Consider the following 57,671-nt stretch of genomic DNA (forward strand, 5'->3'; position numbering starts at 1 on the left):
GCCACAGGGCGCTCATGCGCGCCAGGGGAATGCGCAGGTTGGCATCCTGCAACTGCCCCGGGTCTATCCCGGCACTGCGCAGCAACGGCCGCGGATCGTGCCCGCTGGCCTGCAGCGCGCGGGCGATGACCTGGGCCCAGGTGGCGATGGTGTCGGCATGCATGTCATGGCCCTCCGCATTGGCTCAAGGGGCGTCCTCTGGCGTGGGCTCGGCGGGGAAGCGCGCGAGACCTCGCGAAGGCCCGCGGTCGAGCCGAAGGCGGCATGATTGGGGATTTCGAATAGGTCATAAAGGAATTATTTATCTATATTAAATAACTTTATGATCTAAAAGCGTCCCCTACCAGGCCAGGTGCTAAGTGGCCCGCCGGGCCAGGACCTGTTCGACGAAGGCCAGGATCGCCGCGTTCATCTGCCCCAGCCCCGGTTCCTCCAGGGGATAGTGCCCGGCGTTGTCCAGCAGCCGGGTGGTGACCTCGACGCGCCGCAGGCGCTTGAGGAAGGGCTCGCTGAGGGCGAGCGGGGTCCAGCGGTCCTCGGCGGGTTGCGTCAGCAGCACCGGGCAGACGTCGAAATCCTCCGGGGCCAGCACCGGGACGTAGCCCAGGTACGAGCTGAGGAAGCGCAGGCTCGCCCACCTGGCCAGCCTGCAGATGGCGCGCATCGGGGCGCTGATAGTCGGCATGCGCTGGCCGGCCGGCGGCGACTGGAAAGGGGCGATCGGCCAGGTCATCCGCGCTGTCGCCGCTTACTACAATGCCCATCCCGCGGCTGGCGCCCTGCTCATGCGCGGCAATTTCACGCCGATCGACCGCAAGGCCCACGAAGAGAAGGATGCGATGATTGGTAATCTGCTGCGCGAGCGCCTGCACACCCTGGGCGTGCTCGGCGACCTGCCGAGGCAGCCGGACGCGGCGACCCTCGCGGTGGAGATCGCCTTCGCCTGCATGAAGTACGGCTACATGGCCGAGGGGCATATCAGCGAGGCGATCTGCGCCGAGGCGGAGCAGGCCATGGTCGCCTACCTGTCGCGCTGGGAAGCGCCCTAGCCACTATGGGAACCGACGACTCAGGAGGTCAAGACATGCGAGAGGACGAGCTGTACGCACTGCTGGACAAGCTGGAGATCGCCTTCGAGCGGGTCGAACACCCGGCCTTCGGCAGCATCGCCGAATTCCACGCGGCGGGCATCGAATTCCCCGGGCAGAACGTCAAGTGCCTGTTCCTGCGCAACCGCAAGGGCAGCCGCCACTACCTGCTGATCCTCGACGAACTCAAGAGCGCCGACCTGGCCGCCCTGGCGAGCCAGCTCGGCGAGACGCGGCTGTCCTTCGCCTCCGAGGAGCGGCTGATGGCGATGCTGGGGCTGACGCCCGGCTCGGTCACGCCCTTCGCCCTGGCCGACGACCGCGAACAGCGCATCACCGTGCTGCTCGACGACGGCATCCGCCAGGACGACCTGGTCGGCTTCCACCCGCTGGTCAATTCGCAGACCCTGTGCATCCGCTACGCGGACCTGCTCAGGTACCTGGCCCATACGGGGCACACGCCGGTCCGGGTGACGCTCTGAGCGCAGGGGCTATAGTGGGCAGGACCTACCCATGGAGGTGCCCCATGGCCGAGCTGATACTCACCACCTTCGACTGGGTCCCCCAGATGCCGCGCGGCTTCGTGCGCGACCTGCGCGTGCGCTGGGCGCTGGAGGAGGCCGGCTTGCCCTACCGCGTGGAGGGCGTGCCGTTCCGCGACCGCGGCCCTGAGCACTTCCTGCACCAGCCCTTCGGGCAGGTGCCCTGGCTCACCGACGGTGAACTCTCCATCTTCGAGAGCGGCGCCATCCTGCTGCACCTGGGCGAGCGCAGCAAGGCGCTGATGCCCGGCGACCCGCGCGGCCGCGCCGAGGTCAGCCAGTGGCTGTTCGCGGCGCTCAACTCGGTGGAAATGGCGGTGTTGCCCTGGGCGCTCTTCCTGTTCCTCGGCGACACCAGCGAAACGCCCGGGCACAAGCTGCTGCACGACTTCGTCCAGGCCCGGCTGCGGCACATGGACGGGGTGCTGGAAAACCGCGAATGGCTGGCCGGGGCCTTCTCCATCGCCGACATCCTCATGGCCGACGTGCTGCGCCTGGTCGAGCACTTCGATGGGCTGCAGACCTACCCGGCCTGCAGCGCCTACGTCGCCCGCGCCACGGCCCGGCCGGCATTCCGCAAGGCGCATGCGGACCAGCTGGCGCATTTCGCCGCGGCGGATTGAGCGGGGCCGGCATCAGCCCTGCACGCATTGAGCCGGGTCAGCGGGGCCCCTACACCGGCGCCAGCTTGTCGAGGATCTGCCGCGCCAGGGCGTGGTACAGCGAGACCGGGGCGATCCAGCCGGAGACGGTGGCGGCCATGACCGTGGCCGCCAGCATGGGGATGAGCAGGTCGGGGCTGTGGGAGAGTTCCAGGACGATCACCGAGGCGGTCAGCGGCGAGCGCGTCACCCCGGCGAGGTAGGCACCCATGCCCAGCAGCGCGCAGGTCTGCGGATTGACGTCGGGCAACTGGGCCAGCAGCGGGGCGAAGGCCGCGCCTATGCTCAGCGAGGGCGAGAACAGGCCGCCGGGGATGCCAGCGAGGTAGGACACCACGTTGGCCAGGAACTTCCACAGCAGGAAGCTCTGCTCGGTCATCGGGTGGCCCTCCAGCAGGGCGCGGGTCTCCTCGTAGCCGGTGCCGAACACGTGGTTGCCCGAGGCCAGCCCCAGCAGCGCCAGCAGCAGCCCGCAGGCGCCGGCGAAGCGTACCGGGAAGCGCTCGCGCAGCTGGCACATGCGGCCCAGCCAGCCGGCCCGGGTGGGCAGCACCAGCTTGACGTAGAGGCCGCCCAGCAGGCCGCCGAGCAGCGCGCAGGCCGGCACCTCGCTCCAGCCCCAGCCCGCCGGCAGGCTGCCGCCGATCTCGCCGAAGTAGGAGTAGTGGCCCATCAGCCCGAGGGTGACGGCGCCGCCGATCAGCACCGCGGTCAGCACCAGGCCGCTGAAGCGCTGCTCGAAGGTTCGGCTGAGCTCCTCGATGGCGAACACGATGCCGGCCAGCGGCGTGTTGAAGGCCGCGGCGATGCCGGCCGCGCCGCCGGCGAGGATCAGCCCGGCGATGGTGCGCCGGCCGTGCAGCCCCAGGCGCCGGCCGAAGGCGTAGATGACCGCGGCGCCGACGTGCACCGTGGGCCCTTCGCGGCCCACCGAGCCGCCCACCAGCAGCGCGCCCAGGGTGAAGACCATGCGCACGGCGGCCACCGGCAGCGCCAGCACCTGGGCGCGGAACCGCCGCGAAGGCGATTCCAGCGCGGCGATCACCTGGGGAATGCCGCTGCCCTTGGCCTCGACGAACCAGCGCTGGGTGACCCAGGCCAGCAGGGCGAAACCCGCGGGGGTGACCAGCAGCGGCAGCCAGGGGGCGACGCCGAGCATGCGCTTGAACAGGGCGAAGGACTGGTCCGCCAGCCAGGCGAAGGCCAGCGCCACCAGGCCCACCAGCAGAGCGCCGACCCAGAAAGCCAGGCGCTGTCGCCATTCCAGCCAGCGGGGCCGGCGGAAGCGCCGGGGGCGGGCAGGGGAGGCTTGTTCTGCGTTGGCTGGGCTGGGTTGCTCGGACATCGACGGGGCCTGGATCGGGGGCAAGCGCCGATTATGGCCGTCTCGCCGCCGCCTTGCACAGCGCAGCCAGGCGCCCTGCGCCGCTCAGATCAACCCGCAAGCCTTGGCCGCCACCGCCGCCTGCGCCCGGCTGTCCACCTGCAGCTTGCTGAAGATGTGCTTCATGTGGCTCTTGATGGTTTCCGGGGTCACCCCCAGCAGCTTGGCCATCTCCTTGTTCGACTTGCCCTGGGCCACCAGGTCCAGGACGTTCCGCTCCTTGCTGGTCAGGCTGATCATCAGCCGCGCGGTGTGCTGCGTGGCGCTGTCCGCCGTGCTGGGCTGCAGGTGCTGCAGGCGGGCCTTCAGCGCCGGGGCGAGGCCGGGCTGGGCCAGGGCGTGGGCGATGAGCGGCTGCAGCATGTCCTGGGCCGGCAGGTCCCGCAGCAGTTGCGGCGCGTCGCAGTGCTCCAGCAGTTCGGCGACTTCCAGCAGGCTGGCCAGGGCCTGCTCGCCGGCCCGGCGCCGCCAGTGGACCATGGCCAGGCTGCCGGCCAGGCGCAGCTGCATCAGGCGCAGGTTGTGCCGGTGGGCCAGGCGGCAGAGCCGCTCGGCGCCCTCCAGGTCGGCCTGGCGCCCCATGCCGGCGGCTTCGCACCATAGCTCCGCCAGGCTGGCGAGGCAGGCGTATTCGGAAAGCTCGGCGCTTTCGCCGCCATGGGCGAGGCGCAGGGCGTCGAGCTGGCCCAGGCAGGCGTTCGCCTCGTGGGATTTCTGTTCCAGCAGGCTGACGCGGGTCCGCTCCAGCAGCAGTTGCGCCTGCAGCCGCGGCCAGGTGCGGGCCTGGGCCAGGCGGTCGCCTTCCTCCAGGAAATAGCGCGCGCCCTGGGGGCTGGCGTGGCTGCTGCTGAGGCGGCTGGCGGTGATGAACAGCACCCCGGCGCAGTCGAGGAAGCCGCAGATCATGATGGTCTCGACGCTTTCCATGATCAGCCGCTCGGCCTCGGCCAGGCTGCCCTGCAGGTAGCGCACGCAGCCGAGGAAACTGGCTGGCAGCGCGCGCAGCACCGAGCGGCTGGTGATGCCCCGTTCGGCGGTGACGCGCATGGCTTCCTCGAACAGCGCCACGGCCTGGCCGAAACGCCCCTGCAGGGCTTCGCCCAGGCCCTGCAGGCTGAGGCGGTAGACCTGGTTGAACTGGTAGCGGTTGGGGTCCAGCGGCGTGCGTACCGAGGCTGGCAGGGCGTAGAACGCCTGCCAGCGGCAGGTGCGCAGGTGGCTGAAGCACAGCAGGTTGAGCAGGGTGTTGCTGATCCACGGGCGCTCGCGCAGGTGCGGGTAGCAGGCGCTCGCCAGTTGGCCGGCGTCTTCGGCCTGGTCTTCCAGGGCCAGCAGCGTCGCTTCCAGCGCGCGGCATTCCCAGGCCAGGTGCTCCCGCTGTGCTTCGTCGGCGATGCCGGGCAGCGCCTGGCGCACCTCCGCGAGCAACTGCCGGGCGCGGCCGCTGCCCATGGCCAGGCCGCTGGCCCAGCCCATGGCCAGCTTCAGTTGCGCCGGGCTTTCCAGCAGGCGGTCGTGCAACTGGCGCTGCCAGTCGACCAGGGTGACGAATTCGCCGCGCTCGACCATGTCCATGGCGCAATGCGCGATCCAGGCGCGGGCGCTGTCGTTGTCGCCGCAGGCCAGCGCGGAGCGCACGGCGTCCATCCACAGCTGCTGCCCGGCGAACCAGCGCGCGGCCTTGTCCAGGGTGGCCGCCAGCGCGTCGGCCGGCAGGCGGCGGTGCAGGTGCTCGCGGAACAGCGGGTGGAAGCTGAACCACTGCGCCTGGGCGTCCAGGGTGGTGAGGAACAGCTGGCGGCGGTCGATGTCCTCGATCAGCGCGCGGCCATCGGCGGCGCCGGTCAGGGCCTCGGCCAGCACCGCGTCGAACTTGTCCACGGCCGCCAGGCGCGGCAGGCAGCCGGCCAGTCCGCCGGGCAGGCGCGCCAGCAGCTCGTCCAGCAGGCCGCTGATGCTGTTGCTCAGGCGCGCGCTGCCCGCGGGGCGCTGGCGCAGGGTGAGCAGGCTGGCGCGCAGCGCGGCGATCCAGCCCTCGGTGGCGGCGTGCAGCTCCAGCAGCTCCGTTGCGTCCACGTTCGGCGTGCCGGTGCGCAGCAGCAGGTCGCGGGTTTCGTCCAGGTCGAAGCGCAACTGGCCGACGTCCACCTCCAGGCAGGCGTCGTCGTAGGTGTGGGCGATCAATGCCGCCGGCAGGTCGACGCGCCCGCAGAACACCAGGTGCAGGTTGTCCGGGGCGAAGCGCACCAGGCTGTCGAAGGCCGCGATGAGCACCGCAGGCGGCACGCAGTGGTAGTCGTCGATGAACAGGAAGCACTGCTCGCTGCGGCGCTCCAGGTCGTTGGCCAGCAGCGTCGCCAGTTGCTCCACCGGCAGCAGCGAGAGTTCCTTGAACAGGTTGTCGTCGGCGCTGCCGTCGAAGCCCCGCTGGATGGCCGCGGCGAGGTAGAGCAGCAGGCGGTCGGCGCTGTCGTCGGCCTCGTCCAGGTTCAGCCAGGCCACCTTGCCGCCACGGGCCAGCGCCGCCTCGGCCCAGCTACCGGCCAGGGTGCTCTTGCCGAAGCCCGGCGGGGCCTTGAGTACCGTCAGGGTGGCCTCGGCAATGCGCTCGACCAGCTGTTCCAGGCGGGGCCGGGGCAGGGTGCCGCGGGCCCGGCGGGGCGGCAGGAGTTTGGTGGAAAGCAGCGGAGAGAGCATCGTCGTCGTGGGTTCGTGGCGCGGCGTATGCCCCGCGGAGGGATACAGTATGGTGGGTAAATGGTATCCAAGTCTTTCGGCGGGTTACAGCGACAGGTCCCGATTGGCCGCGCCGCCAATGCAAAAGGCCACCCGCAGGTGGCCTTTCGTCCGAGGGGGGATTCCGCTGTCAGCGCACGCCCATGTTGCGCAGCGCGGCGGGCAGGTAGTCGGCGTTGGAAGCCTGGTAGCCGAAGTTGTAGAAGCGCTTCTCCTCGTTGGTCAGGCCCAGGGCCAGGTAGCGGCCGGACTGCAGGTCGTAGAGGGTCTCCATGGCGTACAGCGGCACCTGGTGATCGTAGAACTGCATGGCGTGGGCCTCGGCGACGCGCCACAGCAGGCCGCGGCCGTCGTAGTGGTCGATCTCGGCGGCCTGCCAGCTGTCCTCGTCGATGAAGAAGTGGCGCTTGGCGTAGATGTGGCGCTGGCCGGGCTTGAGCGTCGCTTCCACTTCCCAGACGCGGTGCAGCTCGTAGCGCGCCAGGTTCTGGTTGATGTGGCCGGCCTGGAGGATGTCCGAGTACTTCAGCTTGGTGGAGGCCAGGCGGTAGCTGTTGTAGGGGATGTAGATCTCCTTCTTGCCGATCAGCTTCCAGTCGTAGCGGTCGGGCGCGCCGTTGTACAGGTCGTAGTTGTCCGAGGTGCGCAGGCCGTCGGTGGCCTGGCCGGGGCCGTCGTAGGCCACCTGCGGGGCGCGGCGCACGCGGCGCTGGCCGGCGTTGTACATCCACGCCTGGCGCGGCTCGGCCACCTGGTCGATGGGCTCGCGCACCAGCAGCACGTTGCCCGACAGGCGCGCCGGCTGCACCACCTGCTGGGTGAAGCAGAACAGCAGGTTCTTGTTCTCGTCCGCGTTGTAGTCCTTGAGGTTGGTGCGGAAGGTGAAGTGGTCCTCGAAGGTCACCAGGCTCGGCGTGCCGTCGGCCTGCGGGGTGGCCTGGACGATCTGCCGGCTGAAGCTGCCGCCGCGGTAGCGGGTGATGTGGTTCCAGATCACCTCCAGGCCGTTCTTCGGAATGGGGAAGGGCACGGCGGTGTCGAAGTCGGCCAGGCCGTTGCCGCCGGTCACCAGGCTGGTGTGGGTGGCGTTGCGCTTGGCGGCGGCGTACACCGAGTCGGGCAGGGCGGCGCTGCGGTGGCTCGGGTAGACCGGCATCACGTAGGTGCCGCCATAGCGCTTGAACATCTCCACCTGGCCGGGGGTGAGCTTGTCCTGGTACTGGGTGTAGTTGTCCTTGGTGATGGTGAACAGCGGCTTCTCGCTGGCGAAGGGGTCGCTGAGGAAGCCCTTGGCGTCCACCGGCGCGGCGTCCCTGGCCAGGCCGCCGGTCCAGGCGGGGATGCTGCCGTCGGCATTGCCGGCCTTTTCCGCGCCCATGGGGGTGAGCTTGCCGCCCAGTTGCGCGGCCTCGTCGGCCGGCACGGCAGCGAGGGCGGCAGCGGAGAGTGCAGTGAGAGAGAAAGCCCCGGCGCGCAGCCAGGATCTTATTGGCGACATATTACTTTCCTCGATGTGCTGGATGCGGCGCGGTCGCGCCGGGGGCAGGTTCGGCCCTGACGCCAAGCTAGCAATCCGCCGCGCCGGAGAATGTCCCCCAAATGGGGGCGGGCCCGGGCGGGCCCCGGTGGAGCGCAGCCTTGCGCGAAAGGTATGAATTTCGAATCACTACTAGGTTGCTTTCGATGCACCGGCTCGGCTGATTAGCTTCTGCGGCCAACAAAAACACCCAGAATGGGGAGAGCCGCATGAGTACAACGAGAAAGCGCGCCGGGTTCCCGCTGCAGGCGCTGGCCGCGGCGGTCGCGGTCGGCATCGGCGGGCACGCCCAGGCCGTCACCTTCAACATCGGCGAGATCGAGGGGCAGTTCGACTCCAGCCTGTCGGTGGGCGCCAGCTGGTCGACGAGCAAGCCGGACAAGGACTTCATCGGCGGCAACAACGGTGGCCGCGGCCTGTCGCAGACCTCCGACGACGCGCACCTGAACTTCAAGCGCGGCGAGACCTTCTCGAAGATCTTCAAGGGCATCCACGACCTGGAGCTGAAGTACGGCGACACCGGCGTCTTCGTCCGCGGCAAGTACTGGTACGACTTCGAGCTGAAGGACGAAAGCCGCCTGTTCAAGGACATCGACGACAGCGGCCGCAAGGAAGGCGCCAAGTCCTCCGGCGCCGAGCTGCTCGACGCCTTCGTCTACCACAACTACAACATCGCCGACCTGCCGGGCAGCGTGCGCCTGGGCAAGCAGGTGGTGAGCTGGGGCGAGAGCACCTTCATCCAGGGCGGCATCAACGCCATCAACCCCATCGACGTGTCCGCCTTCCGCCGGCCCGGCGCCGAGATCAAGGAAGGCCTGATCCCGGTGAACATGTTCTATGTCTCGCAGAACATCACCGATTCCCTGTCGGCGGACGCCTTCTACCAGCTGGAATGGGACCAGACGGTGGTGGACAACTGCGGCACCTTCTTCTCCCAGGCCGACGTGGTGGCCGACGGCTGCAGCAACAACCTGGCGGTGCTGTCCCCGGCCCTGGCGCCGTTCGGCCCGGCCTTCGGCTACCAGACCACCCGCGAGGGCGTGATAGTGCCGCGCAGCGGCGACAAGGACGCCCGCGACGGCGGCCAGTACGGCATGGCCCTGCACTGGATGTCCGATGCGCTGGACACCGAATTCGGCGCCTACTACATGAACTACCACTCGCGCCTGCCGATCCTCAGCGTCAACGCCGCCGACCGCGCCACCTACGTTCGCTCGGCACAGGTGCTCGCCGGCGCGGTGCCGCAGGTGCCGGCCGCCGCGCGCCAGGGCGTGGCCATCGCCAACGTCGCCGGCGGCAGCAGCTATTTCATGGAATACCCCGAGGACATCCACCTCTACGGCCTGAGCTTCTCCACCACGCTGCCCACCGGCACCGCCTGGCAGGGCGAGATCAGCTACCGGCCCAACGCCCCGGTGCAGATCAACACCACCGACCTGCTCTACGGCGGCGTGCGCGGCCTGGCCGGGATCAACCCGGCGTTCGCCGCCTTCTCCAACTTCTCCCTGGCCGGCGGCGACCCGGCGTCCATCCCCGGCAGCTCCCTGGCCGGCTACGAGCGCAAGGAGATCACCCAGCTGCAGACCACCTTCACCCACTTCCTCGACCAGGTCATGGGCGCCGAGCGCCTGACCCTGGTGGGCGAGGTGGGCTGGACCCACGTCGGCGGCCTGGAAAGCAGCCACGACGTACGCTACGGCCGCGACCCGGTCTTCGGCCCCGGCGAACTGCCCAACAACACCTGCCGGGCCATCAACGCCAACACCGTCGGCGCCAACGGCAAGAACGTCAGCCGCTACTGCGACAGCGACGGCTTCACCACCACCGACTCCTGGGGCTACCGGATGCGCGCCATCTGGGACTACAACGACGTGTTCGCCGGGGTGAACCTCAAGCCCAGCCTGGCCTGGTCCCACGACGTCGATGGCTTCTCGCCGGGCCCGGGCGGCAACTTCGAGGAAGGCCGCAAGGCGATCAGCCTCGGCCTGGACGCCGACTACCTGAACACCTATACGGCCAGCCTGTCGTACACCAACTTCTTCGGTGGCGACTACAACACCTCCAGCGACCGTGACTTCGTCGCCCTGAGCCTGGGGGTGAACTTCTGAAGGCAAGGGCGGCGGGCCCTGGTCCGCCGCCCACACCGGCACCATCCGCTCCGGGCGGTTTGTGGGCCGCCACTTTTACTTCCCGCCGCTCCCGGCGGGCGGCCTCTCCGGCCGTCGACAGAGCAACTCCGTGGTTTGGCGGCCCCCGGGCCGCCCTTTTTTCCCCCGTCTGGGGGATGAACCTTGCCTGGCGCGCTTCCTAGCATTGGCTGAAAAACGCCCAGCCGCGCCCGGAGTCTCCCCGCACCATGCCGCACAACCTGCCCGACCTGCCGCTGGACCACCTGCCACGCCCGCGCCTGAGCGAGCCGCTGCTTCGGGGCAACCCGCGCCTTCGCCTGCTCTGCGCCTGCGCCGGCAGTGGCAAGAGCCTGCTGCTGCGTGCCTGCGCCCAGGCGGTCCCGGCGAACACCGGGCTGTGCTGGCTGGACCTGCGCGGCCGGCGCACTGGCGCCAGCGAAGTGGTGCAGCGCCTGGCTTCCATGCTGGGGCTGCAGGACGCCACGGAGCAGGCGCTGGAGGCGCGCCTGGCGCAGCAGGAGCGGCCGTTGTGGATCATGCTCGACCACCTGTGCGGCGCCGGCGAAGAGGTGGAAAGGCTGGTGGGCCGGCTGCTGCAGCTCGCCTCGCCGCAGGTCGGCTGGTGGATCGCCAGCCGGCGCCGCCCGGCCTGGCCCCTGACGCGCCTGCTGCTGGCCGGAGACCTGCACGAAGTGGATGCGCGGCAACTGGCCCTGACCGGGCTCGAACTACAGGCGCTGCTGGAACAGCAGCCGGCCCCGCCGCTGGAGGCCGACACGCTGCTGCAGCGCACCCGTGGCTGGTGCGCCGGCGCCGCCCTGGACCTGCTGGCCGCCCGCCTGGGCGAGCCGCCGATCGGCCGCGAGCGCCTGTTGCTGAACTACCTGCACTGCGAACTGCTCGACGGCCTGCCGGCGCGCCAGCGCCAGGCACTGTGCCAGTTGGCCTGCCTGATGGATTTTGACAAGCACCTGCTCGGCCACCTGTTCGAAGCGGGCGAGGGCGCCCAACTGCTGTCCGCGCTGCTCGACGCCGGGGCCTTCGTCGAGCCCGTGGGGCCGGGCGAGGAACGCCTGCGGGTCCACCCCGCCGTGGCGGGCGCGCTGGCGGCCAGCCTGCCGCCGTCGACCCGGCTTTGCCTGTATCGCCAGGCGTGCCAGTACTTCGTCGAACTGGGCGAGGAAGCGCAGGCGGTGCACTACGCATTGCTGGCCGAGCAGCCGGACATGGCGGCCAGCCTGATGGCGCGCATCGGCATCGAGGCCCTGCTGCACGGCGAAGGGCCGGCGGCGGTGCTGTGCTGGAGTGAACGCCTGCCGGAAACCCTGCTGCGCAGTACGCCGCAGGTGGTCCTGTTGCGGGCTTGGTCGCTGCTGCTCGCCGGCCGGCTGGACGAGGCCAGCGCCTGCGCCGGGCAACTCGCCGCCTTCTTGCCGAGCCCGTGCCGGCAGCGCCAGGCCGAATGGCTCGGGCACTGGCAGGCGCTGGTCGGCCAATTGCAGTTGCGTACAGGCGATGCAGTGGCTGCCGCGGCGACGCTGGAGCAGGCCCTGCAGGGCTTGCCCGGGCAGGCCTGGGCGGTGCGGGTGCTGACGCAACTGGCGCTGCTCGAACAGGCCCAGGCCGAAGGCCGCGACGACGCCGTGAGGCAGCTCGAAGACGCCGTGGCCAGGGTGGTTCGCGACCGCGATTGCCGAACCCTGGAGGCCATGCTGGTGCTCCAGCACGCCCGGCGCCTGGAATGGCGCGGCGAGTTCGCCCGCGCCGAAGGGGTGCTGAGGCGCGCGAACAGCGAATTGGCGGCCCTCGGCGGCCGGGTGCGGGGCCGCACGCAGCTGCAGCTCGCCCGCAACCTCTGGCACCAGGGGCGCCTGGCCGAGGCGCGGGAGCTGTATGCGCAAGGCCTGGCATTCTGCGGGGCCGCCGCCGACCCCGCGGTGGCCTGGGCCCACGCCGGCCTGGCCGAGATCGATGCCGCCCAGGGCGACCTGGCCAGCGCCTATGCCAGGCTCACCGAGGCCCTGCGCTGCATGCAGCTGCTGCGTGTCGCGGAACCGCTGTACCGCCCGCAGCTGGACCTGCTACGTGCCCGCCTGTGGCTGCGCGAAGGCCAGCACAGGCGCTGTGCCGAACTGGCCGAGGCCTACCTGGCGCTGTGCCTGGAGCGGCCGGGCTGGCACCTGGAATTCCCCGGCGTGGATGCGCGCCGGCAGTTCGAACTGCTCCAGGCCCGGGCCGCCGTGGCCGCCGGGCAGGACCTGGCCGAGGTGCTGCAACCCTGGCTGCAAGAGGCGCTACGGGCGAGGCAGCTGGAGCTGGCGGCCGAGCTGGGCTTCGCCCTGGCCGAGGCGCACCTGGCCGGCGGCCGGCAACGCAAGGCGCAGGCGGCCCTGTTCGATGCGCTGGCCCAGGCCAGGCGCTTCGGCGGGCCCGGCACCCAGGCCTACTGGCACTCGTTCCGCCCCGAGATCGCACGCTGGGCCGGAAGGGCCGGCGAGGGTGAAGGCGAGGCGCTGGACGTCAGCCAACTGAGCCGGCGCGAGCGCTCGGTGCTGGGCATGATCGCCGAAGGCCTGGCCAACCAGGAGATCGCCGAGCGCCTGCACATTTCCCTGCACACGGTGAAAAGCCACGCCCAGCGCATCAACAACAAGCTGGGCGTGTCGCGGCGCACCCAGGCCATCGTCCGGGCGAAGGCCCTGGGCCTGGTGCATTGAGCCCTGCGCGAAATCGCTGGCCGGGCAGGGCGCATAACCGTTCGCGGTTATCCGCCGATGGCCGATGCACCGGGGCCTGACGAAAACGGCGGATAACGCCGTAGGCGTTATGCGCCCTACGGGAACGCCATGCCTCAGGGTGACTGTAGGCGCGGGCCCTGCCCGCGATTCGCGCGCAGGGCGCGCTCCTACAGGGGATGGCGTGAGTGAGGCAACGTAGGGCGGATGACCGTTCGCGGTTATCCGCCGATGGCCGATGCGCCGGGGCCTGACGAAAACGGCGGATAACGCCGTAGGCGTTATGCGCCCTACGGGAACGCCATGCCTCAGGGTGACTGTAGGAGCGGGCCCTGCCCGCGAATCGCGCGCAGGGCGCGCTCCTACAGGGGATGGCGTGGGTGGGGCAACGTAGGGCGGATAACCGTTCGCGGTTATCCGCCGATGGCCGATGCACCGGGGCCTGACGAAAACGGCGGATAACGCCGTAGGCGTTATGCGCCCTACGGGAACGCCATGCCTCAGGGTGACTGTAGGCGCGGGCCCTGCCCGCGATTCGCGCGCAGGGCGCGCTCCTACAGGGGATGGCGTGGGTGGGGCAATGTAGGGCGAATAACCGTTCGCGGTTATCCGCCGATGGCCGATGCACCGGGGCCTGACGAAAACGGCGGATAACGCCGTAGGCGTTATGCGCCCTACGGGAACGCCATGCCTCAGGGTGACTGTAGGAGCGGGCCCTGCCCGCGAATCGCGCGCAGGGCGCGCTCCCACAGGGGATGGCGTGGGTGGGGCAATGTAGGGCGAATAACCGTTCGTGGTTATCCGCCGCCATTCGTGCCGCCGGGGTGTCCAGCGTAGCCGGGGGCCAATCGCGGACGGAGTCCGCTCCTACGATCGTGCTTCCTGGAACCGTAGGAGCGGACTCTGTCCGCGATAGCAGGAGGTATCGGCGCGCCTCGCGGATAACGCCTTAGGCGTTATGCGCCCTACGGTTGGATGCGGGCGGGCAGAAAAATGCCCTCGTCGTCGGAGGGCATTGTCGGTGTTGCAACGGTGGCGGCTTCATCACCGCGCCTGGTGGGCCAGGGCGTACAGCTGCTTGGCTTCGCCGGCCAGGGGCGCCAGGGCGGAGGCGATGCGGGCGGTTTCCATCACCAGGACATCGGAGCCCTCGTGGTTCTCCAGCACCCGCAGCATGTCTTCCAGGCGGCTCAGGCGCGATTCGGCGGCTTCGAACAGGTGGTTGGCGGGGGCATTGGGGTTGACGAAGAGGACGTCTTCGTACGACTGGTGCTGCAGGGGTTCCAGCTTCGCTTCGGGCACGGGCTACCTCCAGGGGCGGGTCGGCAACGGATGCACGGTGTGGAGAGGTAGCGCATGTCCTTTGCCTCATGGGAGTGGGAAGGGCCGCTGCCCAAAAGGGCGGCGGACCGTGCGGGGTCGCAAACCGGCTGTTAGAGCGACAGTTACCGGCCAGGCTGGGGCCTGACCCGCACGATCCGCCATGACTGCGAATGCAGCAGGCAGTAAAAAGCGCCTGTGCGGGATGCGTCGGCGCTTCTTACGCTCTAACAAATCCGGGTTGCGACGCCCGGCCACGGGATCACCGTGACGGACCGAATCTAGGGGCTCGCCTTGTAAGACCACAAGGGCGAATGCGCGTGGGACTTTTCGGTTGAAACGGAGCGAGGGCGGTGTATGTACCGCCCTTCGCCATTCAGGGGCGGGCGGCGCCCGGTTCGCCCGCGGGGTTTTCCGCCGCCGGCTGTTCGCCGCCGTTCTGCACCTGGTCCACCCAGGAGTTGAACAGCTCGTAGCCCACCGCCAGCACCACCGGGCCGATGAACAGGCCGATGATGCCGTTGCTGATCATCCCGCCCAGGGCGCCGATCAGCACCACCGGCATGGGCACGGAGACGCCGCGGCCGAGCATCAGCGGCTTGAGCACGTTGTCCGACAGGCCCGCGGCTAGGGTCCAGATGGCGAAGAGGATGGTGGTGGCGCCCACGCCGTCCTGGCTGAACACGTAGAGCACCACCGGCAGGGTGATCAGCAGCACCGGCAGTTGCATGATGCCCAGCAACAGCACCAGCAGGGCCAGCAGGCCGGCGCCGGGCACGCCCATCAGCACCAGGCCCACGCCCACCAGCAGCATCTGGATGAAGGCGATGCCCACCACGCCCTGGGCCACCGCGCGGATGGTGGCCGCGCACAGGCTGGCCAGCTCGGCGCCGCGCTCGGGGCTGAAGATGCGCTGGGCGATGACGGTGGCGCGGTGCGCGCTGCGCTCGCCGTTGGCCAGGAACAGCCCGGCGATGATCAGGGCGAAGACGAACACCAGCACGCCTGTGCCCACGCCGGCCAGTTTCACCAGCAGGGTCTTGCTCAGGTCCTTCAGGTGCGGGGCCACCTGCTGCAGGGCCCAGCTCAGGTCCTGGGAGGCGTGCATCCAGATGCGGTACAGCGGCTCGCCGATCACCGGCCAGCCTTGCACGGCCTCGGTGGGCGGGGGATTTCCAGCTTCCACTCCTGGGCCGAGTGCAGCGCCAGTTGCACGGAGCTGGCGATGGATTCGCCGAGGAAGGCCAGGGGCACGATGAGGCATAGCAGGGCGAGCAGCACCAGCAGGGCGGCGGCCTTGCCCGGGGACAGGCGCAGGGCGCCGGCGATGCGGGCGTTCAGCGGGTGCAGGGTGACGGCGAGGATCACCGCCCAGAGCATCACGCCGAGGAAGGGGCGGAAGATTTCGTAGCAGAAGATCACCAGCCCGGCGATCAGCCCGGCGCGTATCAGGATGTCCAGGTAGTCGCGGGCACTGCTGATCTCGAGGAACTTGCGGGCGGCCATGCGGAAAAGCTCCATTGCGGGTGCGATGCCTGAAGGCTAGCCGCACGCGCGGGGCTCGCCAGCGCAGGGGGGAAAACCGGCCTTCTCTTTGAACGACAGGCCCCCGCCAGGGCCGGGCCCAGGAGCCTGGCGGGGCCCGGCGGGGAGCGCTCGCCCGCAACGTCGGCGGGCCAAAAAGGCCATTGCATCGGAACACGAGAGCCGCCCGCCCGGAGGCCGGGTGGGCGACAACCTAGGTATAGCCGGCGGCGGCTGCCGCAGCGGCCGGGAACTGTGGCGCAGTCGATGTTTCCGGCAGGTGCCGCCGGCGCGCCGACGAATGTCGCGCCAGTGGCTACGCTTGAGCCAGGGCACCCGTGCGTGCCCGCAGGTGTAGCCATCGATGCCCGCAGCGAGGGCCAAGGAGTGGAGTACATGAGGCGCTGGTTCAGCATGCTGCTGTTGCTGTTCGTCGCGTTGCCGGGGTGGGTGCTGGCGGAGGTGCCGGCCGATGCCACGGAAGGGGTGCCGGGCACGCCGGCGGAGCTGAAGGTGGCCAACCGCAGCATCATCACCTTCCACGCCACCTTGCTGGGCGAGACGCCGGCGGCCCGCGCGCAGCGGGCCAAGGCGGTGATCGAGGAGGCCCTGCAGGGTACCGAGGAACTGCAGGTCGGCACCGATTCCATCCTGCACAGCCAGCTGGTGCTGCTGGGCGGCCGGCGGGCGTTCATCGTCTCGCCGCTGGACCTGGAGACACCCGGCGGCTCGGTGCAGGAGGCGGCCCGCCAGGCCGCCGCCAACCTGCGCGTGGTGGTGGAGGAAACCGGCCAGGCGCGCAGCCTGCGCTTCCTGCTCGTGGCGCTGGGGTACTCGGCGCTGGCCACGCTGGTCTACGCGCTGCTGCTCAAGGGCGCCGGCTACCTGCGGCGCAAGCTGCGCGGCCGGCTGCCGCTGCTGATGCGTGAACGCACCTACCAGATCAAGGTCGGGCACACGCCGCTGCTGGACATGCAGTACGTGTTCTACCTGGCGGACCGCCTGCTGGCATTGCTGTACTGGGTGTTCGTACTGCTGTGCAGCTACAAGTGGCTGAGCTTCGTGCTCTCGCAGTTCCCCTACACCCGGCCCTGGGGCGAAAGCCTCAACCTGTATTTGCTGGAGCTGGCCAACTACCTGCTGGACGGCATCGTCGGCGCCATCCCGGGCATCGCCGTGGCCGTGGCGATCTTCTTCATCGCCCGCGGCGTGAGCGGCTTCAGCCGGCGCCTGCTGGAGCGCCTGGCGCGCCCCGGGACCATCCGCTGGCTGACCGTGGAGACGCTGCAGCCGACCACGCGCCTGACCTCCCTGGCCATCTGGCTGTTCGCCCTGGTCATGGCCTACCCGTACCTGCCGGGCTCGGGCACCGACGCCTTCAAGGGGCTTTCGGTGCTGCTGGGCCTGATGATCTCCCTGGGCGCGTCGAGCATGGTCGGCCAGGCCGCCGCCGGGCTCATCCTCACCTATTCGCGCACGCTCCGGGTGGGCGAGTACGTGCGGGTGGGCGACAACGAGGGCACGGTCACCGAGGTGGGCATGTTCAACACCACCATCCGCACCGGCCTGGGCGAGGTACTGACGCTGCCCAACTCGATGATCACCGGCTCGGTGACGCGCAACTATTCGCGCGCCGTGCAGGGCACCGGCTACATCGTCGATACCGTGGTGACCATCGGCTACGACACGCCCTGGCGCCAGGTGGAGGCGATGCTGATCGAGGCCGCCCGGCGCACCGACGGCATTCTCGGCAAGCCCCGGCCGCAGGTGTTCCAGACCGGCCTGTCGGACTTCTACCCCGAGTACCGCCTGGTGGCCCAGGCCGTGCCCAGCGAACCGCGGCCGCGCGCCGAGCTGCTGAGCCTGCTGCACGCGAACATCCAGGACGTGTTCAACGAATACGGCGTGCAGATCATGTCGCCGCACTACCTGGCCGACCCCGCGCAGGAGAAGTGGGTGCCCAGGGACCGGTGGTACAGCGCGCCGGCCGCGCCACCGGCCGGGAAGGGCGACCCCGGGGCCGATCCGCGCCGCTAGTCGGTGGCCCCTGGCATGATGATGCCGGGGTCGCCGTGCAGGCGCCGGTGCTCCAGGGGCGTCATGTCGAACCAGCGCTGGTGCGCGCGGCAGAACGAGGTGGTGCGCCGGTAGCCCAGTTCGCTGGCGATCTGCGCCACGCCCAGGTTGGTCCGGCGCAGCATCTGTTCGGCCTGGCGGCGGCGGATGCGGTCCAGGTGTTCCTCGAAGTCGATGCCATCGTCGGCGAGGCGCCGCTGCAGCGTCCTGGGGTGCAGGCCGAGGGCGTGGGCGACCTGCTCCAGGCTGCAGCGGTGGTTCGGCAGCAGGATGCGGATCTTGCGCGCCACTTTCTCGCGCAGGTCGTCGTTGACGTCGCTGTAGGTCTCCAGGTAGAAGCGCACGATGGAGTGCAGGATCGCATCATGGTGGAGGCAGGCGCGCTGCAGCACCTCCGCGGGCATGACCAGGGCGTTGTGGTCCTGGCCGAACAGCACCGGGCAGCCGAAGTACTCGCGATAGGTCTCCATTTCCCCCACGGCCTGGTGGCGGAACATCACGGCCTTGGGGGTCCAGGAGGTGCCACTCACTTCGCTGACCAGCAGTTTGCCGTGCAGCACCGATTTCTCCACGATCTGCGGCGTCTGGATATTGCTGGGCAGGGCATTGTCGAAGTACAGCAGCGCCTGGCCGGGGCGGCGTTCCAGGCGATAGAGGATGGAAGGGCTGTATATGCTCATGTAGCGGATCACCGCCACCAGGGCGTCGCCCACCGTGGGCGCGGAGTGGGCCAGGTGCTGCAGCGGGCCTGCCAGCGCGAAGCCCTGGCGGGTGGCCAGCTCCAGGCCGAAGTGCGGTAGGTCGAGGGCCCGGGCGCTGCCCTCGAAGATCTGCACCAGGCTCTTGTAGGGCAGTTGCTTGTCGAAACTGCCGACCACGTCCAGGCCGATGCGATGGGGGGCGAGGAAGTCGCGCACGGAGGCGCCGCGCTCGGTGACCAGTTCGCCGAATTTGAGAAAGGCTGTGCCGCGAATGCTATCCATGTCCGTTCTTGTTCGTAGCCGGTGGGTTGCCCGTCAGTATGGCCGCCGAGGTGGGGCCTGCACGCCGGGGCGATGAGCTGTCGTGTATGGGGTGCTGCGGAAAAGGCGCCCGGGGCGGCGGGGCCCCGGGCGGCGGGGCTTACTTCTTCAGTGCCTGGAACGACTTGACCATGTCCGCGGCCCAGCCGTCGAGCACGGCGCGGGCGTCGCTGGCCTTCATGACCTGGGAGGAGTTCTCCAGCTCGGCGCCGGCGCCCTTGCGCACCACCTCGGCCACCACCTGGCTGTTGCTGCCGTCGAGGAAGGCCGCCTCGGTGGCGATGCTGGTGTCCTGGTCGCGGATGCCGGTGGCGACGCTGACGCCGGCGGCCACCAGGGCGATGGGGATCACCTCGTAGGGCTGCAGGCCCTTGGTCGAGGCGCTCACCCCGGTGATCGCCGGGCGCACCACCAGCACGCCCGGGCCGGGGCCGCTGGCCAATGGCAGGGCCTTGGCGAATTGCGTCTGCAGGGCCTGGTCGTAGTAGGTGGTGATGCCGCTCAGGGTGCTCTGCGGGATCTTCTCGGTGGGTTGCGGCTGGGGATAGAGCTGGCTCGGCTCGACATAAACGCTGGTGAAGCGGTTGACGTCGATGCCCGGCTGGATCCAGCGCATGACCGGTGCTCCGGAAGGCGATTTTTCTTCCTTCAGCACGCTGTAGTTCTTGAGGAAACCGGAGTACTGCTCGGGCTCGACGTACTTGCTCGCGCAGCCGGAGAGCACGAGGGACGCCAGGCACACGGATACCGCTAACGACTTCAACTTCATCGAGTTGCTCCTTGTTGGACGGTAATGACAGGGTAGGGGATCGGGTGCACGGCCAGGGTTGTCCGCTGGCCGCTAGTAGCGCCAGGTGACGCCCGCGGCCAGGGCATGCAGTGCGGCATCCTTGTAGGTGCCGGAGAGGGTGGTTCCGGAGCGCGACTTGGTCTGCTCGACGTCCATATCACCCAGCCACATGAGAGTGTAGGCGAAGTGCACGTCCATGCCGTCGCCCAGGTCGTAGTTGATGCCCGTGGCGAAGCGCCAGACGGCGCCGGCGGGGTTGTCCACGGTGCGGTCGCCGTCGTCGACCATCGGGCTGTCGTAGCCCATGCCCATGCTCCAGCGCAGTTTCGGCGTGGCCTGGTACTGGGCGCCGACCGAGGCATGCCAGGAATCCTTGTACTGGCGGTCGACGGTGCGGCTGACGCCGCCGGCGTTGGCATCGACTTCCACGCCGATGTCGCCGAAGTCGCTCCAGTCCTGCCAGCCCAGGCTGCCCAGCAGCGTCCATTGCGGGTCGAGGTCGTAGGCGAGGCTGAGCAGGGCCGTCTGCGGGATGTTCAGGTCCAGTTCCAGCTTGTCCACGTCGAGGCGATTGAGGGCGGCGTTGAGCAGCGGGTTGCTGATGTTGTCCAGGTCCGGGCGGTCCTTGAATTCCAGCTTGACCTTGCTGGTGTACGCCAGGCCGACGCGGGTGCGCTCGTTCAGTTCGTAGAGCAGGCCGATGTTGAAGCCGGTGCCGACGTCGGTGTCCTTGTATTCCAGCTGGCCGTCGGGGCGGTCGACCAGGCCGAGCAGGCTGTTGTTGACCGCCACTTCGGTGCGGTAGTAGCCGTACACCAGGCGCGGGCCGATGCCGACGGAGAGCTTGTCGGTGAACTTGTGCGCCAGGGTCGGCTGCAGGGACACGCTGAGGATCGATGCCTCTTGGGTGAAGTAGCGGCCCGCCCAGTCGTCGTCGTAGTCCACCGCCAGGCCGAAGTTGCCGTACACGCCGAAGCCGATGGCGTTGTCTTCGTCGATGCGGTGGCTGACGAAGAGGCTGGCGCCGGGCAGGTACTTCAGGGCATTGCCGCCTTCGTTGCCGTCGAACTGGTTGGCGTCGTCGCGAGAGAACTTGTAGTGCCCCAGCAGCACCTGGCCGTTGGCGTTGATCTGGGTGCCGGCCAGCGCGGTGATGCCCGCCGGGTTGCTCATCAGCACGCTAGGGTCGCGGGCCAGCGCCGCGGCGCCGGCGTTGGCCAGGCCCGTGCCTTCCTGGCCCACTTCGTAGATCAGCGCATCGGCGCCCCAGGCGCTGCCGGCGGCCAGCCCCAGCGCACCTGCCAGCATGGCTGGGTTCAATCGCAAACGACGGAATTTCTTGCTCGCCACGGCGCTTCCTTTTGCTCGTTGTCGGCGGTGCCGGCGCCCTTGCGTGCGCGGCTACCACCCCTTTGGGGAGTGTTGTGACACAGACCAGCCTAGATACTGACAGCGGTTACGCAACCTCGCCGGTTCCGTGTTTCGTCGGGGATGCTCATTACACGACAGTGCGGCTTTTCCCGTGGCGCAGAACGAGGCGCGGGCTAGAGTTAGGGCAACCCTGCGCCAGCGCAGTGGAGTGGCAAAGCGCCAGGCATGGTGCGCCCGCCGCAGGGAAACCGCATGCGATGCGACGGCCGGAACAAGGAAAAAGACAGTGAGCACACGTGAGCAGATCGCCAGCCTGGAAGCCAGCGTCGGTGCGCAGGTACTGGGGCAGGAAGAGACCATCCGCAACATCCTGCTGGGGCTGCTGGCCAACGGCCATGTGTTGCTGGAGAGCCTGCCCGGCCTGGCCAAGACGCGCACGGTCAAGGCCCTGTCGAAGAACCTCGACGCGCGCATGAGCCGCATCCAGTTCACCCCCGACCTGCTGCCCTCGGACATCACCGGCGGCGAGATCCTGCAGCAGACCGAGGCCGGCAACCAGCTGAAGTTCCAGCCCGGCCCGCTGTTCGGCAACGTCATCCTCGCCGACGAGATCAACCGCGCCCCGGCCAAGGTCCAGGCGGCCCTGCTGGAGGCCATGGAGGAACGCCAGATCACCGTGGCCGGGCAGACCCACGCCATGCCCGGGCTGTTCATGGTGCTGGCCACGCAGAACCCCATCGAGCAGGAAGGCACCTACCCGCTGCCCGAGGCGCAGATGGACCGCTTCCTGATGAAGCTCTTGATCGACTACCCCAGGGTGGAGGACGAGACCCAGGTGCTGCGCCTGGTGCGCGCCGAGGAGCAGCGCCAGCAGGCCGGCGCAGCCGCCGAGGCGCCCGCGCCGCTGGCCCAGGAGGCGATCTTCGCCGCCCGCCGCGAGGTCGGCCAGGTGCACGTGGCCGAGGCCATCGACCGCTACCTGATCGACCTGATCAACGCCACCCGCCGCCCGGCCGACTACGACGCGGACCTGGCGCGCTGGATCAAGGTCGGCGCCAGCCCGCGCGGCGGCATCAGCCTGGACCGCGTGGCGCGCGCCCACGCCTGGCTGGCCGGCAGCGACTACGTCTCGCCCGACGACGTGCGCGCCGTGCTGCACCCGGTGCTGCGCCACCGCCTGCTGCTGTCCTACGACGCCGTGGCCGACGGCGTGAGCGCCGACCAGGTGGTCGACCGGCTGCTCGACAAGGTCGCGGTACCGGCCTGAGGGGAGGGTAGCCATGGCCCCTGCAACGCCCGTCGCCGACGGCTTCGTCTACGCCTCGCTGGAGCAGCTGATGCTGCTGGAGCACCAGGTGCGCGGGCTCAGCTTCCTGTCGCGGCAGCCGCTGTCCAGCGTGCTCTCCGGCAACCACGCGGCGCGTTTGCGCGGCCGCGGGCTGAGCTTCGACGAACTGCGCCAGTACAGCCCCGGCGACGACCTGCGGCACCTCGACTGGCGCGCCTCGCTGCGCTACGGCAAGCCCTTCGTGCGCAGCTACACCGAGGAGCGCGACCGCCCGACGCTGCTGCTGGTGGACCAGCGCATGAGCATGTACTTCGGCTCCAAACGCAACTTCAAGTCGGTGACCGCTGCGGAGCTGGCGGCCATCGGCGCCTGGATGGCCTTCCACGCTGGCGACCGGGTGGGCGGGCTGGTGTTCGGCGACCAGCGCATCGACTACGTGCGCCCGTTGCGCAGCCGCGCGCGGGTGGAGGCGCTGTGCTCGGCGGTGGTGCGGCACAACCATTCGCTGCAGGCGACACGCACCGACGACGAGTCGCCGGGGCAGCTCGACCGGGTGCTGCGCGAGTGCCTGGCGGTGGCCGGGCACGACGCGCTGATCGTGATCATCAGCGACTTCGCCGGCGTCGGCCCGCAGACCCTGCAGCTGCTGCGCCAGCTGAGCGCGCACAATGACGTGCTGGCGCTGCAGGTGTTCGACCCCATCGCCCTGAAGATTCCCGACCGCGGCCGCGTCACCGTCACCCAGGGCGAACTGCAGGTGGAACTGGAAGTGGGCCGGCGCCAGGTGCACCAGCCGCTGGGCGAATTCCTCTCCGGGCGGCTGAAGGACGTGGCCACGCTGCTGCGCCGCAGCCAGGTGCCGCTGATGATGTTCAGCACCGGGCGCGAGAGCCTGGAGCAGCTGCGCGGCGAACTGGGCCGGCTATCGGGCGTGCCGCGATGAGCCTGGCCGCCGTACCGGGCATCGACCAGCTGCAGGAGCTGGCGCTGCCGCCACCGGTCACCGGCTACTGGCCGCAGACCTGGGGCTGGCTGGTGCTGGCGCTGGTGCTGGTCGCCTTGCTGGCGGCCTGGGGCACCTGGCGCTACCTGCGCTGGCGGCGCGACCGCTACCGGCGCGAGGCCCTGGCCCTGCTGGACCAACTGAGCGCCGAGCTGGCCGACCCGCAGCGCCGCCTGGGCGCCCTGCGCGAACTACCGCAGCTGCTCAAGCGCGTGGCCCTGTCGCTGCCCGGCGGCGAGGCCGCGGCGCGCCTGGGCGGGCCGCAGTGGCAGGCGTTCCTGCAACGGCGCAGCGCCACGCCGCTGCCGGCGGACCTGGCGCAGCGCCTGGCGCTGCTCGCCTACGCCCCGGCCGAGCGCCTGCAGGCCCTGGCCGACAGCGAGGTACAGGCACTGCTGGCAGCCTGCCGGCACTGGATCGAGGTCCACCATGTGGCAGTTTGATTATCCCTGGCTGCTGTTCCTGCTGCCGCTGCCCTGGCTGGCGTACCGCTACCTGCGCGCCTACCACGAGTCGCGCAGCGCCCTGCGCGTGCCGTTCTTCGCCGCCATGAGCCGCGCCACCGGCCAGGCCCCGGGCAGTGGCCGGGCCGCCGGCGGGCGCTGGCAATTGTGGCTGAACCTGCTGGTGTGGGCCCTGCTGGTGGCCGCCTGTGCGCGCCCGGTGCTGGTGGAGAAGCCCATCGAGAAGGAACGGCCGATCCGCGACCTGATGCTGGCGCTGGACATCTCCCAGTCCATGGAGACCCGCGACTATACCGACCCGTCCGGGCAGAAGGTGGACCGCCTGAGCGCGGTGAAGAGCGTGGTGCGCGACTTCATCGCCAGGCGCAAGGACGACCGCATCGGCCTGATCGTCTTCGGCACCGGCGCCTTCCCCCAGGCGCCGCCGACCCTGGACCACGCCAGCCTGCTGATGCTGCTGGACGAGGTGGGCATCGGCATGGCCGGGCCGAACACCGCCCTGGGCGATGCCATTGGCCTGACCATCAAGCTGCTGGCCGACGCCCGGGAGCAGGAGAAGGTGCTGATCCTGCTCACCGACGGCAACGACACCGCCAGCGCCATCACCCCCGACCACGCGGCGGCCATGGCCCGCGAGCACGGCATCGTGGTGCACACCATCGGCATCGGCGACCCCGCGGCCAGCGGCGAGGCCAAGGTGGACCTGGACGGCCTGCGCGGCATCGCCCAGGCCACCGGCGGGCGCTTCTTCCGCGCAGGCGACAGCGGTGCCCTGCAGCAGGTGTACGCCACCCTGGACCGCATCACCCCGCACAAGGTGAAAACCTTCAGCCACCAGCCCAAGCGCGACCTGTTCTGGCTGCCCCTGGGCGCGGCGCTGCTGGCCCTGGCGCTGGCCCATGGCCTGGCGGCCCTGGCCGGGCGCGTGAGCGCGCCGGGGCGGCGCCAGACGCAGGTGGAGGGCTGAGATGGATATCGACCTCGCCGCCTTCCACTTCCTGCGCCCGCTGTGGCTGCTGGCACTGCTGCCCGGCGTGCTCTTCCCGCTGCTGTGGGCGCGCCGCCACGACCTGGCGCGGCGCCTGGACGGCATCATCGCCCCGCACCTGCTGCAGCACCTGGTGATCACCCCGCAGGACAACCAGCGCCTGCGCCCGGTGCACCTGCTCGGCGCCTTCCTGGTGCTGGGCGGCATCGCCGCCGCCGGGCCGACCTGGGAGCAGGACCGTCCGGCCTTCCTCGACAACCGCGCGCCGCTGATCCTGGCCCTGGACCTGTCGCCCTCGATGGACGCCGACGACGTGCCGCCCTCGCGCCTGGAGGCGGCCAAGCACAAGCTGCACGACCTCATCCAGCGCCGCGCCGGCGGCCATACCGCGCTGCTGGCCTATGCCGGCAGCGCGCACCTGGTGCTGCCGGCTACCGAGGACCCGGCCCTGCTGGACAGCTTCCTGCAGGCGCTGTCCAGCAACCTGATCGAGCGCAGCGGCAAGGACGCCCTGGGCGCCATCGAGGTGGCCAAGCGCCTGCTGGCCGCCGAGCAGGCGCCGGGCACCCTGGTGCTGGTCACCGACGGTGCCGACCGCACCCAGTTCGACGCCATCGGCAAGGCCCTGCAGGGCAGCGAGCTGCAGGTGCTGGTGCTGGCCGTGGGCAGCCAGGACGGCGGCCTGCTCAAGGGCGGCCAGGAGGACGCCGAGGGCCGGCCGCTGCTGGCGCGCTTCGACGCCGAGGGCCTGAAGGGCCTGGCCGACGCCGCCGACGCGCCCCTGGGCAGCCTGACGCTGAACGACGACGACCTGGACTGGATCGAGCTGCACGCCCAGCAGCACTTCCAGGCGGCCCAGGACGACGGCCGCGAACTGCACTGGAAGGACGCCGGCTACTGGCTGTGCTGGCCGCTGCTGGCGCTGGCGCTGCTGGCCGTCCGCAAGGGCTGGCAGGTGCACTGGCTGGGCGCGGCGCTGCTGGCCCTGGGCCTGGGCTGGCCGGCGCCGCCGGCGCACGCCGGGCCGCTGGCGGACGCCTTCTTCACTGCCGACCAGCAGGGCCGCTGGGCCTTCGAGCACGAGCACTACCCGCAGGCCGCGGCGCACTTCCAGGATGTGTACTGGAAGGGCATCGCCGCCTACCGCGCGGCGGACTACCCACTGGCCCTGGCCAGCTTCGCCCGGCTGGACACGGCGCAAGCGTATTTCTACCTGGGCAACACCTATGTGCGCCTGAGCAAGTTCGAGCAGGCCATCGCCGCCTACCGCCAGGCCCTGGCGCGCCAGGCGGACTTCCCCGAGGCCAGGGCCAACCTGGCCCTGGCGCAGGCCCTGCAGAAGGACCGCGACGCCCAGCAGGAAGCCGGGCCGCCGGACGAGAAGGCCGACAAGGAGGTGTTCGACAACACCACCGGCAAGGGCAAGTCGGTGCAGAGCCAGACCGGCCAGGCCAGCTCCGACGAGCAGTGGCTGAGCAACCTGACCACCTCGCCGGCGCGCTTCCTCAAGCGCAAGTTCCTGCTGCAGGACGCCGCGCGCAACCCGGCCACGGAGGCCACGCCATGAAGCGCCTGCTGCTGTGCCTGCTGCTGGCCCTGCCCGTGCCGGCGCTGGCCGACGAACCGCTGGTGAAGGTGCGCAGCCAGCTGCTGCCGGGCGACTCGGTGCTGGTGGGCGGCACCCTCAGCCTGCAGCTGGACCTGCTGGTGGACACCTGGTTCAGCGCAGCGCCGCAACTGCCCAAGCTGGCGCTGGACGGCGCGGTGGTGTCGGTGCCCAGCGGCGAGGCCACGCACCTCACCGAGCAGATCGACGGCAAGCCGTTCTTCGGCCTGCGCTACAGCTACCAGATCACCCCGCAGCAGGCCCGCGCCTTCGACATTCCCGCCCTGGCCATCCAGGTGCAGCCGGGGCAGGGCAGCGGGCCGCTGACGGTGCACAGCCAGCCCCTGCATTTCACCGCCCGCGAGCCCGCCGGCGGCGAGGCCGGGGCGCAGCGGCTGGTGGCCCGGCAGCTCGACTTCAGCCAGGTGCTGGAGCAGTCGCACAAGCCGCTGCGGGTAGGCGACAGCGTCACTCGGCGCCTCCACGTGCAGGCCGAAGGGGCCCAGGCGATGCTGATCCCGGCGCCGGCCTTCGCCGAGGTGGACGGGCTGCGCCGCTACGTGCAGACGCCGACGGTGAAGCCCATGGGCGACGGGCGCGGTGGCGTCGACGGCGGCGAGCGCGAGGACGCGGCGACCTACGTGGTGAGCGAGGCCGGCCGCTTCAGCCTGCCGGCCATCGAGCTGCGCTGGTGGGATGCCGCCACGGGCGAGCAGAAGACCGCCTCCGTGCCGGCCCTGGACCTGGAGGCCAGGGGCGCGGCCGGCTACCAGGCGCCGTTCTCCATCACCGAGGACCTGCGCCGCCTGGGGCAGAAAGCCCAGGTGCACATCGCCGGGCACTGGCTGCTCATCGGCCTGGCCCTGGTGCTGCTGGCCGCGCTGGCGTTCGCCGGGCAGCGCTGGGGCGCGCCGCTGGTCGGCCAATGGCGCAGCTGGCGCCAGCGCCGCCAGCAGGCCTGGCTGGACTCCCCCGAATACGCCTGGCGCCAGGTGCGCCCGCAGCTCGAAGGCTCGCCGCCGCAGCTGGGCGCGCTGTACCTGTGGCTGCGCCGGCGCACCGGATGTCACGAAATGAGTAGCGCCTTTGGCCGCCTGCCCGAGCCGACTGTCGATTATTTGCTAGCGTTTTTCAGAACTCGCTATGGACGCGAACACCGTGCAGACACCCCGGAGGCGCTTCTGAAGGCGCTGCCCGGGCTGCCGAAGGCTGTTGCCGAACACGACGAACCCGCACCGGCGCACCACAGCCTCAAGCCGTTGAACCCCTGAAGCAAGGACGTCCCATGTACGCACACCGCACGCCACCCACCCTGCGCTGGATCTTCACCCTGCTGCTCTGCCTGCCGCTGCTGGCCCAGGCGGCCGAGGTGCTGCCGTCGTGGAACGACGGGCCCTCCAGGCAGGCCATCGTGAAGTTCGTCGAGGCGGTGAGCACCGAGGGCGGCAAGGACTACGTGAAGCCCGCCGAACGCATCGCCGTGTTCGACAACGACGGCACCCTGTGGAGCGAGCAGCCGCTGTACTTCCAGGTGCTGTTCGCCCTGGCCGAGGTGAAGCGCATGGCGCCGCAGCACCCGGAGTGGAAGGAGCAGATGCCGTTCAAGGCGGTGCTGGAGAACGACCAGAAGGCCCTGGAGGCGGCCGGCATGCGCGGCCTGCTGGAGATCGTCATGGCCACCCACACCAACATGAGCACCGAGGCCTTCACCGACAACGCCCGGCGCTGGCTGGCCAGCGCCACGCACCCGCGCAGCCACAAGCCCTACACCGAGATGGTCTACCAGCCGATGCTGGAACTGCTGGGCTACCTGCGCGAGCACGGCTTCAAGACCTACATCGTCTCCGGCGGCGAAGTGGCCTTCATGCGCGCCTTCGCCGAGGAGGTCTACGGCATCCCGCCGGAGCAGGTGATCGGCACCACCTTCGCCACCCGCTTCCAGGACGATGAGGGCGCGCTGTCGATCCAGCGCCTGCCCAAGCTCACCCACAACGACGACGGCGCCGGCAAGCCCGAGAGCATCGACGCCATCATCGGCCGCCGGCCGATCCTCGCCTTCGGCAACTCCGACGGCGACCTGCAGATGCTGCAATGGACCACCGCGGGCGAAGGCCTGCGCTTCGCCGGCCTGGTGCACCACACCGACGGCGAGCGCGAATGGGCCTACGACCGCCAGAGCAAGGTCGGGCGCCTGGACAAGGCGCTCGACGAGGCCACGGAGAAGGGCTGGACGGTAGTGGACATGGCGAAGGAGTGGAAGCGGATCTATCCGTTCGAACAGCAAGCGGGAAACAACTGAACCGCAGGATCGCAGCGGGGCGCCAGCCGGCCGGTCGGCGCCCCCGGTGAACGTAGTCGTGGCTCACGACAAGCAAACTGGAAAGGAGTAACACCCACATGAAACGCACGGGAAGATGGTTGTCGCGCTTCGCCCTGGCGGCGACGGCGATAGTCGGATGCTCGGTCGCCAGCGCCGCTGACAAGCCGAACATCCTGGTGATCTTCGGCGACGACGTCGGCCAGACCAACATCAGTGCCTACGCCTTCGGCGTGGTCGGCTACAAGACGCCGAACATCGACCGCATCGCCCACGAAGGCATGATGTTCACCGACTACTACGCGGAGAACAGCTGCACCGCCGGCCGTTCCACCTTCATCACCGGCCAGTCGGCGTTGCGCACCGGCCTGTCCAAGGTCGGCATGCCTGGCGTGCCGGTGGGCCTGCAGGCGCGCGACATCACCATCGCCCAGGCGCTCAAGGCCCAGGGCTACGCCACCGGGCAGTTCGGCAAGAACCACCTGGGCGACCGCGACGAGTACCTGCCGACCAATCACGGCTTCGACGAGTTCTTCGGCAACCTGTACCACCTCAACGCCGAGGAAGAGCCCGAACGCCCGTACTGGCCGAAGGACGACGAGGCCTTCACCAAGGCCGCCACGCCGCGCGGGGTGATCCACTCCACCGCCGACGGCAAGATCGAGGACACCGGCCCGCTGAACAGCAAGCGCATGGAGACCATCGACGACGACACCACCCAGGCCGCCATCAACTTCATGGACAAGCAGGTGAAGGCCGACAAGCCGTTCTTCGTGTGGATGAACACCACGCGCATGCACGCCTTCACCCACGTGCGCGACTCGATGAAAGGGCAGAGCGGCATGCTGGGCAACGAGTACGCCGACGGCATGATCGAGCACGATGGCGACGTCGGCAAACTGCTCAAGGCGGTGGATGACCTGAAGATCGCCGACAACACCATCGTCATCTACACCACCGACAACGGCCCGAACCAGTGGTCCTGGCCGGATGCGGCGACCACCCCGTTCCGCAACGAGAAGAACTCCAACTGGGAAGGCGCCTACCGGGTGCCGGCGATGATCCGCTGGCCGGGCCACATCAAGGCCGGCGAAGTCTCCACCCAGATGGTCTCCGGGCTGGACTGGTTCCCGACGCTGCTCGCCGCGGTGGGCGACACCGACATCAAGGACCGCCTGCTCAAGGGCGCCAATGTCGGCGGCAAGAACTTCAAGGTGCACCTGGACGGTTTCAACCAGCTGGACTACCTGACCGGCAAGGCCGACAAGAGTGCGCGCAACGAGTTCTACTACTTCAACGACGACGGCGAGCTGGTGGGCATGCGCTTCGGCGACTGGAAGATCGTCTGGTGCGAACAGCGCGCGCCCGGCGGCCTGCAGGTGTGGAGCGAGCCCTTCACCTGCCTGCGGGTGCCCAAGCTGTTCAACCTGCGCATGGACCCGTACGAGCGGGCGGACGTGGTCTCCGACCAGTACTACGACTGGCTGACCAAGAACGACTACCTGCTGTTCCAGGGGACGCAGAAGGCCGCGAAGTTCCTGCAGACCTTCGTCGAGTACCCGCCGAGCCAGCGCCCGGCCAGCTTCAGCATCGACCAGATCCGCGAGAACGTGGACAAGCAGATCGAAGCGAAGATGAAGCAGCAGGGCACTGCGAAGTAAGCTGTGCCGCATAGGAAGCCCGCGAGCCGGGCTTCCGGACCGATGCCTGCGACGGCTTTGCCGTCGCAGGCTTTTCCATTTTCCGACAAGGCCGTCCGATGCCCTCAGCTGCCAGCCCGTCCCCCATGCGATCCCGTCGTGCCGTTGGCGCGAAAGTCCCTTCCCGGGCCCGCCTGCAGATGCTGCTCCCGGCCCTGCTGATGTTCGCCTCAGGGGGCGCGGCGCTGGTGTTCCAGGTGCTGTGGGTGAAACAGCTTTCCCTGGTGGTGGGGGTGGAGGTGTACGCCGTCACCACCGCCATCAGCGCCTTCTTCGCCGGCCTAGCCCTGGGCGGCCTGGCCTTCGGCCGCTGGGCCGACCGCCTGCGCCGGCCGGTGCGCCTGTACGCCGGCCTGGAGCTGCTGGTGGCGGCGCTCGGCGTCGCCGCCAGCGTGGCCCTGGCCCACGCCGCCGGGCCCTTCGCCCGCCTGGAGGCCGGCATTGGCCTGGCGGCCTGGCTATTGCCCTTCGTCCTGGTCGGCCTGCCGGCCTTCTTCATGGGCGGCACGCTGCCGGTGCTGGTGCGGGCGCTGAAACCGGCGAACGACCAACTGGGCCGCGCCGGCGGTGGGCTGTATGCGGCCAATACCGCCGGCGCCATCGTCGGTACGCTGCTGGCGGCCTTCGTGCTGCTGCCGGCCCTGGGCGTGCTCGGCAGCGCCTGCGCCGCCGCCGGCCTCAACCTGCTGGCCGCCGCCGGCGCGCTGCTGGCCCGCCGCGAGGCCGTGGAACCCGCCGCGCCCGCCGGGCAGCCGGTGGCGCCGCGCAGCCCCGCGGCGCGCCTGGCCATCGCCCTGTACTGCGTGGCCGGCGGCGTGGCCCTGGGCTACGAGGTGGTGTGGACGCAGTCCATCGTGCAGTTCATGAGCACCCGCGCCTTCGCCTTCGCCATGGTGCTGGCCACCTACCTCTGCGGCCTGGTGCTAGGCAGCGCGCTGTACGCCCGGCGCGCCGACCGCATCCGCGATCCCTGGGGCCTGTTCGGCCTGCTGATCGCCGCCGCCGGGCTGCTGGCCATCCTCCAGGTCGCCGGCCTCGGCCACTGGCTGGTGGGCGCGCAGACCCGCGCCGAAGCACTGGTGCTGGGGCTGGGCGGCAGCGAGCTGGCCGGCATGTGCGCGCGCTTCGCCGTGGCCGCGCTGTGCGTGGTGTTCCTGCCCACCACGCTGCTGGGCGCCGCCTTCCCCCTGGCCCTGCGCCTGGCGGTGGACAGCGCCCACGTGGGCCGCGACGTCGGCCTGGTGGTGGCGCTCAACACCCTCGGCGGCATCCTCGGGGTGATGCTCACCGGCTTCCTGCTGGTGCCCGGCCTGGGCCTGGTGCGCAGCCTGGCGCTGCTGGCGGCGCTGGCCGCGGCCGTCGGGCTGCTGGCGGTATGCCGCGGCCGGCAGGTGGGCAAGCGCATGCGCCTGGGCGTGGCGCTGGTCGCCGTCGCCACCCTGGCGGCCGGCGCGTTCACCTCGCCGCGGCACCTGGCCGAACTGCTGCCGGCGGCGCGCAACGGGCAGATCACCTTCTACGAAGAGGGCCGCGGCGGCACCGTGGCGGTGGTGGAGCAGGGCAGGGGGCAGAACCGCTTCAGCCGCCTGTACATCCAGGGCGTGTCCAACACCGGCGACGCCATGCCCTCGCTGCGCTACATGCGCCTGCAGGCGCTGCTGCCGCTGCTGGTGCACGACGGCGAACCGCGCTCGGCGCTGGTGATCGGCTTCGGCACCGGCATCACCGCCGGCGCCATGCTGCGCTACCCGGCCCTGCAGCACCCGGTGGTGGCCGAGCTGCTGCCCGAGGTGCTGGCCGCGGCGCCGCACTTCAAGGGCAACTTCGACGCCCGCCACGACCCGCGCCTGGACATCCGCCTGCGCGACGGCCGCCGCGAGCTGCTGCGCAGCGCCGAGCGCTACGACATGATCACCCTGGAACCGCCGCCGCCTTCGGCCGCCGGTGTGGTCAACCTGTACTCGCGGGACTTCTACCAGCTGGCCGCCAGCCGCCTGGAGCAGGGCGGCATCGTCGCCCAGTGGCTGCCGCTGCCGACGCAGAACGAGGAGGACAGCCGCGCGCTGGTGCGCAGCTTCATCGACGTCTTCCCCCATGCCTGGCTGTGGACCACCGAGTTCCACGAGATGCTCCTGGTGGGCTCGCTGCAGCCGCTGCGCCTGGACGTGCCGCGCATCCGCGAGCGTTTCGCGCAGCCGGCGGTGGCCGCGGCCCTGGGCGAGGTGGGCGTGGACTCGCCCGAGGCGCTGCTGGCCACCTGGGTGACCGACCGCGCCGGGCTGGAGAGCTTCGCCGGCGACGCGCAGCCGGTCACCGACGACCAGCCGCGCATCGAGTACGCGCCCTGGGTGCGCGCCAGGGAGATCACCCGCGTGCTGCCGGCGCTGCTGGCGCTGCGCCGTGCACCGCCGCTGGAGGGCGCCGAGCCGTCCTTCCGCGCCGCGGTGGACGACCACTGGGCGCGCCTGCGGCGCTTCTACGACCTGAGCCTGCACGCCTACCGCGGCGACCGCCAGGCCTGGGCCCGCGACGCCCGCCAGGTGGTCCGCGACGACGGCGACAACCCCTACTACCGCTGGTTCCTGGGCGGCGAATAACGCCTCCGAGGTCGACCTTGGCGTGGGTTGTGGCACGGGTGTATCGGCGTATAACCGCGAACGGTTATACGCCCTACGCCACGGCCGAACCCCGTAGGGCGCATAACGCCTCCGGCGTTATCCGCCGTTTGACCCGGGCCCCAGGTGGCTCCGAGGTCGACCTTGGCGTGGGTTGTGGCACGGGTGTATCGGCGTATAACCGCGAACGGTTATACGCCCTACGCCACGGCCGAACCCCGTAGGGCGCATAACGCCTCCGGCGTTATCCGCCGTTTGGCCTGGGCCTCAAGCGGCGCCAAGGTCGACCTTGGCGTGGGTTGTGGCACGGGTGTATCGGCGTATAACCGCGAACGGTTATACGCCCTACGCCACGGCCGAACCCCGTAGGGCGCATAACGCCTCCGGCGTTATCCGCCGTTTGGCCTGGGCCTCAAGCGGCTCCAAGGTCGACCTTGGCGTGGAACGTGGCCGGGTGTATCTACGTGCGCGGCGCCAGCAACTGGCGGCGGCGGGCGCCGGGGGTGAGGTCGAACCAGCGCCGGCAGGCGCGGTTGAACACCGCCTGTTCGCTGTAGCCGAGCATGTTGGCGATCTGCGCCAGGGGGATGTCCCGCGCCGCCAGGTAGGTTTCCGCGCGCTCGCGGCGGACGCTGTCGACCACCTCGTCGAAGGTCAGCCCCAGTTCGCCCAGGCGGCGCTGCAGGGTGCGCTCGTGCAGGCCCATCTGCTCGGCCACCAGCGGCAGGCGGCAGCGCTGGGTGGGCAGCATGCGCGTGACCCAGCGCCGCACCAGCTCGCCCAGGTCGGCGCCTTCCTGTTCGAACTGGCTGAGGTACTGCACCAGGGTGCGGTGCAGCGCCGGGTCCTGCTGCTCGATGCGCTGGTCGAGCTGGGCGCGGGTCAGCAGCATGGCGTAGCCGGCCTGGCCGCTGCGCACCTCGGTATGGAAGTAGCGCCGGTAGCGCAGCAGCGGCACCGGGCTTGCGCCGTGCAGCTCTACTGCCTGGGCCTTGAAGCCGGGGCCGCAGAGCAGCTTCATGGTGTTGTGCGCCACGCCCATGGCCAGCTCGGCCATCTGCCGCTGCTGCGTCACCCCGGGGATGCGCAGGGCGATGCACAGGCGCGGGGCCTGGCCGGGCGCCTGGTCGAGCTCCAGCTGGATGCCCGGGCTGTGGTAGCCGATGAACCGCACCACGTCGCCCAGGGCGTGGGCCACGGTCACCGAGTGGCGGGCGATGGCGGCGATGGGGCCGAGCACGTGCAGGTTCTGGTGCTCGGCCATGCGCAGGCCGAAGTCCGGGCAGCCCAGTTCGGCGGCGGCGTATTCCAGCAGCCCCACCAGCGAGCGGAAGGGCACCCGGGCGTCCTCGTCGTCGAGCAGCTGCGGCTTGATGCGGAAGCGCCGCAGGTACGCGGCCGGGTCCTGGCCGCGCTGGGCGACCAGCTCGCGGAAGCCGGTGAAGGAGGTGGTGCGGATGAAAGGTTCCATGTCGTGAAGAATCAATTATCTGTCATCAAAGATCAATCAATCGGACGACGGCCAGCGAAGAATCCGAGGCGTTCCCTTCCCACTCACCGGAGCACCCCATGGAATTCGACTACATCATCGTTGGCGCCGGCTCGTCCGGTTGCGTCCTGGCCAACCGCCTGAGCGCCGACCCCGGCGTTTCCGTGTGCCTGCTCGAGGCGGGGCCGGAGGACCGTTCGCCGCTGGTGCACGCGCCGGCCGGCATCGCCGCCATCCTGCCCACGCACCACGTCAACTGGGCCTTCGACACCGTGCCCCAGGCCGGCCTGGGCGGGCGCATCGGCTACCAGCCGCGGGGCAAGGTGCTCGGCGGCAGCAGCTCGATCAACGGCATGATCTACATCCGCGGCCACCACAGCGACTTCGACGACTGGGCGGCCCTGGGCAACCCCGGCTGGTCCTTCGCCGAGGTGCTGCCGTACTTCCGCAAGAGCGAGCGCCACCACGGCGGCGGCTGCGAGTACCACGGCGGCCAGGGCGAGCTGTACGTCGGCCAGGTGAACGCCCATGTGGCCTCCCATGCCTTCATCGAGGCCGGGCTGCACGCCGGCCATCGCTACAACGAGGATTTCAACGGCGCCGAGCAGGAAGGCGTGGGCCACTACGAGGTGACCATCCGCGACGGCCGCCGCTGGAGCGCCGCCACCGCCTTCCTCAAGCCGATCCGCCAGGCGCGCGGCAACCTCACTGTGCTGACCGGCGCCCGCGCCGAGCGCATCCTGCTGCAGGGCAAGCAGGCCTGCGGCGTGCGGGTGACGCACAAGGGCCAGCACCTGGAGCTGAAGGCGCGCCGCGAGGTGTTGCTCAGCGCCGGGGTGTTCGGCAGCCCGCAGTTGCTGCTGCTCTCGGGCATCGGCCCGGAGGCCGAGCTGAAGCCCCATGGCATCCGCGTGCAGCACGAGCTGCCGGGGGTGGGGCAGAACCTGCGCGACCACCCGGACGTGGTGCTCTGCTACCGCAGCCACGACACCTCGCTGCCCGGCTACTCGGTGCGCGGCGGTGCGCGCATGAGCGCGGCCCTGGCGCAGTACCTGGCCAGCCACAGCGGCCCGCTGGCGAGCAACTTCGCCGAGGCCGGCGCCTTCCTGCGCACCGGCCCCGAGCAGAGCCGCCCGGACGTGCAGCTGCATTCGGTGGTGAGCCTGCTGGACAACCACAACCGCACCCTGCACTGGGGCCACGGCTTCAGTTGCCACGTCTGCGTGCTGCGGCCCAAGAGCGCCGGCAGCCTGGGCCTGCAGTCCGCCGACCCGGCCGCGGCGCCGCGTATCGACCCGAACATCCTCGGCCACGACGACGACGTGCAGACGCTGCTCAAGGGCTACCGCATGGCGCGGGAAATCTGCGAGCAGCGGCCCATGGCGCGCTTCGGCCTGAAGGACCTGTACAGCGCCGGCCTGCACAGCGACGAGCAACTGGTGGAGGTGCTGCGCCGCCGCACCGACACCATCTATCACCCGGTGGGCACCTGCCGCATGGGCCCCGACGAGGACGCGGTGGTGGACAGCCGCCTGAAGGTCCGTGGCATCGAGGGCCTGCGCGTGGTCGACGCGTCGATCATGCCGACCCTGGTGGGCGGCAACACCAACGCCGCGGCGATCATGATCGCCGAGCGCGCGGCGGGGTGGATCGGCGGGGCCTGAGGCGGGCCGGCTGTCGCGCAAAGAGCAGGGTGCGGCGGCCGCGCCGCCATCTTCGGCTAGGCTTGCCAGGCATGGTCGGGCGCGCCGTCATTCGCGCGGCGCCCCGGCCCCGCTTCCCACTGCCCAGAGCCCCGCATGCCCCAGGCCCGCGACCTGATCATCTGCGAATACTGCGACGCCGTGTATGAGCGCGCGCCGCTGCAACGCCACCAGCGCGCATTGTGCGTGCGTTGTGGCGGCGTGCTGCAGCGGCACACCGCGCTGACGGTGCAGCAACGCCTGGCGCTGAGCCTGACCGGCGCCGTGCTGCTGGCCTTCGCCAACGCCTACCCGGTGATGACCATCAGCATGAAGGGCCTGAGCAACTCGGCGACGCTCTGGGACTCGGTGCTGGTCCTCAGCAGCGGCAGCATCACCTTCATCGCCCTGGTGGTGGCCCTGGCCATCATCATCGCCCCGGTGCTGCAGGTGACGTTGCTCACCTGGGTGCTGGGCTTCGCGCTGGGCGGCCGCCGCGCGCCGGGCTTCGCCCTGTGCATGCGCGCCCTGGAGGGGCTGCGGCCGTGGAGCATGCTGGAGGTGTGCCTGCTCGGCGCCATGGTGGCGGTGATCAAGCTGGCCGGGCTGCTGGAGGTGATCCCCGGCATCGGCCTGGTGGCCCTGGCGGCGCTGAGCGTGCTGCTGATCGCCATCGCCGGGCGCGACATCCGCGACCTCTGGGAGCTGGTATGAGCACGCCGCCGCTGGCCCCGCAGCTGAACCTGTGCCTGTGCCACGGTTGCGGCCATACCTGCGACCTGGGCCGCAACGCCCATGAGTGCGAACGCTGCGGCGCGCCGCTGCACGCGCGCAAGGCCGACGCCATCAACCGCGGCTGGGCCTTCCTGGTGGCGGCGCTGGTGTTCTACGTGCCGGCCAACCTGCTGCCGGTGATGCGCACCGAAATGCTCGGCCAGGGCGTGGACAGCACCATCGGCGGCGGCGTGCTGGAGTTCTGGGAGGCGGGCGCCTGGGACATCGCGCTGATCATCTTCATCGCCAGCATCGGCGTGCCGGCGATCAAGTTCGGTTCCCTCGGCCTGCTGCTGTTCACCGCCCAGCGCCGCAGCGCCTGGGCGCGCCGGCAGCGCTCGCAGCTGTACCGCTTCGTCGAGCTGATCGGCTACTGGTCGATGCTCGACGTGATGGTGGTGGCGCTGGTGGCGGCGCTGGTGCAGATGCGCGGGCTGGGCACCATCGAGCCGCGCCCGGGCATCCTCTTCTTCGGCCTGGTGGTGGTACTCACCATGCTTTCGGCGATGAGTTTCGACCCTCGCCTGATCTGGGACGACGATCCGCACAAGGGAGACCGAATCGATGGCGCAGGACACACATGACCCGGCGCCGCCGGGGCGGGCCGAGGTGCGCACGCGGCGCTGGAACCTGTCGCTGGTCTGGATAGTGCCGATCATCGCGCTGCTGGTCGGCGCCTCGCTGGTGGTGCGCAACTGGATGCAGCAGGGGCCGGTGATCTCCATTTCCTTCGCCACCGGCGAGGGGCTGGAGGCGCACAAGACCCAGGTGAAGTACCGCAGCGTGGTGATAGGCGAAGTGACCTCGGTGGAGCTGGCCAGGGACCGCAAGGGCGTCGTCACCAAGGTGCAGCTGTCCAAGGACGCCGAGTCCTTCGCCAGCCGCGGCGCCAAGTTCTGGGTGGTGCGGCCGCGCATCGGCGCCGGCGGCGTGTCCGGGGTGGACACCCTGCTGTCGGGGGCCTTCATCGGCGCCGACGCCGGCGAGGCCAGCGCCCCGGAGAAGAACTTCACCGGCCTGGAGTCGCCGCCGCCGATCACCTATGGCGAGAAGGGCAAGCGCTTCATGCTCGGCGCCGACGACCTGGGCTCGCTGGATATCGGCTCGTCGATCTACTACCGGCGCATCCCGGTGGGGCAGGTGGTGTCCTACGCCTTGCGCCAGGACGGCAAGGGCGTGGACATCGGCGTGTTCGTCAATGCGCCCTACGACGCCTTCGTCACCCAGGACACGCGCTTCTGGAACGCCAGCGGGGTGGACCTGTCGGTGGACGCCAACGGCCTGAAGGTCAACACCGAGTCGCTGTCCTCGCTGCTGGTCGGCGGCCTGGCCTTCGGCACCCCGGACTTCGCCGCAGACGCCAAGCCGGCGGCGGACGAGCAACGCTTCCAGCTGTTCGCCGACCGCGACACGGCGCTGGCCCCGCCCACCGGCAAGCCGCTGTACCTGAGCCTGCGCTTCGACCAGTCGATGCGCGGCCTGTCGGTGGGCGCGCCGGTGGAGTTCATGGGCGTGCCCTTCGGCAAGGTCACCTCGGTGAAGCTGGACTACGACGAGGTGAAGCAGAGCTTCCCGGTGATGGTCGACGCGGTGGTCTACCCGCAGCGCCTGGGACCGGTGCACCAGAAGATGCTGCAGGCCTTCCACCATTCGCCGGAGGACGAGGCGGGCACCCGCCAGCTGCTCGCCAGCTTCGTCGAGCACGGCCTGCGCGCCCAGGCCCGCAGCGGCAACCTGATCACCGGGCAGATGTACATCTCCCTGGACTTCTACCCCGACGCGAAGAAGGTGGCCTTCGACACCAGCGCCCAGCCGTTCGCCATCCCCACCGTGCCCGGCAGCCTGGACAAGCTGCAGGAGCAGTTGCAGGAAATGGTGGAGCGCATCCGCAAGCTGCCGCTGGAGCGCATCGCCAACAACCTGGACGGCAACCTGCGCGAGCTGCAGAACAGCCTGAAGCAGTTCAACGGCCAGACCCTGCCCGGCGTGAAGGGCACCCTCGACGAGGTGCGCAAGACGCTGCAGACGGCCAACGCCGCGCTGTCGGAGGACTCGCCGCAGCGCCAGAAGCTCGGCGACACCCTGGAGGAGCTGGACCGTATGTCGCGCTCGCTGCGCGACCTCTCGGACTACCTCGGCCGGCACCCCGAATCGCTGATCCGCGGGCGCCCGAAGGCCGCGGGCGTCAACGACCTGCAGCCCTGACAGGGCAATGCCAAAGGAGTGAACGAGATGCCCAAGCTGCCGAAGCTGCTCATGGCCGGGCTGCTGCCGTTGTTCTGGGGCTGCAGCAGCGCGCCCATCCACTACCACACGCTGGTGCCCGCGCAACCGGGGCAGGGCGCGGCGAGCGGGGTGCGCGTGGAACGCGTGAGCCTGCCGCCGCAGGTGGACCGCTCGCAGATCGTGGTGCGCCAGGGCGGCAGCGGCCTGGCCATCCTGGAAACCGAATGGTGGGGCGCCAACCTGGTGGACGAGTTCCAGAATGCCCTGCAGGACCAGCTCGGCGGCCCGCCCGGCGCCGCGCCCAGGGCGGTGCTGCGGGTGGAGGTGCAGCGCTTCGACTCGGTGCCGGGGCGCTACGCGCTGCTGGACGCCACCTGGCGCCTGAAACGCGCGGGCGGCCAGGGCGAGCTGAGCTGCCACACCACGGTGCAGACGCCGGCGCAGAACAGCGTGGAAAGCCTGGTCAGCGCGCACCAGGCCAACCTGCGCCAGCTGGCCACCGCCATCGCCCAGGCCGCGGCCGGCCAGGGGCGTTGCCCGGCGCCGTAGGGTCGATGCCCGGGATCGGCAGATCGCGGACGGAGTCCGCTCCTACGGGGGAATGCCATGCCTTACGGGTATCCGCCATTGCCCGGGCACCGGTGTTCCGGCCGGCGGCGTATAACCGCGAACGGTCATGCGCCCTACGCGTCCGCGCCTCCCTGCCCGTAGGGCGCATAACGCCTACGGCGTTATCCGCCATTGCCCGAGCACCGGCGTTCCGGCCGGCGGCGGATAACCGCGAACGGTTATGCGCCCTACGCATCCGCGCCTCCCAGCCCGTAGGGCGCATAACGCCTACGGCGTTATCCGCCATTGCCCGGGGCACCGGTGTGTCGGCCGGCGGCGGATAACCGCGAACGGTTATACGCCCTACGCGTCCGTGCCACCCGGCAACCTGTAGGAGCGGACTCTGTCCGCGATTTCGCGCGCAGGGCGCGCTCCTGCATGGGGGCGTCAGTGGAAGGGATAGATGTAGTTCAACCAGGACGCCATGCGCAGCAGGATCTTGCGCATCACCGCCAACTCGTGGGCGTGCTCGCTGTACACCGCGGCCTGGCCGAAGGCGCCGCCGGGCAGGGTGGCGCGGTATTGCTCGAAGGCCGGGTCGGTGATGTCGAGGAGCACCGGCACGCGGCCCGGCGGCGGCGAGCCGCTGAAGCTGATCAGGTTGCCGCCGGGCTGGATCTGGCCTTCGCCGATCACCGGCAGCACGCGCCGCACCTTGGCCTGGAACACCTGGCCGGGCAGGCCGTCGAAGGCGATCTCGGCGGCGTCGCCGGCGTTCAGGCGCAGCTGGCTGTTCTGCCGCATCCAGGCCACGTAGAAGTAGTCCTCGTTGGGGATGAAGACCATCGACGGCCGGGTGGCAAAGCGCGTGGCGCGCACGCCGGGGCGCAGGATCAGCTGCGACACGATGCCGTCGGCCGGGGCGTGCACCGTGGTGCTTTCCAGGTCGTAGCGGGCGCCGATCAGCTGCGCCTCGATGGCGTTGACCTGGGCGGTGGCCTGGTCGAGGTCGCGGCGGTTGCCGACATTGCGCTGCACCAGGGTGGAAGCGCGATAGAGGTCGGCCTTGGCCGACACCAACTGGGCCTCCAGCGCCTTCACCTTGCTCTCGAAGGGCGTCGGGTCCAGGCGGAACAGCACGTCGCCTTTCTTCACCGCGCGGTCGCGCTCCACCGGCACCTCGATCACCTGGCCGCTGACGTTGGGCGAGATGGGCGTGCTGATGAAGTAGCTGCGGGCCACCTCGGAGTAGGGGTGGTTGTAGTTCATGAAGAACACCAGGCAGCCCACCAGGACCACGCCGCCGAGGGCGGCGGTGGGCACGGTCCACTTGTTCCTGGGAATGCGGAACAGCTTGAAGACGGCGACGCAGAGGGCGGCGTAGGTCAGCAGGAGCAACGTTTCCATCTCAGTGGCTCCCTTCGTCGTGCGGCGCGTGGGGCGCGGCGAGGGTGCGCTTGAGTTCCACCAGCTCGGCCTTCAGCTCGGCCAGCTCGCGCTCGGTGGCCGGCGCGTTCGGGTTGCCCATGCCCCAGCCGCGGTCCTCGCGGTAGAGCGTCGCCCAGATCCACAGCAGCGGCCAGATGACGTGCAGGGTGAACAGGCTCACCCAGCCGGCCACGTGGATGGAGTCCTGGTGCGGGTGGTTGCGTTCCTTGGCGATCTCGTAGGGGATGTCGTGGATGGCGATGATGCCGTAGAAGAGAATCAGGGCGACGGCGATGAGGATTCCCAGGGCTACGTAGTTCAGCATGGGCGTTCTGTTCCTTGAGCGGGGCCGGCGGGGGCGCTGCCTTTGAATCTAGTTTCGATTCGCGCTGGCGCAAAGCCGGGCCGGCGATGGGCGGGCGGGAGCGGGATGCTCATTTGGCGACAGCGGCCATGGGCGAAGGGCTGCCCGGCGGGCGGGAGGGCCCGCGCCATGCGCCTTGCCCGCCGCGGCGACACTGTAGCAACGCCGTGCCTCGAATTAGTACGAGATGCCGATGAGCTACCCTTGCAGGCGAACGCAGGTTCAGGGCGCCGCCGGCGCCTTCGCTTCACAAGGAGAAACCGTCCCCGATGTCCGACCCTTCCAAACCAAGGAGCACGCTCAACCCCCGGTCTTCTACAGCAGCGCACTGCTCATCGTGCTGCTGGTGTTCTACGCGGTGGCCTTCCAGGACCAGGCGCAGGCCCGGTTCGACCGCATCCAGCAATGGATCGTCGGCAACGCCAGCTGGTTCTACATCCTGGCGGTGGCGCTGGTGCTCATCAGCGTGGTGTTCCTGGCCATCAGCCGCTACGGCGACATCAAGCTGGGGCCCGACCACAGCGAGCCCGAGTACCGCAACGGCAGCTGGTTCGCCATGCTGTTCTCCGCCGGCATGGGCATCGGCCTGATGTTCTTCGGCGTCGCCGAGCCGGTCATGCACTTCACCACGCCGCCGGTGGGCGAGGCGGGCACCGTGGCCGCCGCGCGCGAGGCGATGAAGATCACCTTCTTCCACTGGGGCCTGCACGCCTGGGCGATCTACGCCATCGTCGGGCTGATCCTGGCCTACTTCAGCTTCCGCAAGGGCCTGCCGCTGACGCTGCGCTCGGCGCTCTACCCGCTGATCGGCGAACGCATCCACGGCCCCATCGGCCATGCCGTGGACGTGTTCGCCATCCTCGGCACCGTGTTCGGCGTGGCCACTTCCCTGGGCTACGGCGTGCTGCAGATCAACAGCGGCTTCCACCACGTGTTCGGCCTGCCGGTGAACGCCACCGTGCAGGTCATCCTGATCGCCGCCACCTGCGCCCTGGCGACCCTCTCGGTGGCCAGCGGCCTGGACCGCGGCATCCGAATCCTCTCCGAGCTGAACCTGGGCCTGGCGGTGCTGCTGATGCTCTTTGTGCTGCTGCTGGGGCCCACGGTCTTCCTGCTGCAGGCCTACGTGCAGAACACCGGCGCCTACCTCTCGGAGATCGTCAACAAGACCTTCAACCTCTACGCCTACCAGCCCACCGACTGGATCGGCGGCTGGACCTTGCTGTACTGGGGCTGGTGGTTGTCCTGGTCGCCCTTCGTCGGCCTGTTCATCGCGCGCATCTCCCGCGGGCGGACCATCCGCCAGTTCGTCTGCGGCGTGCTCTTCGTGCCGGCCGGCTTCACCCTGCTATGGATGACGGTGTTCGGCGACTCGGCGTTGCACATGATCCTCAACGAAGGGGTGACCGACCTGGCGACGGTGGTCGGCCAGGACAGCTCCCTGGCGCTGTTCGCCTTCCTCGAGCACTTCCCGTTGTCCCGCGTGGTGTCGCTGGTGGCGGTGCTGATGGTGGTGGTGTTCTTCGTCACCTCCGCCGACTCCGGCGCGCTGGTGGTGGACATGCTGGCCTCGTCCGGGCACGACCACTCGCCGCTGTGGCAGCGCATCTTCTGGTCGGTGAGCATCGGCGTGGTGGCGGTGGCGCTGCTGCTGGCCAACGGCCTGAAGGCGCTGCAGACGGCGACCATCGCCAGTGCGCTGCCGTTCGCCATCATCCTCCTGGCGTCGATCTGGGGCCTGTTCAAGGCGCTGCACCTGGACGCCACCCGCCGCGGCCTGCGCCACCAGGCGCTGCCCTCGCCACGCCATGCGCCCCACGCGCAGGGCGGCTGGCAGCGGCGCCTGCGCAACATCGCCATGCGCCCGCGGCGGGCCCACGTGGCGCGCTTCATCACCGAGGTGGTGCGCCCGGCCTGCGAGCAGGTGGCCGGCGAGCTGCGCAAGCAGGGCTACGAGGTGGCGGTGGAGGAGCGCGACGACGGCCGCGTGAGCCTGGCGCTGGACCACGCCGGCGAAGGTCGCTTCCTCTACGAGGTGCGCCCACGGGCCTTCGCCCAGCCCAGCTTCGTGGTGCAGGACAGCGACGAGGGCAACGATGCCCGCAAGTACTTCCGCGCCGAGGTGCACCTGCGCGAGGGCGGCCAGGACTATGACATCATGGGCTGGAGCCGCGAGGACGTGATCGGCGACATCCTCGACCAGTACGAACGCCACCTGCACTACCTGCACCTGGTGCGCTGAAGCCCCCGCTGCGAGCGGCCCCCAGGCCGCTCGCGAGGCGCTCAGCGCAGGTCGAGGCGGCGCGCCAGCTTGCGCAGGTTGCTCGGGTCCATCTTCAGCGCACGGGCGGCGGCGGCCCACTTGCCGTCGTGGCGTTGCAGGGCGCGCTGCAGCAGGTGGCGCTGGAAGTCGTCGACCGCCTCTTGCAACGAATGAGCGTCCTCGGCCGCGGGGGCGCTGGCCGCTCTGGCGTCATCGGCCGCCGGCAGGTCCAGGCCGAGCCCCGCCGCGTCTATGCTCAGCAGCTCGCGGCGGGAGCCGGCCAGGCTCAGGGTCTTGAGCGCCGCGCGGCTGATGAGGTGTTCCAGCTCGCGCACGTTCCCCGGCCAGGCGTAGTCCAGCAGGGCCTGCTCGGCGTCCGGCGCCAGGCGCAGGCAGCGCAGGCCCAGGCGGGTGCGGTTGAGTTCGAGGAAATGCCCGGCCAGCACCAGTACGTCCTGGCCGCGCTCGCGCAGCGGCGGGATGTGCACCGGGTACACCGACAGCCGGTGGTAGAGGTCGGCGCGGAAGCGCCCGCCGCGCACCTCGTCGGCCAGGTGGCGGTTGGTGGCGGCGATGATGCGCACGTCGACGTGCCGGGGCCGGTCCGCCCCCAGGCGCTGGATCTCGCCGCCCTGCAGGGCGCGCAGCAGCTTGGCCTGGATCGACAGCGGCAGCTCGCCGATCTCGTCGAGGAACAGCGTGCCGCCATTGGCCGCCTCGAAGCGGCCCTGGCGGTCCTGGGCGGCGCCGGAGAAGGCGCCGCGCACGTGGCCGAACAGCTCGCTTTCGGCGAGGGTTTCCGGCAGCGCCGCGCAGTTCACGTACACCAGCGGCTTGCGCGAGCGTGGCGAGCTGGCGTGCAGGGCGCGGGCGAACAGTTCCTTGCCGACGCCCGTTTCGCCCTGCAGCAGCACCGGCAGCTCGGAGTCGGCGACTATCTTCAGCTCGTCCAGCAGCCGGTGCAGCACCGGGCTTTCGCCGAGGATGCCGGCGCCGGGTTCCAGGGCGGGTTCGGCCAGGGCGCTGCGGGTCAGGCGCAGGCGGCGCACTTCGCTTTCCAGGCGGCCGACGCGCACGGCGGCCTCGATCAGCGGCGCGCAGTGCTCCAGGCGCCGGACCAGGACCGGCGAGAAGCTGCCGGGGCGCAGGGCGTCCAGGGTCAGCACGCCCCAGGGGCGGCCCTCCAGGTAGAGGCTCATGCCCATGCAGTCGTGCACCGGCAGGGGCTTGTCGGGGCTGTCCTGGAGCAGGCCGTCGTAAGGGTCGGGCAGCTCGCTGTCGGCGCTGAACTGCAGCGGCTCGCGCCGTTCGAGGATGCGCGCCAGGCGTGGGTGGCTGGCCACGGCGAAGCGCCGGCCGAGCACTTCGCGGTCCAGGCCCACGGCGGCCTGGGGCTGCAGGCTGTCGCCGTCCAGCTGCAGCAGCACCACGGCGCTGCAGGCGAACTCGTCGCGCAGCGCCGCCACCAGCCGTTGCAGGCGCACGGCGATGGGCAGGTCGTCGGCCAGGTCCGCCAGGAGGGTATCCTGCAGCGGGGTATTTTTTACCTTTTCGAGGTCATTAAAACCCTTCCCGGGCGAAGTCATTTTGACTCGTGAATTTCGCAAGTTATTGATCCTGAGCGGTTTATGAGATGGCACAACGCTTGCGATAGCGCAAGCAGTGCCTGACCAAGGAGCCATCCCATGCACGTCCCGCTCAGCAACATCCCAGGCCATCGCGCCTACGTCAAATCCTCCGGCGCCCAGCGCTGCCCGGTCCGTCCCGCCACCTGCCCGGTCGCCGGCGAGGAGAGCCACCATGGGTGAATACCGCAAGCTCTGGTGGGCGCTGATCGCCGTGCTCGGCGTCACCTTCTGCATCCTCGGCTGGTTCGGCCGCGAGGTCTACCGCCAGGCCCCGCCGATTCCCGAGCAGGTGCGCAGCGAGACCGGCGAGACGCTGTTCGGCGGCAACGACATCCTCGACGGCCAGACCGCCTGGCAGAGCGTGGGCGGCATGCAGCTCGGCTCCATCTGGGGCCATGGCGCCTACCAGGCCCCGGACTGGACCGCGGACTGGCTGCACCGCGAGCTGAGCGCCTGGCTCGACATCGGTGCCCACCAGCGGTACGGCAAGGCCTTCGCCGAACTGGACGGCGACCAGCAGGCCGTGCTGCTCGCGCAGCTGAAGCGCGAGTACCGCGGCAACCGCGCCGAGAATGGCGTGCTGACCCTGAGCGCCCGCCGCGTCGAGGCTATTCGCCACACCGCCGACTACTACATCGCGCTGTTCGGCGACGACCCGGCGCTGCAGCACAGCCGCAAGAGCTTCGCCATGAAGGAGGGCACCCTGCCGGACCTCGAACGGCGCCAGGAGCTGACGCACTTCTTCTTCTGGACCGCCTGGGCCGCCGCCACCGAGCGCCCCGGCTCGGCGGCCACCTACACCAACAACTGGCCCCACGAGCCACTGATCGGCAACCAGCCGACCGCCGAGAACGTCATGTGGTCCATCGTCAGCGTGGTGCTGCTGATCGCCGGCGTCGGCTTCCTGGTCTGGGCCTGGGCCTTCCTGCGCGGGCATGACGAGGAAGAGCCCGAGCCGCCGCTGCAGGACCCGCTCAGCCTGGTGGCGCTCACCCCGTCGCAACGGGCGCTGGGCAAGTACCTGCTGCTGGTGGTCGGGCTGTTCGGCTTCCAGGTGCTGCTGGGCGGCGCCACCGCGCACTACACGGTGGAAGGGCAGGACTTCTACGGCATCCCGCTGTCGCAGTGGTTCCCCTATTCGCTGCTGCGCACCTGGCACATCCAGAGCGCGCTGTTCTGGATCGCCACGGGCTTCCTCGCCGCGGGGCTGTTCCTGGCACCGGTCATCAACGGCGGCAAGGACCCGAAATACCAGAAGCTCGGCGTCGACGTGCTGTTCTGGGCACTGGTCGTGGTGGTGGCCGGCTCGTTCATCGGCAACTACCTGGCCATCGCCCAGCTGATGCCGCCGCAGTGGAACTTCTGGCTGGGCCACCAGGGCTACGAGTACGTCGACCTGGGGCGCCTGTGGCAGATCGGCAAGTTCCTCGGCATCGCCTTCTGGCTGCTGCTGATGCTGCGCGGCATCCTGCCGGCCTTCGGCAAGCCGGGTGACAAGAACCTGCTGGCGCTGCTGTCGGCCTCGGTGATCGCCATCGGCCTGTTCTACGGCGCGGGCCTGGCCTACGGCGAGCGCACCAACCTGTCGGTGATGGAGTACTGGCGCTGGTGGGTGGTGCACCTGTGGGTGGAGGGCTTCTTCGAGGTCTTCGCCACCACCGCGCTGGCCTTCATCTTCTCCAACATGGGCCTGGTGTCCGGCCGTGCCGCCACCACCGCCAGCCTGGCCTCGGCCTCGCTGTTCATGCTCGGCGGCGTGCCCGGCACCTTCCACCACCTGTATTTCGCCGGCACCACCACGCCGGTGATGGCGGTGGGCGCCACCTTCAGCGCCCTGGAAGTGGTGCCGCTGGTGGTGCTGGGCTACGAGGCCTGGGAGAACTGGCGCCTGAAGAACCGCGCGGCCTGGATGCAGCGGGTGAAATGGCCGCTGGCCTGCTTCGTCGCCGTGGCCTTCTGGAACATGCTCGGCGCCGGCGTCTTCGGCTTCATGATCAACCCGCCGGTCGCGCTGTACTACATCCAGGGCCTGAACACCACGCCGACCCACGCCCACGCCGCGCTGTTCGGTGTCTACGGCTTCCTCGCCCTGGGCTTCACCCTGCTGGTGCTGCGCTACATCCGCCCGCAACTGCACTTCAACGAGCGGCTGATGAAGACCGCCTTCTGGTGCCTCAACGGCGGCCTGGTGCTGATGCTCGCCACCAGCCTGCTGCCCATCGGCATCATCCAGTTCCACGCCAGTGCCAGCGTCGGCCTGTGGTACGCGCGCAGCGAGGAGTTCATGCAGCAACCGCTGCTGCAGACCCTGCGCTGGGTACGCACCTTCGGCGACCTGGTGTTCATCGTCGGGGCCCTGTCCATGGCCTGGCAGGTGGTGACCGGCGTGCTTTCACCCCGTGGCAGGACCGTGGATATCTACGCGGAAGGAGGTGTGCAGGAACAGGTCTGACGATTCGATAGGAACAAGCGTTGGTAACGCACGCGGCCTGCCAGGGAGGTGGGGCGCGTGCGTTTTTGCATGTGTCCGTCGGCCCTGCAAAGGCTGGCCTCAGAAGCCCTCGGCTGCGCGCCCCGCCCTGAAGGGAGAGGGGGCCGAGAGAGGATTTAATATCAGCCGGCAATTCTGGAGCTGCCGGCTGACTCTGGAAAACCCAATCGCTCCGAACGGTCCCCTCTCCCTTCAGGGAGAGGGTTAGGGAGAGGGGCTCTTGTTCGCCAGCAAGCTCGCGCAGGATCGTAGGGCGGATAACCGTTCGCGGTTATCCGCCGTCTGACCTTGCCCGAATCCCCCTCGGAGATGAACTGGAAAACGCCAACGCATCATGCGCCACGAAAAAAAGGGCCCACCTCACGGAACAACGAGGTGGGCCCCGGAAAGTGCCAGACAGGCACAAGGGAGGGATCCGTCCCTGGATCGGGGTAAATCAGGCCCGCAGGCGGCACTCGCGGCGCGGGTCGAACAGCCGTTCGCAGTGCTGGCCGGTGGCGGCGCTCATCCGCGCGGCGGCCTCGGGGTCGTCGGCGAAGGGCAGCAGGGCCGCCTGTTGCAGGTCGTGGCGGCTGGCGCGGCGCAGGTGCAGGTAGAGGGCGATGGCCAGGGCCAGCAGCGTGGCCAGGGCGAGCAGCAGTTGCATGGCGGGGCTCCTCAGGCGGCGCTGGCGATGGGCATGCGGTCGATGCGCTGGCCGGCGCGCACGGTCAGCCAGGTGTTGCCGGCCATGAGGAACATGCCGCTGGCGAACAGGGCGCCGCCGAACAGGCGCACCATGTAGCCGGGGTGGCTGGCCTGAAGGGCCTCGACGAAGGAGTAGGTGAGGGTGCCGTCGGCGTTCACCGCGCGCCACATCAGGCCCTGGGTGATGCCGTTGACCCACATCGAGGCGATGTAGAGCACGGTGCCGATGGTGGCGAGCCAGAAGTGCGCGTTTATCAGCCCCACGCTGTACATCCGCTCGCGGCCGTAGAGCTTGGGGATCATGTGGTACAGCGCGCCGATGGAGATCATCGCCACCCAGCCCAGGGCGCCGGCGTGCACGTGGCCGATGGTCCAGTCGGTGTAGTGGGACAGCGAGTTGACGGTCTTGATGGCCATCATCGGGCCTTCGAAGGTGGACATGCCGTAGAAGGCCAGGGACACCACCAGGAAGCGCAGGATGGGGTCGGTGCGCAGCTTATGCCAGGCGCCGGAGAGGGTCATCATGCCGTTGATCATGCCGCCCCAGGACGGCGCCAGCAGCACCAGCGACATGACCATGCCCAGGGACTGGGCCCAGTCGGGCAGGGCGGTGTAGTGCAGGTGGTGCGGGCCGGCCCAGATGTACAGGGTGATGATCGCCCAGAAGTGCACGATGGACAGGCGGTAGGAGTAGATCGGCCGTTCGGCCTGGCGCGGCACGTAGTAGTACATCATGCCGAGGAAGCCCACCGAGAGGATGAAGCCGACCACGCTGTGGCCGTACCACCACTGGATCATCGCGTCGGTGGCGCCGGAATACAGCGGGTAGGACTTCAGCAGGCTGACCGGGCGCGCCAGGTGGTTGACCACGTGGACCATGCCGGTGACCACGATGAAGGCGCCGTAGAACCAGTTGCCCACGTAGATGTGCTGCACCGTGCGGCGGGCGATGGTGCCGAAGAACAGGTAGGCGTAGGCGATCCATACCACCGTGACCCAGAGCGCGATGGGCCACTCCATCTCGGCGTATTCCTTCGAGGTGGTGATGCCCAGCGGGTAGCTCACCAGCATCGCCAGGATGCTCGCCTGCCAGCCCCAGAACACGAAGTTGGCCAGGCTGTCGGAGACCAGGCGCACCCGGCAGGTGCGCTGCACCACGTAGAAGGAGGTGGCGAACAGCGCGCTGCCGCCGAAGGCGAAGATCACCAGGTTGGTGTGGATCGGGCGGATGCGCCCGAAGCTGGTCCAGGGCAGGCCGAGGTTGAGTTCCGGCCACACCAGCTGGGCGGCGATCACCACGCCCATGCTCATGCCCAGCACGCCCCAGAACAGGGTGGTGAGGGTGAAGCGGCGGACGATCTCGTAGTTGTAGGTGTCGTTCTTGTCGAGGGCTTGCACGCTGGCCATCTTGGATTCCGTCGAAATGCGCGGTGACTGGCAGCTCCCTCCCGCTGCACGGGGAACGTGGCAGCGGGTGAGGGGCCCTGACCGGAGTGGGGGCCAGGACCCTTGCAGGGAGCCGATACAGTCTGCGGAACGCCAGGGCATGCAACAAATTCATAATAATGAAGGCTGAATAAACTTATTTTGATATGAAGGCCAGCGGCGTAGGCCGCGCGACCCTTTGCCGCAGGCTGGCCTGGGCAAGGGGAGCGTGGCTTGCGGGGGGCGGGGCCGTTCAGCGGGGCGCCGTCCATGTATTCATTCCAGTGCACTAATCGGCCATTAAAATTCATTTAAATTCAGTTAAGACCAGGGCCTACCATTGACCTGTCGCCGCTCTGCCTTGCGGCTTCAGGAGTACCGCCATGCTTCATCCCGCGCTGAATACCCCCCTGGTCGAACTGCTGGGTTGCCGGGTACCCATCATCTGCGCCGGCATGGGCGGCGTGGCGCGCCACGAGCTGGCCGCGGCGGTGAGCAATGCCGGCGGTTTCGGCTGCCTGGGCATGGTGCGCGAGCCGGTGGCGCTGATCCGCCGCGAGGTGGCGGCCTATCGCGAGCTCAGCCACGAACCCTTCGCCGTCAACCTGATCCCCGCGGCCACCCCCGCCGAGCTGCTGGCGGCGCAGATGGCCGCCTGCCTGGACCTGCGGGTGCCGGCGGTGGCGCTGTTCTGGGACGTGCAGGCCGAGGTCGTCCGCCGCTTCAAGGACGCCGGCGTGCTGGTATTGCACCAGGTGGGCCACCGCGCCGATGCCGAGGCCGCGCTGCGCGCCGGCGTGGACGTGCTGATCGCCCAGGGCGTGGAGGCCGGCGGGCACGTCCGCGGCCAGGTCTCGAGCCTGGCGCTGGTGCCGGAACTGGTGGCCCTGGGCGAGGTGCCGGTGGTGGCTTGCGGCGGCATCGCCAGCGGCGCCGCGCTGGTCGCCGCCCTGGCCCTGGGCGCCCAGGGCGTGGCCTGCGGTTCGGCCTTCCTCGCCACCGACGAGTCCTATGCCCACGACTACCACAAGCGCTGCCTGGTGGAGGCCGAGGCGGAGCAGACGCTGCTCACCGAGGCTTTCTTCCGCAACTGGCCGATGCCGGCGCCGGTGCGCGTGCTGCCCAACGCCGTGACCCGCGGCGACTACGCGAACCTGCACGCCCGCCGCGAGACGCCGGTGATCGGCGAGCAGGACGGCGGCCCCATCTACCTGTTCTCCACCGACTCGCCGTTGCGCGGCGCCTATGGCCGCCTGGAGGACATGCCCATCTACGCCGGCCAGTCCTGCGCCCAGCTGCGCGACATCCGCCCGGCGGCCGAACGCCTGCTGCAACTGGTGACCGAGGCCGAGGCCTGCCTGGCCCGGCTGCAGGGCGGCGACGACGAAGCCGACCTGGTCGACTGGCTGCAGGAACTGCTGCGCGCCGAGCGCGCCGGCGCCCGGGTGATGCTCGACAGCGCCCGGCAGACCGAAGACGAGCCACTGCTGCAGCGCCTGCACGCGCTGCACCTGGGCGAGGCGGAAAGCTGCCGCCGCCTGCGCCGCAGCCTGCAGCGCCTGGGCGCCGAGCCCGACCGCGCGCTGGGCGCCTTCCATGCCAAGGCCATGGCCATCGACGACCTGGCCGAGCGCCTGCGCTTCATCGCCCGCGGCCAGCGCTGGGTGGCACGGCGCCTCGCCGAGCGCCTGCCGCGCATCCGCCAGGCCTGGCTGCGCGAGGAACTGCGCGCGGTCCTGCGCCTGCACCGCGACGACGCCTGAGCGCCGACGGATATCTAGAAAACACAAGGGAAACACCATGCCTTCCGAGCTTTCCACCACCCGCCCGACCCCGGCGGCGGCCGACGGCCGCGCCCATCGTTTCGCCCGCTCGCTGCTCCAGCAGGCCGGCCTCGGCCTAGACGGCCGCCAGCCCTGGGACATGCGCCTGAACCACCCCGGCGTGCCGCAACGCGCCCTGGCCCAGGGCAACCTCGGCCTCGGCGAGGCCTACATGGACGGCGACTGGGACTGCGACCAGCTCGACGAGTTCTTCGCCCGCCTGCTGCGCAGCGGGGTGGTCGACCAGGTCAGCCCGGCCACGCTGATCCTCCACGCCTTGCAGGCGCGCCTGTGCAACCTGCAGACGGCGCAGCGCGCCTGGGCGGTGGGCGAGCGCCACTACGACCTGGGCAACGACTTCTACGCCGCCATGCTCGACCCGCGCATGACCTACACCTGCGGCTACTGGAAGGACGCCGACGACCTGGCCCAGGCCCAGGAGGCCAAGCTCGACCTGGTGTGCCGCAAGCTCGACCTGCGCCCGGGCATGCGCGTGCTGGACATCGGCTGCGGCTGGGGCAGCTTCATGGCCTTCGCCGCCGAGCGCTACGGCGTGGAGTGCGTGGGCGTGACCATCTCCCGCGAGCAGTGCGAATGGGCGCGCAAGCGCTACGCCGGGCTGCCGCTGGAGTTCCGCCTGCAGGACTACCGCGACCTCGGCGAGCGCTTCGAACGCATCGTCAGCATCGGCATGTTCGAGCACGTCGGGCGCAAGAACCACCGCACCTTCATGGAGGTGGCGGCGCGCTGCCTGGACGACGACGGCCTGTTCCTGCTGCACACCATCGGCAAGAACCAGCGCCGCAGCGTGCCGGACCGCTGGATCGACAAATACATCTTCCCCAACGGCGACCTGCCCTCCATCGGCCAGATCGGCGACGCCGCCGACGGCCTGCTGGTGGTGGAGGACCTGCACAACTTCGGCGCCGACTACGACCGCACCCTGATGGCCTGGGCACGCAACTTCGAGGCGAGCTGGCCGCGCTTCGCCGAGGAGCTGGGCGAGCGCTTCTACCGCATGTGGCGGTACTACCTGCTGTCCTGCGCAGGGGCCTTCCGCGCGCGGGACATCCAGCTGTGGCAGTGGGTGATGTCGCGCCGCGGGGTGGTGGGTGGGTACCGGCGGGTGAGCTGACAGCCTGTAGGAGCGAGCTTGCTCGCGAACGGGGTTTGCCGGTGGCTGCGGTGTTGGGGTTGAGAGCGCCCTCTCCCTAACCCTCTCCCTGAAGGGAGAGGGGACCGTTGGGCAGAGTCGGATGCTCTGGAGTTAGCCGGCAACACCGAAAGTTTCCGGCTGGAACCATTCCTCCTCTCGGCACGGACAAGCCCCTCTCCCTTCAGGGAGAGGGTTGGGGAGAGGGTTGTGACTACCGCCCACCACCACACCTCCCCGGAAAAACACCCCTCCACCGTCATTCCCCAGCAGTCCCCCCAACCCTGGTTTAGAATCCCGCCTCCCGCCCCTCCGCCAGCCAAGCAGCATGGACATCGACCTGACCCGCACCTTCCTGGAGATCGCCCGCCACGGCAGCTTCGTCGCCGCCGCCGAGCGCATGCACGTCACCCAGACGGCGATCACCGCGCGCATCCAGAAGCTGGAAAGCCACCTCAACTGCAAGCTGTTCGTGCGCAACCGCGCCGGCGCGCGGCTGACCGCCGACGGCGAGGCGTTCATCATCTACGCCAACCAGATGCTGCAGACCTGGGAAGCGGCGCAGCGCGACCTGCCGCTGCCCGAGGGCGTGGACAACGTGCTGCACATCGGCGGCGAGGTGAGCCTGTGCAACCCGCTGATGCTGCGCTGGGTCGCCCGCATCCGGCAGGCCATCGACAGCTATGCGGTGCGCGCCGAGATCGGCAGCGGCGACGCCCTGCTGCGCCAGCTGGAGCTGGGCGTGCTGGACGCCGCCCTGGTGTACCAGCCGCACTACTGGCCGGGCATGCAGGTGGAGCAGTTGCTGGAGGAGAAGCTCATCCTGGTGCGCGCCAGGAACCCCGAGCCCTACGTGTACATCGACTGGGGCGAGGGCTTCCGCCAGCAGCACGACAGCGCGCTGCCGGACAAGGCCCGCGCGCCGGTGGCCTTCAACCTCGGCCCGCTGGCGCTGCAGTACATCCTGGAGAACGGCGGTTCGGGCTACTTCCGCACGCGGGTGGTGCAGAGCTACCTCGACAAGGGTGTGCTGCGCCGCGTGCCGCGGGCCCCGGAGTTCAGCTACCCGACCTACCTGGTGTACTCCCGCGAGCGCGACTCGGTGCCGTTGCAGCAGGCCTTCGCGCTGCTGCGCGAGCTGGTGCGCGAGGACCCGGACTGGTCGCAGCGCTGGGACCCGACGCTCTGAAGGCAGGCGGAACCCGCACGGGGGCTACACTGCCCAACGGTGAGCCTGCTTCGGCCAGGCGCCAACCTTCACCGCCCTGGGAGGCCGGGCATGCGCAACCTTGATTTCAGTTCCTGGGAGGGGCTGCTTTCCACCCTTTTCGGGCTGGCCCTGATCACCCTCGTCGGCGTCGGCATCCGCCTGCTGGCGATGCAGACCCTGCAGCAGCGCCGCGAACGCGAGAACCGCCAGATCAACGAGCGCCTGCGCACCCTGATCGCCGCCTACAAGACCCTGGGCGGCTCCTTCACTGGCAACCTGCTGGTGGACCCCACACACCGGCGCGGCCTGCAACGGCAGGATGAGAACGCGACGGAGGACGCCGGTACGCTGCCCGCCGAGCCGGAGGGCGGCTGGTCCAGCACCGACCGTTCCCGGCGCATCCGCGACGCGGTGGAGGCGGCGCTGTCGGACATCCTCCTGCTGGGCACCGAGGAGCAGGTGCGCCTGGCTGCACGGGCCGCCACCGAGCTGGCCGCCGGGCGGCCGATCCCGACGGCCGAGCTGGTCGTCTCGCTACGCGACTTCATACGCCGGGTGCTGGACCTGGAGCCGGTACCGGCCGGGTTGTCCATCCCGCGGCAGGGGCCGACGCGCCCCTCCGGCGCCAAGGGCAAGGGCGAGGGGGAAGGCAAGGGCGGCGGCGGGCAGGGCAAGGGCGGCCTGGGTGGTGGGCTCGGTGGCGGCGGCGTGGCGCTGCCCCTCGACGGCGAGCGGGACCACCACGGCTAGGCGATGCGGTGGGAAGGTGTTTTCGACCTTGCCCCCGGAATGCAGCGCCCGGCGGAGCGACAAGCTTCGCCGGGGCTGGGGCGCGGCCTAGCCTTTGTCGCCGCCGTGGCTGCGCTGGCCGCCCTTGCGGCCGGCCTCGGCAGCCCGCTCACGATCGTTGGCGAAGTTGCCGCCGCTGCGCGAGCCGCCTTTCCTGCCGGCTTCCGCAGCCTTCTGGCGGTCGTTGGCGAAGTTACCGGGGTTGCTGTTGTTCGAAGCCATGCTGAAACCTCCGTGGGTGGATCCGCTTCGCGGGCCGCGTATCGGCCCGCTCCTCTACTCGGAAGGCCGCAGGGCGCAATGGTTCGAAGAAGTTGCGCCAGCGGCGCCGTTCAGCGTTCGGGGTAGGCCAGCGGCGCCTGCTCGAGGTCGCCGGCCTGGCGGATGGTGGCGGCCACCCGGGCCTTGAGCCACTGGCTGAAGGCGCGCACCACCGGGCGCTCGGCCTTGAGCGCGTCGGTGACCAGGTAGTAGCCGCGGTTGGACTGGATGCTGATGTCGAACGGGCGCACCAGCAGGCCGCGGCGCAGGGCCTCGCCGCTGAGCAGGTTGTCGCCGATGGCCACGCCCTGGGCGGCGATGCAGGCGGCGAGGGTGCAGGTGGCGTCGGCGAATAGCACGCCCGAAGTGAAGTCGACGTCGCGTGCGCCCACCGCGCCCAGCCAGAGCCGCCAGTCGGCGAAGTCGTTCATGTGCAGCAGGGTATGCCCGGCCAGTTCCGCGGGCTGCTTGAGGCCGCCGCTGGCGTTGAGCAGGCGCGGGCTGCAGATCGGGAAAAAGTGCAGGGCGACTATCTGCTCGACCACCTGGCTGGGCCAGTCGCCGGTGCCGTAGGCGATGAACAGGTCCGCCTCGGCGGCGCTGGTGTCCTGGGGCGTGCGCGGCGAGACCACGTGCAACTGCACCTGCGGGTAGCGCGCCAGGAAGTCGCCGATGTGCTGGCACAGCCAGTAGCTGGCGAAGCCGGGGTTGCAGCTCACGCACAGGCGCCCGCTGGCCTGCTCCGCGTCGAAGCGGCTGGCGGCGCGCTGCACGTCGGCGAGGATGCGCTGCACCTCGCGGGCGTAGTGCTCGCCGCGCTCGGTGAGGCGGATGCCGCGGCCGGTGCGTTCGGTGAGGGCGAAGCCCAGGCGCTCCTCCAGGGTGGCGATGCGGTGGCTGATGGCGCTGCGCGTCAGGTTCAGCTCGCCGGCGGCGGCGGACACGCTGCCCAGCCGGGCCACGGCGTCCAGGGCGCGCAGGGCGGTCATCGAGGGGAAGTGCATGGCGGCTCCGGGGCAGGGCGGTGGGCATGAATGGTGAAACTATTCGAACGGTGGAGTCCAATTTATTTCGATTGTTGTCTGGTCTGCTTCACCAATACTAGGGCGGCACCCAACAAGAACCCATCCCGATGAGGTAGCCGCCATGCCGCAGTACAAGGACTTCGCCCGTAGCTGGGTCGAGCGCAACCGCCAGCAGTTGTCCGACTGGCACCAGGTGATCTGGCACTACGCGGAGCCCGCTTTCCGCGAGTACAAGTCCTGCGCCTGGTACGTCCGGCGCCTGCGCGAGGAAGGCTTCAGCGTCGAGGAAGGCAGCGGCGGCATGCCCACCGCCTTCTGCGCCACCTTCAGCAACGGCGAGGGTCCGGTGCTGGCCACCTACGCCGAGTACGACGCCGTGCCGGGCAACTGCCAGGCGGCGGCCACCCGCAAGATGCCCCGCGAGGGCCTGTCGAAGTACGCGCCGGGCCATACCGACCCGCACTCGGCCCTGGGCATGAGCGCCCTGGGCGGGGTGCTGGCGGCCAAGGCGGCGATGCTGGAGTTCGGCCTGCAGGGCACCCTGAAGTTCTTCGGCGAGCCGGCGGAGAAGCTGCGCGCCTCCAAGCCGGTGCACGCCGCCAAGGGCTACTACGACGACCTGGACGCGGCCATCAGCTTCCACCCCACCTACATGCTGCCGCTGAACAACACCACCACCTGGGATACCCACTGCGGCATCGCCTATTCGTACATCTACACCTTCACCTGCGAGGAACCGCAGAACTGGATCGCCGCCGACAGGTACAGCCCCATCCCGCAGAACCACCTGGCGGCGCGGGCGCCGGGGGCCAACGACGCGCTGGTGCACTTCTACACCCTGAACGAGAGCCTGCGCCGCTCGACGCTGCCCTTCACCGGGCTGTGGAGCTTCAACGAGGCCATCCTCACCGCCGGCCAGGCCACCGCCGACAACCTGCCGCCGCACGTCTCGCAGATCCAGTACCTGCTGCGCTGCGATTCCATCGAGCAGGCCGAGACCATCGCCCAGGTGATGGACAACAACGCCGCGGCGGCGGCGCTGGCCACCGGCTGCCAGTGGAAGAAGACCTGGGTGTGCAAGTCCCGCGGCGGCCTGGCCAACCATGTGCTGGCCCAGGCCTGCTACGACAACCTGGCCGCCATAGGCGCGCCGCGCTGGGGCGAGGAAGCCATCGCCATCGCCCGCGAGGTCCAGGCCAACCTCGGCCTGGAGCCCATGGACCGGCCCTTCCTGCCGGCCACCGAGGCGCTCGTCGAGCCGCAGGAATGCGAGCGCCAGCTGCGCCTGCAGATGCCCGCCTGGCAGAAGTACCTGACCTCCGACGACTACCCCGAATACACCTGGCACTGCCCCACGGTGCGCCTGCTCGTGGCCCGGCCGATGCTCTCGGCGCCCGCCGGCTACAGCTACCCGGACTGGGTGGCCAACGCCCTGGGCGGCATCCGCCAGACCATCGACCCGATGATCGAGGTGGCCGCCAAGACCATCGCCTGCACCCTGCTCGAC

Annotated in this window: 43 protein-coding genes and 3 pseudogenes (2 of these 46 only partly in view); 28 read left to right on the top strand and 18 right to left on the bottom strand. The window is 69.8% G+C overall.

The genetic code is table 11. From position 1 onward, the window contains the following. On the bottom strand, positions 1 to 163 hold the 5' portion of the coding sequence (locus PKO50_RS14020) for an AraC family transcriptional regulator (protein WP_275630062.1). The gene continues 890 nt to the left of window position 1, outside the view; only the first 163 of its 1,053 coding nucleotides appear in the window; its start codon is at positions 161 to 163; its stop codon lies beyond the left edge, outside the window. 192 nt (positions 164 to 355) lie between these two features. Continuing rightward, complete coding sequence (locus PKO50_RS14025; RefSeq protein ID WP_275630063.1) at positions 356 to 664, bottom strand: hypothetical protein; 309 nt, start codon at positions 662 to 664, stop codon at positions 356 to 358. On the opposite strand from PKO50_RS14025, the gene PKO50_RS14030 reads away from it, so the two are divergent. The 3 genes from PKO50_RS14030 to PKO50_RS14040 are packed head-to-tail and all read left to right on the top strand — an operon-like array spanning position 654 to position 2,253. After that, entirely contained in the window at positions 654 to 1,049 is a 396-nt protein-coding gene (locus PKO50_RS14030; protein ID WP_109935548.1) for a hypothetical protein, read from the top strand. The two genes, PKO50_RS14025 and PKO50_RS14030, sit on opposite strands and share 11 nt — an antisense overlap. Before the next feature lie 35 nt (positions 1,050 to 1,084). Continuing rightward, positions 1,085 to 1,570: a prolyl-tRNA synthetase associated domain-containing protein gene (locus tag PKO50_RS14035; RefSeq protein WP_275630064.1), complete on the top strand. Its 486-nt coding sequence runs from the start codon at positions 1,085 to 1,087 to the stop codon at positions 1,568 to 1,570. A gap of 44 nt (positions 1,571 to 1,614) precedes the next feature. Next, complete coding sequence (locus PKO50_RS14040; RefSeq protein WP_275630065.1) at positions 1,615 to 2,253, top strand: glutathione S-transferase family protein; 639 nt, start codon at positions 1,615 to 1,617, stop codon at positions 2,251 to 2,253. A 49-nt stretch (positions 2,254 to 2,302) separates the two neighbouring features. On the opposite strand, the gene PKO50_RS14045 is transcribed toward PKO50_RS14040, so the two are convergent. The 3 genes from PKO50_RS14045 to PKO50_RS14055 all read right to left on the bottom strand — a co-directional run bounded on the left by PKO50_RS14045 (position 2,303) and on the right by PKO50_RS14055 (position 7,910). Further along, the gene (locus tag PKO50_RS14045) at positions 2,303 to 3,637 is read right to left on the bottom strand and encodes a chloride channel protein (RefSeq protein WP_275630066.1); all 1,335 of its coding nucleotides are present in this window, start codon (positions 3,635 to 3,637) and stop codon (positions 2,303 to 2,305) included. Between the two features lie 84 nt (positions 3,638 to 3,721). After that, the gene (locus PKO50_RS14050) at positions 3,722 to 6,373 is read right to left on the bottom strand and encodes a LuxR C-terminal-related transcriptional regulator (protein WP_275630067.1); all 2,652 of its coding nucleotides are present in this window, start codon (positions 6,371 to 6,373) and stop codon (positions 3,722 to 3,724) included. A gap of 169 nt (positions 6,374 to 6,542) precedes the next feature. Beyond that, positions 6,543 to 7,910, bottom strand: coding sequence for a DUF1329 domain-containing protein (locus PKO50_RS14055; RefSeq protein WP_275630068.1), 1,368 nt, complete (start codon positions 7,908 to 7,910; stop codon positions 6,543 to 6,545). Positions 7,911 to 8,158: 248 nt separating this feature from the next. On the opposite strand from PKO50_RS14055, the gene PKO50_RS14060 reads away from it, so the two are divergent. Next, positions 8,159 to 10,057, top strand: coding sequence for a DUF1302 domain-containing protein (locus PKO50_RS14060; protein WP_275630069.1), 1,899 nt, complete (start codon positions 8,159 to 8,161; stop codon positions 10,055 to 10,057). A gap of 248 nt (positions 10,058 to 10,305) precedes the next feature. Then, positions 10,306 to 12,795 carry a LuxR C-terminal-related transcriptional regulator gene (locus PKO50_RS14065; protein ID WP_275630070.1) on the top strand — a complete coding sequence of 830 codons (2,490 nt, stop codon included), beginning with the start codon at positions 10,306 to 10,308 and terminating at the stop codon, positions 12,793 to 12,795. A 1,062-nt stretch (positions 12,796 to 13,857) separates the two neighbouring features. On the opposite strand, the gene PKO50_RS14070 is transcribed toward PKO50_RS14065, so the two are convergent. Both PKO50_RS14070 and PKO50_RS14075 read right to left on the bottom strand, forming a co-directional pair. After that, positions 13,858 to 14,115 (bottom strand): hypothetical protein, encoded by a 258-nt coding sequence (locus PKO50_RS14070; RefSeq protein WP_089393320.1) that lies wholly within the window; start codon positions 14,113 to 14,115, stop codon positions 13,858 to 13,860. A 394-nt stretch (positions 14,116 to 14,509) separates the two neighbouring features. After that, positions 14,510 to 15,639 (bottom strand): annotated as a pseudogene (locus PKO50_RS14075) (AI-2E family transporter). A 414-nt stretch (positions 15,640 to 16,053) separates the two neighbouring features. Here PKO50_RS14075 and PKO50_RS14080 point away from each other — a divergent pair. Then, positions 16,054 to 17,694 carry a mechanosensitive ion channel domain-containing protein gene (locus tag PKO50_RS14080; RefSeq protein WP_275630071.1) on the top strand — a complete coding sequence of 547 codons (1,641 nt, stop codon included), beginning with the start codon at positions 16,054 to 16,056 and terminating at the stop codon, positions 17,692 to 17,694. On the opposite strand, the gene PKO50_RS14085 is transcribed toward PKO50_RS14080, so the two are convergent. From PKO50_RS14085 to PKO50_RS14095, 3 genes are all read right to left on the bottom strand, one after another. Further along, on the bottom strand, positions 17,691 to 18,716 hold the full coding sequence (locus PKO50_RS14085; RefSeq protein ID WP_275630072.1) for an AraC family transcriptional regulator: 1,026 nt from the start codon (positions 18,714 to 18,716) through the stop codon (positions 17,691 to 17,693). The genes PKO50_RS14080 and PKO50_RS14085 overlap by 4 nt on opposite strands. A gap of 139 nt (positions 18,717 to 18,855) precedes the next feature. Beyond that, positions 18,856 to 19,524, bottom strand: a complete 669-nt coding sequence (locus PKO50_RS14090) for a DUF3313 domain-containing protein (RefSeq protein ID WP_275630073.1) — start codon at positions 19,522 to 19,524, stop codon at positions 18,856 to 18,858. Between the two features lie 72 nt (positions 19,525 to 19,596). After that, on the bottom strand, positions 19,597 to 20,853 hold the full coding sequence (locus tag PKO50_RS14095; RefSeq protein WP_275630074.1) for an outer membrane protein transport protein: 1,257 nt from the start codon (positions 20,851 to 20,853) through the stop codon (positions 19,597 to 19,599). A gap of 349 nt (positions 20,854 to 21,202) precedes the next feature. On the opposite strand from PKO50_RS14095, the gene PKO50_RS14100 reads away from it, so the two are divergent. The 9 genes from PKO50_RS14100 to PKO50_RS14140 all read left to right on the top strand — a co-directional run bounded on the left by PKO50_RS14100 (position 21,203) and on the right by PKO50_RS14140 (position 32,879). Continuing rightward, positions 21,203 to 22,183, top strand: a complete 981-nt coding sequence (locus PKO50_RS14100; RefSeq protein ID WP_109935720.1) for a MoxR family ATPase — start codon at positions 21,203 to 21,205, stop codon at positions 22,181 to 22,183. A 13-nt stretch (positions 22,184 to 22,196) separates the two neighbouring features. Beyond that, positions 22,197 to 23,147 (top strand): DUF58 domain-containing protein, encoded by a 951-nt coding sequence (locus PKO50_RS14105; RefSeq protein WP_109935719.1) that lies wholly within the window; start codon positions 22,197 to 22,199, stop codon positions 23,145 to 23,147. Then, entirely contained in the window at positions 23,144 to 23,650 is a 507-nt protein-coding gene (locus PKO50_RS14110) for a DUF4381 domain-containing protein (protein ID WP_109935718.1), read from the top strand. The genes PKO50_RS14105 and PKO50_RS14110 overlap by 4 nt, the downstream gene beginning before the upstream one ends. Further along, positions 23,637 to 24,638: a VWA domain-containing protein gene (locus PKO50_RS14115; RefSeq protein WP_275630075.1), complete on the top strand. Its 1,002-nt coding sequence runs from the start codon at positions 23,637 to 23,639 to the stop codon at positions 24,636 to 24,638. Before PKO50_RS14110 ends, PKO50_RS14115 begins: the two co-directional genes overlap by 14 nt. Before the next feature lies 1 nt (position 24,639). Then, the gene (locus tag PKO50_RS14120; protein ID WP_275630076.1) at positions 24,640 to 26,226 is read left to right on the top strand and encodes a VWA domain-containing protein; all 1,587 of its coding nucleotides are present in this window, start codon (positions 24,640 to 24,642) and stop codon (positions 26,224 to 26,226) included. Next, a complete protein-coding gene (locus tag PKO50_RS14125; RefSeq protein WP_275630077.1) occupies positions 26,223 to 27,536 on the top strand; it encodes a hypothetical protein in 1,314 nt (437 codons plus the stop codon). The genes PKO50_RS14120 and PKO50_RS14125 overlap by 4 nt, the downstream gene beginning before the upstream one ends. Before the next feature lie 14 nt (positions 27,537 to 27,550). After that, positions 27,551 to 28,564 (top strand): HAD family hydrolase, encoded by a 1,014-nt coding sequence (locus PKO50_RS14130; RefSeq protein ID WP_275630078.1) that lies wholly within the window; start codon positions 27,551 to 27,553, stop codon positions 28,562 to 28,564. Positions 28,565 to 28,662: 98 nt separating this feature from the next. Then, entirely contained in the window at positions 28,663 to 30,243 is a 1,581-nt protein-coding gene (locus PKO50_RS14135) for an arylsulfatase (protein WP_275630079.1), read from the top strand. Between the two features lie 179 nt (positions 30,244 to 30,422). Further along, a complete protein-coding gene (locus PKO50_RS14140) occupies positions 30,423 to 32,879 on the top strand; it encodes a fused MFS/spermidine synthase (RefSeq protein ID WP_275630080.1) in 2,457 nt (818 codons plus the stop codon). Between the two features lie 478 nt (positions 32,880 to 33,357). On the opposite strand, the gene PKO50_RS14145 is transcribed toward PKO50_RS14140, so the two are convergent. Then, complete coding sequence (locus tag PKO50_RS14145; RefSeq protein WP_275630081.1) at positions 33,358 to 34,368, bottom strand: AraC family transcriptional regulator; 1,011 nt, start codon at positions 34,366 to 34,368, stop codon at positions 33,358 to 33,360. A gap of 98 nt (positions 34,369 to 34,466) precedes the next feature. Between PKO50_RS14145 and PKO50_RS14150 the strand changes: the two genes are divergently transcribed. From PKO50_RS14150 to PKO50_RS14170, 5 genes are all read left to right on the top strand, one after another. Next, positions 34,467 to 36,050, top strand: coding sequence for a GMC family oxidoreductase N-terminal domain-containing protein (locus PKO50_RS14150; protein WP_275630082.1), 1,584 nt, complete (start codon positions 34,467 to 34,469; stop codon positions 36,048 to 36,050). A gap of 135 nt (positions 36,051 to 36,185) precedes the next feature. Further along, positions 36,186 to 36,782, top strand: a complete 597-nt coding sequence (locus PKO50_RS14155) for a paraquat-inducible protein A (RefSeq protein ID WP_275630083.1) — start codon at positions 36,186 to 36,188, stop codon at positions 36,780 to 36,782. After that, positions 36,779 to 37,426, top strand: a complete 648-nt coding sequence (locus tag PKO50_RS14160) for a paraquat-inducible protein A (RefSeq protein WP_109935708.1) — start codon at positions 36,779 to 36,781, stop codon at positions 37,424 to 37,426. The genes PKO50_RS14155 and PKO50_RS14160 overlap by 4 nt, the downstream gene beginning before the upstream one ends. Next, entirely contained in the window at positions 37,407 to 39,047 is a 1,641-nt protein-coding gene (locus PKO50_RS14165) for an MlaD family protein (protein ID WP_275630084.1), read from the top strand. Before PKO50_RS14160 ends, PKO50_RS14165 begins: the two co-directional genes overlap by 20 nt. Positions 39,048 to 39,074: 27 nt before the next feature. Further along, positions 39,075 to 39,617 (top strand): PqiC family protein, encoded by a 543-nt coding sequence (locus PKO50_RS14170; protein WP_109935706.1) that lies wholly within the window; start codon positions 39,075 to 39,077, stop codon positions 39,615 to 39,617. Between the two features lie 447 nt (positions 39,618 to 40,064). Here PKO50_RS14170 and PKO50_RS14175 read toward each other — a convergent pair whose 3' ends face one another. Beyond that, positions 40,065 to 41,024, bottom strand: a complete 960-nt coding sequence (locus PKO50_RS14175) for a biotin/lipoyl-binding protein (RefSeq protein ID WP_109935705.1) — start codon at positions 41,022 to 41,024, stop codon at positions 40,065 to 40,067. Between the two features lies 1 nt (position 41,025). Then, entirely contained in the window at positions 41,026 to 41,370 is a 345-nt protein-coding gene (locus tag PKO50_RS14180) for a DUF3302 domain-containing protein (RefSeq protein ID WP_109935835.1), read from the bottom strand. Positions 41,371 to 41,678: 308 nt separating this feature from the next. On the opposite strand from PKO50_RS14180, the pseudogene betT reads away from it, so the two are divergent. Beyond that, positions 41,679 to 43,651 (top strand): annotated as a pseudogene (gene betT / locus PKO50_RS14185) (choline BCCT transporter BetT). Positions 43,652 to 43,692: 41 nt separating this feature from the next. On the opposite strand, the gene norR reads toward betT, so the two are convergent. After that, entirely contained in the window at positions 43,693 to 45,258 is a 1,566-nt protein-coding gene (norR, locus tag PKO50_RS14190) for a nitric oxide reductase transcriptional regulator NorR (protein ID WP_275630085.1), read from the bottom strand. 99 nt (positions 45,259 to 45,357) lie between these two features. Between norR and PKO50_RS14195 the strand changes: the two genes are divergently transcribed. Together PKO50_RS14195 and PKO50_RS14200 are read left to right on the top strand one after the other, a co-directional pair. Continuing rightward, positions 45,358 to 45,480 carry a hypothetical protein gene (locus PKO50_RS14195; protein ID WP_275630086.1) on the top strand — a complete coding sequence of 41 codons (123 nt, stop codon included), beginning with the start codon at positions 45,358 to 45,360 and terminating at the stop codon, positions 45,478 to 45,480. Continuing rightward, a complete protein-coding gene (locus PKO50_RS14200) occupies positions 45,473 to 47,752 on the top strand; it encodes a nitric-oxide reductase large subunit (RefSeq protein ID WP_275630087.1) in 2,280 nt (759 codons plus the stop codon). The genes PKO50_RS14195 and PKO50_RS14200 overlap by 8 nt, the downstream gene beginning before the upstream one ends. A gap of 475 nt (positions 47,753 to 48,227) precedes the next feature. On the opposite strand, the gene PKO50_RS14205 is transcribed toward PKO50_RS14200, so the two are convergent. Together PKO50_RS14205 and ccoN are read right to left on the bottom strand one after the other, a co-directional pair. Continuing rightward, positions 48,228 to 48,431 carry a hypothetical protein gene (locus tag PKO50_RS14205; RefSeq protein ID WP_109932908.1) on the bottom strand — a complete coding sequence of 68 codons (204 nt, stop codon included), beginning with the start codon at positions 48,429 to 48,431 and terminating at the stop codon, positions 48,228 to 48,230. A 17-nt stretch (positions 48,432 to 48,448) separates the two neighbouring features. Next, positions 48,449 to 49,885, bottom strand: a complete 1,437-nt coding sequence (ccoN, locus tag PKO50_RS14210; RefSeq protein ID WP_275630088.1) for a cytochrome-c oxidase, cbb3-type subunit I — start codon at positions 49,883 to 49,885, stop codon at positions 48,449 to 48,451. Between the two features lie 401 nt (positions 49,886 to 50,286). Here ccoN and PKO50_RS14215 point away from each other — a divergent pair, with 401 nt between their 5' ends. The 4 genes from PKO50_RS14215 (at position 50,287) to PKO50_RS14230 (ending at position 54,839) form a co-directional block, all read left to right on the top strand. Further along, positions 50,287 to 51,666, top strand: coding sequence for a nitronate monooxygenase (locus PKO50_RS14215; RefSeq protein WP_275630089.1), 1,380 nt, complete (start codon positions 50,287 to 50,289; stop codon positions 51,664 to 51,666). Positions 51,667 to 51,703: 37 nt separating this feature from the next. Next, on the top strand, positions 51,704 to 52,861 hold the full coding sequence (cfa, locus tag PKO50_RS14220; protein WP_275630090.1) for a cyclopropane fatty acyl phospholipid synthase: 1,158 nt from the start codon (positions 51,704 to 51,706) through the stop codon (positions 52,859 to 52,861). Between the two features lie 346 nt (positions 52,862 to 53,207). Next, positions 53,208 to 54,068: a LysR family transcriptional regulator gene (locus PKO50_RS14225; protein WP_275630091.1), complete on the top strand. Its 861-nt coding sequence runs from the start codon at positions 53,208 to 53,210 to the stop codon at positions 54,066 to 54,068. A gap of 90 nt (positions 54,069 to 54,158) precedes the next feature. Beyond that, complete coding sequence (locus PKO50_RS14230) at positions 54,159 to 54,839, top strand: hypothetical protein (protein WP_275630092.1); 681 nt, start codon at positions 54,159 to 54,161, stop codon at positions 54,837 to 54,839. An 87-nt stretch (positions 54,840 to 54,926) separates the two neighbouring features. Here the strand turns inward: PKO50_RS14230 and PKO50_RS14235 are convergent. Together PKO50_RS14235 and PKO50_RS14240 are read right to left on the bottom strand one after the other, a co-directional pair. Next, positions 54,927 to 55,082 (bottom strand): annotated as a pseudogene (locus PKO50_RS14235) (general stress protein); the annotation flags it as partial. Between the two features lie 128 nt (positions 55,083 to 55,210). Then, a complete protein-coding gene (locus tag PKO50_RS14240; RefSeq protein WP_109933619.1) occupies positions 55,211 to 56,143 on the bottom strand; it encodes a LysR substrate-binding domain-containing protein in 933 nt (310 codons plus the stop codon). Positions 56,144 to 56,285: 142 nt separating this feature from the next. On the opposite strand from PKO50_RS14240, the gene PKO50_RS14245 reads away from it, so the two are divergent. After that, positions 56,286 to 57,671, top strand: partial view of an amidohydrolase gene (locus PKO50_RS14245; protein WP_275630093.1) — the 5' portion only. It continues 198 nt past the right edge of the window; the window shows 1,386 of its 1,584 coding nt (coding positions 1–1,386); the start codon lies at positions 56,286 to 56,288; its stop codon lies off the right edge, out of view.

The sequence above is a fragment of the Pseudomonas sp. 273 genome, assembly GCF_029201425.1.
GTDB lineage: Bacteria > Pseudomonadota > Gammaproteobacteria > Pseudomonadales > Pseudomonadaceae > Pseudomonas > Pseudomonas delhiensis.

Coding starts and splice junctions, on each gene's coding strand:
- PKO50_RS14175 (WP_109935705.1), bottom strand. CDS start 41,024: ATGGAAACGTTGCTCCTGCTGACCTACGCCGCCCTCTGCGTCGCCGTC.
- PKO50_RS14225 (WP_275630091.1), top strand. CDS start 53,208: ATGGACATCGACCTGACCCGCACCTTCCTGGAGATCGCCCGCCACGGC.
- PKO50_RS14110 (WP_109935718.1), top strand. CDS start 23,144: ATGAGCCTGGCCGCCGTACCGGGCATCGACCAGCTGCAGGAGCTGGCG.
- PKO50_RS14040 (WP_275630065.1), top strand. CDS start 1,615: ATGGCCGAGCTGATACTCACCACCTTCGACTGGGTCCCCCAGATGCCG.
- PKO50_RS14155 (WP_275630083.1), top strand. CDS start 36,186: ATGCCCCAGGCCCGCGACCTGATCATCTGCGAATACTGCGACGCCGTG.
- PKO50_RS14195 (WP_275630086.1), top strand. CDS start 45,358: ATGCACGTCCCGCTCAGCAACATCCCAGGCCATCGCGCCTACGTCAAA.
- PKO50_RS14180 (WP_109935835.1), bottom strand. CDS start 41,370: ATGCTGAACTACGTAGCCCTGGGAATCCTCATCGCCGTCGCCCTGATT.
- PKO50_RS14060 (WP_275630069.1), top strand. CDS start 8,159: ATGAGTACAACGAGAAAGCGCGCCGGGTTCCCGCTGCAGGCGCTGGCC.
- PKO50_RS14145 (WP_275630081.1), bottom strand. CDS start 34,368: ATGGAACCTTTCATCCGCACCACCTCCTTCACCGGCTTCCGCGAGCTG.
- PKO50_RS14135 (WP_275630079.1), top strand. CDS start 28,663: ATGAAACGCACGGGAAGATGGTTGTCGCGCTTCGCCCTGGCGGCGACG.
- norR (WP_275630085.1), bottom strand. CDS start 45,258: ATGACTTCGCCCGGGAAGGGTTTTAATGACCTCGAAAAGGTAAAAAAT.
- PKO50_RS14115 (WP_275630075.1), top strand. CDS start 23,637: ATGTGGCAGTTTGATTATCCCTGGCTGCTGTTCCTGCTGCCGCTGCCC.
- PKO50_RS14095 (WP_275630074.1), bottom strand. CDS start 20,853: ATGCTGGCAGGTGCGCTGGGGCTGGCCGCCGGCAGCGCCTGGGGCGCC.
- ccoN (WP_275630088.1), bottom strand. CDS start 49,885: ATGGCCAGCGTGCAAGCCCTCGACAAGAACGACACCTACAACTACGAG.
- PKO50_RS14055 (WP_275630068.1), bottom strand. CDS start 7,910: ATGTCGCCAATAAGATCCTGGCTGCGCGCCGGGGCTTTCTCTCTCACT.
- PKO50_RS14050 (WP_275630067.1), bottom strand. CDS start 6,373: ATGCTCTCTCCGCTGCTTTCCACCAAACTCCTGCCGCCCCGCCGGGCC.
- PKO50_RS14065 (WP_275630070.1), top strand. CDS start 10,306: ATGCCGCACAACCTGCCCGACCTGCCGCTGGACCACCTGCCACGCCCG.
- PKO50_RS14240 (WP_109933619.1), bottom strand. CDS start 56,143: ATGCACTTCCCCTCGATGACCGCCCTGCGCGCCCTGGACGCCGTGGCC.
- PKO50_RS14120 (WP_275630076.1), top strand. CDS start 24,640: ATGGATATCGACCTCGCCGCCTTCCACTTCCTGCGCCCGCTGTGGCTG.
- PKO50_RS14125 (WP_275630077.1), top strand. CDS start 26,223: ATGAAGCGCCTGCTGCTGTGCCTGCTGCTGGCCCTGCCCGTGCCGGCG.
- PKO50_RS14105 (WP_109935719.1), top strand. CDS start 22,197: ATGGCCCCTGCAACGCCCGTCGCCGACGGCTTCGTCTACGCCTCGCTG.
- PKO50_RS14035 (WP_275630064.1), top strand. CDS start 1,085: ATGCGAGAGGACGAGCTGTACGCACTGCTGGACAAGCTGGAGATCGCC.
- PKO50_RS14090 (WP_275630073.1), bottom strand. CDS start 19,524: ATGAAGTTGAAGTCGTTAGCGGTATCCGTGTGCCTGGCGTCCCTCGTG.
- PKO50_RS14025 (WP_275630063.1), bottom strand. CDS start 664: ATGCGCGCCATCTGCAGGCTGGCCAGGTGGGCGAGCCTGCGCTTCCTC.
- PKO50_RS14200 (WP_275630087.1), top strand. CDS start 45,473: ATGGGTGAATACCGCAAGCTCTGGTGGGCGCTGATCGCCGTGCTCGGC.
- PKO50_RS14030 (WP_109935548.1), top strand. CDS start 654: ATGGCGCGCATCGGGGCGCTGATAGTCGGCATGCGCTGGCCGGCCGGC.
- cfa (WP_275630090.1), top strand. CDS start 51,704: ATGCCTTCCGAGCTTTCCACCACCCGCCCGACCCCGGCGGCGGCCGAC.
- PKO50_RS14140 (WP_275630080.1), top strand. CDS start 30,423: ATGCTGCTCCCGGCCCTGCTGATGTTCGCCTCAGGGGGCGCGGCGCTG.
- PKO50_RS14130 (WP_275630078.1), top strand. CDS start 27,551: ATGTACGCACACCGCACGCCACCCACCCTGCGCTGGATCTTCACCCTG.
- PKO50_RS14165 (WP_275630084.1), top strand. CDS start 37,407: ATGGCGCAGGACACACATGACCCGGCGCCGCCGGGGCGGGCCGAGGTG.
- PKO50_RS14215 (WP_275630089.1), top strand. CDS start 50,287: ATGCTTCATCCCGCGCTGAATACCCCCCTGGTCGAACTGCTGGGTTGC.
- PKO50_RS14170 (WP_109935706.1), top strand. CDS start 39,075: ATGCCCAAGCTGCCGAAGCTGCTCATGGCCGGGCTGCTGCCGTTGTTC.
- PKO50_RS14160 (WP_109935708.1), top strand. CDS start 36,779: ATGAGCACGCCGCCGCTGGCCCCGCAGCTGAACCTGTGCCTGTGCCAC.
- PKO50_RS14080 (WP_275630071.1), top strand. CDS start 16,054: ATGAGGCGCTGGTTCAGCATGCTGCTGTTGCTGTTCGTCGCGTTGCCG.
- PKO50_RS14085 (WP_275630072.1), bottom strand. CDS start 18,716: ATGGATAGCATTCGCGGCACAGCCTTTCTCAAATTCGGCGAACTGGTC.
- PKO50_RS14045 (WP_275630066.1), bottom strand. CDS start 3,637: ATGTCCGAGCAACCCAGCCCAGCCAACGCAGAACAAGCCTCCCCTGCC.
- PKO50_RS14230 (WP_275630092.1), top strand. CDS start 54,159: ATGCGCAACCTTGATTTCAGTTCCTGGGAGGGGCTGCTTTCCACCCTT.
- PKO50_RS14150 (WP_275630082.1), top strand. CDS start 34,467: ATGGAATTCGACTACATCATCGTTGGCGCCGGCTCGTCCGGTTGCGTC.